Raw genomic sequence first — 55,257 nt, forward strand, 5'->3', positions numbered from 1 at the left:
GGGGGGACCCAAAGTCTACATACGAATGGGAAAGACGAAGCACTCGCGCTGCCGACCGAAGAGTCCGTCCGGACCGCGTTGCGAACCCAGCAGATCCTCGCCCACGAATCCGGCGCGGCCGACACGATCGACCCCCTCGCCGGCAGCTACTACGTCGAATCGCTCACCGACGAGGTCGAGGACGACGCCTACGACATTCTCGAGGAAGTCGACGAGCGCGGCGGCACGCGCGAAGCGATCGAACAGCAGTGGGTCCAGCGTCAGATCCAGGACACCGCCTTCGATCGACAAAAAGAGATCGAGACGAACGAACGAATCATCGTCGGCGTCAACGAGTTCGAAGTCAACGAGGAGCCGGCGATGGACGTCGAAGAGGTCACCGAGGAAGACCAGCAACGGCAGATCGAGAGCCTCGAAACGACCCGCGAGGAGCGCGACACCGAGGCCGTCGACGCGACACTCGAGGCCCTCCGCGAGGCAGCCCGCAGCGACGAGAACCTCATGCCGTACATCATCGACGCGGTGAAAGCCTACGCGACCGTCGGCGAGATCTGTAACGTCCTGCGCGATGAGTTCGGCGAGTACCAGCCCGGCAGCGCGGTGTAACAAAAGCCGATCGCGATCGAATTTCTATCGTTCGTTCGACAGTATACCCGGCGTTCGCGTCAGTGTACTGGCGACTGCGATCGCTCGAGGAGATGTAGATAGTCGTCGAGCGCCAGCGCAAAGTCGCGGGTCGCGGGCAGGTCGAGCCACGAGAACTCGAAGGTCGACCCCCGTTCGTCGCCCTCGCCGGTAACGACGTGGGTCCAGCCGTCGCGGTCGTCGTCGACCGTCGCGTGATAGAAGTGCCGCCTGTACCGCTTCGGCGGCTGGAGACGGCGCGTCCAGACGTCGCTCGTTACGTGACGAACCGATCGAAGCGCGCTGAGTCCGGTCTCCTCTTCGACCTCGCGGTGGAGTGCCGCACGCGGCGCTTCGTCGGGTTCGATCGTCCCTTTCGGGACCTGCAGGCCGTCGTGGTCGGGTCCCTCGAAGACGAGCACCTCACCTCGGCCACGGGTGATGTACGCACAGACTTTATCGACGTAGGTCACGTCGGATTCGTCGAACATACCCTCTAGCCATCGTTCGATTGTAAAACACTTGGCCCAAATCACAGGGGCGAAGAATGGACGATCGACAGTCCTCTCTTCGTCACCAACTCCCGCCCGAATCCGCATCCGCTCACTCGACCGGGTACTCTAACAGCGCCCCGAGGCCGCCGAAGGCATCGGCGAGTCGATCGATTCGATCGTGGCGTTCGTAGTCCTCCGCTGTATGCCGGCCTGAGGTTGAATAAGGTCACTGACGAACGGGGTGTATGGACGCAGCGGACAGCTCGACACCGACGATCGAGGCCGGCGGCGCATCGATTCCCGCGCTCGGACTCGGGACGGCCCGAATGACCGGTCAGCGGTGCCAACGCGCCGTCAAAATCGCGATCGATACCGGCTACCGTCACGTGGACACGGCCCAGATGTACGACAACGAGGATGCGGTCGGGTCCGCGATCGAGACCAGCGCGGTCGATCGCGACGAGATCTTCGTCACGACCAAACTCAATACGGGAAATCTCGCCTACGACGACGCCCTCGAGTCCACGCGGCGGAGTCTCGATCGCCTCGGCCTGTCGACGGTCGACCTCCTGTTGATCCACGCGCCGCGATCGCACACGCCGGTTTCGGAGACGCTCGAGGCGATGAACGAGCTACAGGACGACGGAGCAGTCGACCACATCGGCGTGAGCAACTTCTCGATCGACCAGCTTCAGGACGCGCGGGACTACTCGGAGACGCCGATCGTCACAAATCAGGTGAAGTACCATCCCTACCACCACCAACCCGATCTGCTCGAGTACTGCATCGAACACGAGATTTGCCTGACTGCGTACAGTCCGCTCGCGGAGGGCGCGGTCCCCGGCGACGATCGACTCGCGTCGATCGGGGGGCGGTACGACAAGACTGCGGCCCAGGTCGCGTTGCGGTGGCTCCTCCAGCAGCCGTTCGTGGCCGCGATCCCGAAAGCCGCGAGTCGGGATCACATCGAGGCGAACGCCGATATCTTCGATTTCGAGTTGAGCGACGACGAGATGCGCGCCGTGTTCGACGCGGGCGACGGCCTCTGGAATCGGCTCGCGGCGAGATTGGGCCTCGACTGATACGGATTAGTGTCCGTAGTTACCGACGAACGGCGAACCGTCTTGGCCGTTCGTCGGTAATTGATGACACTAATCCGTATGAACGGTCGGGATCGACGCTGTTGGCGATCGACCACGAAAGTACGACCAACGACCACAACAGTAACGCCCGCTCCACCTCGAATGGAAGCTATGCACTTCGATCACGCTGGCATCGCGACCGACGACGCGTCGGCGATTGCCGACCTGTACGGCGACCTTTTCGGACTCGAGACCGTCCACGAGGAGCGGTTCGACGGACTCCGCGTCGTCTTTATCGACTGCGGAAACGGCTACTTCGAACTGCTCGAACCGATCGAGGACGGTACCGTCTCCCAATATCTCGAGCGCAACGGTCCCGGAATCCACCACCTCGCGCTCGCGACCGACGACATCGATGGGGCACTCGCGACCGCCCGCGAGCACGACGTGGCGCTCGTAGACGAAGCACCTCGGCCGGGGGCGTGGGGCCACGAGGTCGCCTTTTTGCATCCCAAAGATACCGGCGGCATCCTGATCGAATTCGTCGAGCACTGAGTGGGATCGTCGTGATGTGGTACCAACGATCGCTCGAACGGGACGGCGATCACCGTTAACACGGAACAACAGTCCTTACGAATCGATCGCCGCGACCCGGGACGCTGATACCCGTTCGGATACCGATCAGCACGGGCGTGCTCTCGGTCGCGAATCGTGATCGGTCCGACCGAAGCGGGGGCGGCCTTCACACAGTTCTAGTCCAATATTTCTCCTCTACTGAACCGCGGGATACGCTCGGTACGGATCGATCGCACCGCAGTAGTCGAACTGGGTACGTGAGGCGGAACTACTAAGACCGAATACGACTGGGATTTGGTATGAGTTGGCAATTTACTGTTTTTGTGTTGCCAATACTGTTCGCGACCGTCGTCTCGCTCTTTCTCGCCGGTTACTCGACGGTCGCACTCTGGAGAGGGCGACGAGCCCCGATCGTGATTGTCTTTTTTTCGATCGCGGTCGTCACCGTCTTCTGGACCGGGTTTTCGGCGCTCAAACTGCTCCACACCGACCCGGAAACCAAATTGCTGCTTTACCGACTGCTTCACGTCCCCGTCGCCTTTTTGCCGCCCCTCATGGTTCTTTTCGTGGCCGCCTACACCGATCGAACGGGGTGGCTTCGTCTCGAGGTGCTGGGTGGTTTTTTCGTACTGCCGGCCCTCTTCGTTTCGCTCGTCTTGCTCGATCCCGGTGGCGTAATGGTCGCTGAGACTGAATTTACGCAGAACGGCCTCGCGATCCTGCGAGTGGTCGATGGTCCTGGATTCGTGCTTTTTTCGGTGTATAGCGCCGTATTCGTCCTGATCGCGATCGGTATAACGGTCGCAGAGACGGCGCGTATCGGCTCGGAGTACTACTTGCAGTCGGTGCTACTAGGCGTTGCAATTATTACACCACCCGTGACAGCGGCGATTTCGATCGCTGAAATCCCGCCACTTACCAGCGATACGATAAATTTCGTCCCGCTGTCCGCCGCGGTCTCGACGGCAGCGGCTGGACTCCTGTTGTTTCGGTATCGCCTGTTCGACCTGCCGCCGCTCGCGTACACGACCGCGATGAAACACACGCCGGACTGTCTGTTCGTCCTCGATCGAGACGAGCGGATCGTTCACGCAAACGATCACGGGCGATCGCTACTCGAAGCGCGAAACACCGCTCTCGGATCGTCCGTTAGCGCGCTTGTTCCCGAGTTCAATCCCGAGACCGCGTCGGGGGACCTCGTCGAAATCGAGGACTCACCGGAGGGGGCGGCCTACTACAGGGTGCTCGTGGAGGCACTAACTCGTGACCGGCGACGGATCGGCTGGGTCGTTCTCTTTCGGGACGAGACCACGCAACAACGCCAACAGCAACTGTTGACGCATCAAAACGAGCAGATGGAACGGTTTTCCTCGACCGTCTCCCACGACCTCCGAAATCCACTCAACGTCGCTCGCGGTTATCTCCAACTGGCGCGAGCGGAGTCCGAAAGCGACGCGCTCGAGGAGGTCGACGCCGCGCACCTGCGGATGGAAGAGATCATCGAACAGGTGCTGGTACTGGCAAAGGCGGGACAGCGAATCGACGAGCCGAAATCGGTGGCGTTGAATACCGTTGTCGAGAACGCGTGGCGAAACGTCGCCGCAACCGCGGCGGAACTGCAGGTCGAAACGGACGAATCCGTCCTCGCCGATCTACTGATGTTACAACACGTCTTCGAGAACCTGTTTCGGAACGCGATCGAACACGGCGGTGCCGACGTCCAAATCACGGTCGGTACGCTGGAAGACGGCTTCTTCGTCGAGGACGACGGTCCCGGTATCCCAGAGGCAGACCGGAAAACCGTGCTCGAATCCGGCTACTCGACAGCTCCGGAGGGGACGGGCTTTGGGTTGCAGATCGTCGAGACGATCGTCGACGCACACGGCTGGGAGCTGCGGATAACCGACGGGGAAGACGGGGGCGCGCGCTTCGAGATCACCGGCATCGAGCGCCAACTCCGCGCTACGATCGGCGAGTGACTCTGTCGGCGTAGCAGTACATTCGAGTGGGGCGGCTGTCGAACGCGGCCGACAAACGGCGTGGTCCGTTCCGTTACCGCCCGTCGCCGCCGGCCTCGTTGATCCCCTCTTTCTCGACGTCGATGCGGTGTGGTTCGACGGGTTCGCGTTCCGTTCCCCCACCACCGACCGGTATCTTCGTCCCGAGTTCGCTGGCAAACGACTGGACGCGATCGAGTAGTGTCTCGACTTCCTCCTGAAACTGTTCGACGGAGCGTTCGACGTAGTGTACTCGTTGGGTTGGAATTCGCCGGACGATGTCGTTGCCCTGGTCGTCCTCGTCAGTTTTGATGATCCAGTGATCCTGAAAGTACGCGATGTGTTCGTTCGGTACCGACTTCCTGACGGTTCCGTCGTCCGGTTCCTCGTAGACGATCGTCGCCTCACCCAGATCGCGTTCGAGTTCGAGGTCCTCATCGACCATGCTTGTAAAGCAATACGTGAGCATGCGTAGGCGCACTGCTTGCAAAGACTGCGGTGGGGCGAGCGGTCCCTGCGAACGTCCGTGAGGGCAGTCCTCGGAGAACGCACGACAACACCACAGCCGGTCGCGATACGTAGCGACGATCGCGTTACCCGAAATTCTCGATCAGTGCCTCGTCCGCATCGCCGCCGGCCTCGTCGATCGCGTCCGCGACGAAGCGTACGAAATCCTCGAACCCGAAGGCATAGAGCTGGCCGTCGTCGACGCGAGTCGCGATCGCGCCCGCGAGTTCGTCGTCCGCGTCTTCCGCAACGATCTGTACGTCGACGCCCTCCGCCTCGAGCGCCTCGAGTCGATCGACGTGGGCCGGTTCGTCGTCCTGGTAGATGACGGCCGCGTCGTAGCCCGCATCGTGGGCCGCTTCAGCGATCGCGACGGCTGGCCCGACGCCGGGACCGCCCGCGATCGCAACGACGTCTCGATCGTATTCGTAGGTGATCGTCCCGAACGGTCCCTCGACGTGAACCGTCTCGCCGCCGTCGAGACCGGCGAGCCACGGCGAGAGTTCGCCGTCCGGGTCGATGCCGACCGTGAGTTCGAACGTCTCGGCGACGCCGGGCGAGGAGAGCGTGTAATGGCGCATGACGACGTCGTCTTCGTCGACGTCGTGTTGATCGTCGCTGCCCGGAACCGCCCGGAGCAACACGAACTGCCCCGGAACGGCATCGAACGCGTCCGGCGTTTCGAGTTCGAGCGCGACGGTCTCGGGTCCGACCTCACGTACCGATTCGACCGACACTGGGGTCCCTTCCATGTCGAGCCTGTTCGGTGGCAGCGTGAAAAGGGATTCCGTTCGGCACGCAGATACTACTTCGATCTCGAGTGAACATCCCGCCGAGATTCCGGGAGAGGACGGGGTTTCAGAAGTCTTTTCATAGGTGGGAGGCAAGTTTCGCCCTAACATGGCTGAGGATCTCAACTGGGCGATCGGAGGCGAAGCCGGTGACGGTATCGACTCCACCGGAAAAATCTTCGCTCAGGCACTTTCCCGGGCCGGACGGCACGTGTTCACGTCGAAAGACTTCGCGTCGCGAATCCGCGGTGGATACACGGCGTACAAGATTCGAACCTCCGTCGACGACGTCCAGAGCGTCGTCGATCGACTGGACATTCTGGTCGCGTTAACACAGCGGACGATCGACGAAAACCTCGACGAACTCCACGAGGGCAGCGCCATCATCTACGACGGCGAACGCTCCTGGGAGGCCGAGATTCCCGACGAGATGGCGGCCGTAGACGTCCCGCTGAAGTCGCTCGCGGAGGACGCAGGCGGAGCGATCATGCGGAACATCGTTGCGCTCGGCGCTGCGTGTGAGATCACCGGCTTCGACGTCGAGTACCTCGATGAGTCCCTCCAGAAACGCTTCGGCGGCAAGGGATCGAAGATCGTCGAGAACAACAAGGAAGCAGCCCGACTCGGCCAGGCGTACGTCCAGGAACACTACGATTTCGACCACCTCGGATACAACCTCGAGACGACCGACAACGACTACGTCCTCCTCAACGGCAACGAAGCGATCGGGATGGGTGCCCTCGCCGCCGGCTGTCGCTTCTACGCGGGTTATCCGATCACGCCCGCGACGACGATTATGGAGTATCTCACCGGCCGCATCGAGGATTACGGCGGCCACGTCGTCCAGGCCGAAGACGAGCTTTCGGCGATCAACATGGCCCTCGGCGCTGCACGCGCCGGTGCGCGATCGATGACCGCCACGTCAGGGGCCGGGATCGACCTCATGACCGAGACGTTCGGACTTGTCGCGACCAGCGAGACGCCGCTGGTCATCACCGACGTCCAGCGCTCGGGTCCCTCGACGGGGATGCCGACGAAACAGGAACAGGGCGACCTCAACATGGCGCTGTACGGCGGCCACGGAGAAGTGCCGCGGTTCGTCGTCGCCCCGACGTCGATCGACGAGTGTTTCTGGAAGACGATCGAGGCGTTCAACCTCGCAGAGAAGTACCAGACACCCGTATTCCTCGTCTCCGATCTGGCGATGTCGGTGACCGAACAGACGTTCGCGCCCGAAACCTTCGACATGGACGCCGTCGAGATCGATCGCGGCAAACTCGTCGACGACGACGAGGTAGGCGAGTGGCTCGACGCCCAGGGTCATTTCCGCGCCCACGCCGTCACGGACGACGGCGTCAGCCCGCGTGCGATTCCCGGCACGATCGACGGGGCGCACATGAGCACGGGTCTCGAACACGACGAACTGGGTCGCCGGACCGAAGAACAGGACGAGCGCGTCCAGCAGGTCGACAAGCGCTACCGGAAGGTCGAGACCGCCCAGAAACGCGAGGACTTCGACTACCGCGAGTTCGGCGACCCCGACGCCGGCGACCTCGTCATCTCGTGGGGGTCGAACGAGGGTGCACTCGCCGAAGCCCTCGAGTACCTCGAAGAAGACGGGATCGACGTTCGCGTCATCTCGGTGCCGTACATCTTCCCGCGTCCCGATTTGAGCGACGAGATTGAGGCGGCAGACGACGTGATCGTCGTCGAGTGTAACGCCACTGGCCAGTTCGCAGACCTGCTGGAGCACGACACGCTTACCCGCCTCAAGCGCATCAACAAGTACACCGGCGTCCGCTTCAAGGCGGACGAACTCGCCGAAGAGATCACCGACCAACTCGCAGCCGAGGTGCCAGCACAATGAGCTCCGACGTCAGATTCACCGACTTCAAATCAGATAAACAGCCGACGTGGTGTCCCGGATGCGGCGACTTCGGGACGATGAACGGCATGATGAAAGCCTTAGCCGAGACCGGCAACGACCCCGACAACACGTTTATCGTGGCGGGAATCGGCTGTTCCGGCAAAATCGGGACCTACATGCACAGCTACGCGCTGCACGGGGTCCACGGCCGAGCGCTCCCCGTCGGTACGGGGGTCAAGATGGCCCGCCCCGACATCGAAGTGATGGTCGCCGGCGGCGACGGCGACGGCTACTCGATCGGTGCCGGCCACTTCGTCCACGCCGTTCGGCGGAACGTCGACATGACCTACGTCGTCATGGACAACCGCATTTACGGGCTGACCAAGGGTCAGGCCTCGCCGACCTCGCGATCGGATTTCGAGACCTCGACGACGCCCGAAGGTCCGAAACAGCCGCCGGTCAACCCGCTCGCACTCGCACTCGCCTCGGGTGCCAGCTTCATCGCCCAGTCGTTCGCCTCGGACGCGCTTCGCCACCAGGAGATCGTTCAGGAGGCAGTCGAACACGACGGCTTCGGCTTCGTCAACGTCTTTAGCCCCTGTGTCACGTTCAACGACGTCGACACGTACGACTACTTCCGCGACACGCTCGTCGACTTAGACGAGGAGGGCCACGACCCGACCGACTACGAGGCGGCCAAAGGCGTCATCACCGACGGCGAAAAGGAGTACCAGGGCGTAATGTACAAAAACGAGAACTCGGTGCCGTACCACGAACAACACGGCGTCACCGAAAACATGTCCGAGATTCCCGACGGCGCACCCGACGACGCGATGGATCTCGTTCGCGAGTTCTACTGACGCGATCGCGCTCACTTTCTCCGGTCTGTCGAATCCGTTTCTGGAACGGGAGGAGTAGCTAGCCGAGAACCGCGAGTACAGAAGGTAGAGTCTCGAGTGCAGAAGGTGAGTACCGCGAGCGCCACCGGCGAGAGAACGACGATCGATTCGCCTACGCCGGGTGTTCGACCGACTCCATCAGGGTCTCGATCGCCGGTCCCTCGTCGGCAAGCAACTCCGGATGGGTTCCCAGCAGGACGAGGAGGTCGTCTTCGTGATTGAACGAGCTCATCACGAGTTCGACATCGATCGGTTCGCCGTCGAGTTCGGTTTCACCGACGAAGACATCGACGTCTCGAGTCGAATCGAGAATCGACAGCGTGAACGTCTCGTCGTGGGTGATGTCTTCGATCTCCCCCTGGTCGCTCTCTATCTGGCCGAGGAATTCCTCGAGTAACTCTTCGTTCGAGAGGTCGTCGAGCGGGTTGAACGACCGCCCGGCGATCGACATCGCCGGCAGTGAGACGGCAGCGAATAGGCTCGCTTCCTGTTGCTCGCCGTCGTACTCCAGGTCCCTCGCGTACGTCGACACCCAGTAGGTCGCCCGGACCTCGCGTTCGACGCCGGCCTCGACGGACTCCTCGATCGTCTCCTGGTCGATGAGCTGTTCTTCGTATCCGGTCTCGTCGAGCGCAGACCGGGAGGGCGCGGCCTGCTCCGCGTGGAATTCGAGCGGACCGTCGCCGGTCACGAAGTCGAGACAGCCCGCCGTCAGTGCAAGCGCTCCGGTTGCACCGCCGGCAAGCAACGCGCGTCGGGACGTGGTCATCACGTCCGTGATTCGAGAGAAAGGATATATTCGTTGTGGCCGAGTGTTTCGATCGTCGACACGACTGGATCACCGGATCGATCGCTGACACTGCCGGATCGCCGGTTCGATCGCTGACACTGCCGGATCGCCGGTTCGGTCGCGGGCCCCATCCACGGCGATCGGACCCGGCGCCAGTACATCAAGAGTTATCCGGATTCACGCTACCCATCTATGTATGACGGAATTTTCACGTCGGGTCGAGCAGGTGTCGATCAGCGGCATCCGCGAGGTCTTCGAGGCTGCAGGCGAGGACGCGATCAACCTCGGCATCGGGCAACCGGACTTTCCGACGCCCGCCCACGCCCGCCGGGGCGCGATCGAGGCGATCGAGAACGGCCTGACCGACGCCTACACGTCGAACAAGGGGACGCGATCCCTTCGGGAGGCGATCGTCTCGAAGTACGATCGCGACTACGGGCTCGCAGTCGATCCCGAAGACGTCATCGCAACCTCGGGCGGCAGCGAGGCGCTGCACCTCGTCCTCGAAGCCCACGTCGACCCGGGTGAGGAGGTCATCTTCCCGGATCCGGGATTCGTCTCCTACGACGCGCTGACGCGGATCGCGGATGGAACGCCGAAACCGGTCGGGCTTCGCGAGGACCTGACACTGGACCCGGCAACCGTCGAGAACGCGATCACCGACGAGACGGCCGTCTTCGTCGTCAACAGTCCCGCAAATCCCACCGGAGCCGTCCAGAGCGAAGCCGATATGCGCGAGTTCGCTCGCATCGCCGACGAACACGACGTGCTCTGTCTGACCGACGAGGTGTACGAACACATCGTCTTCGAGGGCGAGCACCGATCGCCCTACGAGTTCGCGGAGACGGACAACGTCGTCGTCGTCAGCGCCTGTTCGAAGACGTACTCGATGACCGGCTGGCGACTCGGCTGGGTCCTCGGCTCGAACCGTCGGGTCGAACGGATGCTACGGGTCCATCAGTACGCCCAGGCCTGTGCCTCCGCACCCGCACAGTACGCGGCCGAAGCGGCGCTGACGGGACCACAGGACCCCGTCGAGGAGATGGTCGACGCGTTCGAGCGTCGCCGGGACGTGGTCCTCGACGGCCTCGAAGACGCCGGACTCGACGTGCCGAAACCCGAAGGCGCGTTCTACGTCATGCCGAAAGTCCCCGAGGACTGGTGTGAGGCGGTGCTCGATCGGGACGTGATCGTCGTTCCGGGCGACGCCTTCGGCGCGAACGGCGAGGGGTACGCCAGACTGTCCTACGCGACGGGAATGGAGGAACTAAAAGAGGCACTGGAAATTATCAGCGACGCGACTGAAGCGGTTCGGTAGGAACGAGCGGCGAATATCGTGGTCGGCGTTCGTCCCGACGACCGATCGCAAAACGGCCGGTCAGCCGAGGACGTAGCGGAGTCTCGGGAACCGATCGATCAGGTTCTGGCCGCCGACCTCGAGTTGCTCGATGTAGCGATCCGCGCCGAGGATGCGCCCGGCCCCGAAGGCCGCCAGCGCCAGGAACAGGACGGCGTAGATCAGCGTGCTGTCGAACAGCGCGAGCCAATCGCCCTGCCAGCCGCCGAGGTAGAACGCCATCATCTGAAGCGCACCGCCGAGTGCGGCCAGCCGGAGCAGACCGCCGACGATCAGGCCCACGCCGATCAGCACCTGCGTCGCCGGCACGACGACGTTGATGATCTCGAGCACCATCGCGTTGCTCGCCATGGCGGCGTAAAGCCCGCTAACGGGGCTCGCCGGATCGACGCCGTGGAGCAGGAAGCCGCTGGCGTCGAACGGTTCGCCGGTGAGTTTGCCGATGCCGGCGAACAGGATCATCCCACCCAGCACGAATCGCAGGGCGACGACGAACCACGCGCTCAGCGCGTGGGGAGTTCCGGTGAGCGTGATCCCACCGTAGCGGCTCTCGAGTCGGTTTGGAGTCGTCGTGGACATTGTCTGTCACCTCTTACGGATAGAGATAGACCGGATACCCAGATATACTCGATACCAGATTCCTACCTGCTGGGAAACGAGTACTCGATTTCGAGTTGTTCCTTCGAGGTCGGGCGATCGGTTCTGTCCGAAATCGTTGTCTACCGGATCGCCGGCTCTCGATCACTCGAAACCGCCACCCTCAGGACGTGCCGTCAGTCCGACCTGAATCCGCGCGGTTCCTCCCGCGAGTGACGATCCCCGGAGATGCCAGAACGGCTGGAACCGCCCAGTCGCCGCGGGACCAGCGATCGAACGTCGATCGACTCGCTGCCGAGTACGGTAAAGCCGGCGAAGATCGTCAGGAAGCCGAGGGCCGCAAGCGGCGCGATCGATTCGTCGAGGACCACCCAGCCGCCGATCGTCGAGACGGCCGGAACCGCATAGAAGACGAGATTCGATCTGATCGCGCCGGTCGAATCGAGCAGGGCGAAGTAGGCGATGTACGCGAGGACGCCCGCAACGATGCTGACGTAGGCGAGGGAGACGATCGCTGCGGGCGTCCACGCGATCGTCGCCGCGGATTCGCCGGCCCCCCAGGCGAAGGCGTGAGTGAGCACCGCGGCGGCGGGCAATCCCCACGCGATACGGACCGTACTCGAGAGCGTGCCGCCCCCAGCACGGCGGATGAGGACGGCACCGAGTGCAGCACTGGCAGCACCGGCGAAGATGAGCAGTCGGCCGAGCGCGTCGCCGCCGGCCAGCATCGCGGGATCCGGGTTCACTACGAGCGCGACGCCGAGGAGGCCAAGTGCCATGCCGATCGCGCCGCGAGCCGAAAGGCGCTCGTTCGAGAGTAGCACGGCTGCAAACACCGGCGTCAGAATCGGGTTGAGGCTGAAGACGATCGCGGCGACGGCGCTGGTGGCGTACTGCTGGCCGACGAACAGGAACGCGTTCGCCAGCCCGATGACGAGCACGCCGGTCGCGAAGATGCCGACGAGGTCGTCTCGCGTCGACGGGAGCAGCTCCTCTCGGGCGGTCGTGTAATAGACGTAACTCGCCAGAACGACCGCGGCGATGTCGAACCGGAGCGCGACGAATAGCAGGGGCGGAAAGAACTCGAGTCCGGCTTTCGCCGCGACGAACGTCCCGCCGAAGAACAGACTGGACAGGACGAAGAAGGCGATCGATCGACGGTTCACTGTCGGTCCAACACCTCCAGGGGCGAACGCGTCCCGCGCAGCGAGACGTGGGTGTTCGTTCGAAGTTCGTCGATCATGGCGTATGCAAAACGAAGAGATGGGGCTACATAAGATAATTCAGAAATATATTCATGGAAAGAAAATTGCCCGAGCCGCGTTCGTCTTTCTCCCCTCCCACGATCGTTCACGGCATGAAATCTATTCACGACCCGAAAGCCATTTCCTCGATTGGTCCCAGTCGGTGGTATGGACGAGGTTCTCGAGGAGATCGAGTTTCTCGCGCTCTCGGGCAACCGGATCGACGTGCTCAACGCCGTCAGCGAGGGGGCGCGATCGCGACGGGAACTCGCGGAACGCACGGGCGCATCACAGCCGACGCTCGGCCGCGTACTCCGGGATTTCGAGGAGCGGAACTGGGTCGAGCGGACGGCTGACGGCTACGCCGCGACCGCAACGGGGCAACTCGTGGCCGACGGGATCACCGACCTCTACGACATCCTCGAAACGGAGGCGAAACTTCGCGATATCGTCGACTGGCTCCCGACGGAGGAGATGACCTTCGATCTGCGCCGCCTCCACGACGCGACGATCGTCGTCCCGAGCCAGACGCGACCGAGCGCGCCGGTTCGACGGGTGACGGATCTCGTCCAGCACGCCGATCGCGTTCTGGTCGTCTCCCACGCGTTCAACGAGCGCACGCTCGAAGTCATCCGCGAGCGAACCGTCGAACAGGGCGGCACGTTCGAGGGAGTCTTTTCGGCGAGCGCGATCGAGCCGGTTGCCGAGGATGCAGTGTTGCGACGGCGGCTCCGGGAGCTCCTCACCGCCGAGAACGCGGAAATCCGAATCTGTGACGGCGACGTTCCACTCGCGATCACGATCGCTGACGGCGTCGTCAACATACTCGTCCGCGACGACAACGGCATGGTACAGGCGTCCCTCGAGAGCGACGACGCGGCCGTCGTTCGGTGGGCGCGGGATCTTCACGAGCGATACTGGAAAGACGCGCGACCGCTCGAGGCGAGCCAACTCCTCGACTAGCCGCGATCGCGAACTACCGCATCTCAGCGAGCGCGTCCATCGTCGTCTCCTTGTCGTCGTCGGTCATCCCGTCGACGAACCCGAAGCGAACGGCGTCGACGCCGTCGATCGCCGCGTACTCCTCGACCCACTCTCGAACGTCCGCGGGCGTCCCGGCCGGCGCGAGGGCGTCGAGTACGTCGTCGGGCAACCACTTCGCCATGGCGTCCGTGTCGCGCTCTTGCCAGGCCTCGCGAACGTCCGCGACGACATCGGGGTAGCCCTGCGACGCGACCGAATCGCCGTAGTAGGGACCGTACGCACCGAGCATGAACGCGATCGTTTTGCGGGCGAGTCGCCGCGCTCGCTCGCGGTCGTCCGAGGCGATTCCGCGGACGATCGGGCTGACGCGAAGTTCCGAGAGATCCTTGCCGGCGAGTTCCGCGCCGTGTTTCAGATCATCGAGGCGGTCCTCCAGTCCTGCCCCCGTGAACAGTTGCGGTGCCCAGCCGTCGCCAAAGCGGCCTGCCATCTCGGTCGCCGTCGGGCCGAGGGTTCCGAGGTCGATCGGCGGCGGGTTCTCGGGCGTCTCCCGTTCGTAGTTGAGGCCGACAACGTCGAAAATCTCGCCCTCGTAGGCTGGGTTTCCGTCCTCGTAGACGCGCCGGATGATCTCGATCGTCTCCCGGGTTCGCCTGGGCGGACGGTCGAACGCCTCGCCGTGCCAGCGCTCGGTGATCGCCGGCGAGCTCGGCCCGAGCCCCAGCCGGAATCGGCCGCCTGCGACGTCGTGAAGCGTGAGTGCCGTCTGTGCCAGCATCGCCGGCGATCGCCCGAACGGCGAGATCACGTCGTTCGTGACGCCGAGCTCGTCGGTACGGTCCGCGACGAGCGTCAACACCGGGACGATGTTCCAACCCGTCGTCTCGCCCATGGAGAGCCGATCGAATCCCAGTTGCTCGGCCTCGACAGCTCGGTTGGCGACATCCTGTGGCCGATCGTAGTCGTTGAGTCGGACGAGCAGATCCAGCTCCGCGTTCACGGGAGTTCCCTCCCCGTCCAACGATCGTAATCTATCATTATCGAGTACCGTGTGACGGATCGGCTTAAAGATTGCAGGCTTGCAGAGAATCGCGATAGCCGCCGGGTTCTTCGGAGATCAGCCCCGTTCCGGTCGGCCCTCGAACACTTATTTGACGGGTCATGGTAGCGAGGTATCATGACCGAGTCGCGACCGAACGTTCTCCTGATCCACTGCCACGACCTCGGCCGGTATCTCGGGTGTTACGGGGTCGATATCGAAACGCCCGCGATCGACGGTCTCGCGGCCGACGGCGCGCTGTTCGAGAACCACTTCGTCACCGCCCCGCAGTGTACCCCGAGTCGCGGGAGCCTGATGACCGGGAAATATCCTCACATCAACGGTCTGATGGGACTCGCACACGCCGACTGGGAACTCGACGACGGCGAGCGGATTCTTCCGCAGTACCTGAGCGAGGCCGGCTACGAGACGCACCTGTTCGGTCTCCAGCACATCACGCAGGACACGGACACGCTGGGCTACGACTTCATCCACTCGGAGGGGAACCTCTATCCCGGCGTCTCCCCGTCCGTCCACCAGGCCAACCGCGCGTGGAACGTCTCGTCGGTCGTCGCATCGTTTCTCGATCGCGGCGGGTACGAGGAGCCGTTTTTCGCCTCAGTCGGCTTCTTCGAGTGCCACCGCGTCGAGGAGCGGACCGGTCGATTCGGCTTCGACGCAGACCGCTACGACACCGACGACCCCGACGACGTGCGGCCCCTTACGTACCTCCCCGACCGGCGAGGGATCAGACAGGATCTGGCGGATATGCACGGAATGGTCCGCGCGATCGACGACGGGGTCGAAACGATCCTCGCGGCACTCGAGTCCGCCGGGTTGGTCGACGAGACGCTCGTGATCTTCACCACGGAGCACGGCATCGCCTTCCCGCTCGCGAAGGGGGGCTGTTACGATCCCGGCCTCGAAGCAGCCTTGATCGTTCGATATCCCGGCGTCGCAGACGGCGGCGATCGGTACGGTGAACTGCTCACCAACGTCGACGTGTTGCCGACGGTGCTCGACCTGGTCGGAATGGATCCACCGGAGGACAGCAACGGACGGAGTTTCCGGCCCCTGCTCGACGGCGACGACTACGAACCACACGATCACATCTTCGCGGAGATGACCTGGCACGATATGTACAACCCGGTTCGGGCGATCCGAACGGAGCGCTACAAGTACATCCGAAACTTTTGGCACCTCCCAGAAGTCTATCTGACGAAAGACATCTTCGCGAGCGAGGCCGGGCGAGAAGTTCGCGAGACCTACGGTGTTCCGCCGAGGCCGTACGAGGAACTGTACGACATCCGCGATGCTCCAGAGGAAGACGACAACGTCGCACGCGAGCCTCGCTACCGCGACGTCTGTACGACTCTCTCCCGCCAGCTATACGAGTGGATGGACGAGACCGACGACCCGCTTCTCGACGGCCCGGTGGTTCCCGGCGACTACGACGAGATTCAGTCATGGTCTCACGAGTCGATCTAACGATCGGTTCGGAGCCCCGAGCGGACTGACCGGACTATCCGATCGTCAGCACCTCGTCTGCACGCTCGACGATCGAGAGCAGGTCTCTCATCGTGCCCCGCGGGCGCAGGTCGTCCGCGTCCAGCTCCCGCGAGTCGAGACAGGTTCCGCAAGCGACCAGTTCGCCCCCGCTTCGTGCGTATTTGACCATCACGCCGTGGGGATTGAACCGCTCGTGCTCGAGATCGGGGGCGTCGACTCCGTCGCCGAGCAAGAAGAGTTCGACCGCGTGATCGGCCTCGAGTGCGGTGTTCGCGAGACGAAACGCGTTCCAGACGCGCTCGGGGTCGTTCGTCTCGAGGATGATTCCCAGGTGCATACGAGCGAGCACCACGCCCTCGGTATTGAACGGGAGGGGGCGGAGAACTCACACCACGGCGGGAACAAAAGAATCCTCCACGACGGAGTCGAGACGACTCTCGAGACGGCGTCTCAGAGAATATCCGCACACAGCCGCCGGGCCGCGTCGACGTGTTCGGCGGCCTCGTCGTCATCCGGGTCGTCGCCCTCGGCGAGCAAGTCCCGAACCTGTCGAACGCGTTTCCGCGTCGTCTCGGGATCGAGATCGGTCGTCGCGGCGTCCCGAGCGACCGCCTCCGCCTCGCCAAGCCAGCGGTTCGTCCGTCGATCGATCGGTAACTCGGCCGTCGCCGCGAGGTGAGCGTGGAGGTCGCGAACGCGAGTGGCGAGTGCGTCGGAATCGTCGACTGGCGGTTCGGACACAGGTGATCGAACGCGGGCCAGCGACGTGAGGGTTGTCCCGGCGCTGCTCTGGGTCGACATTCGCGGGCGGGTGAATCCGTGGGAAACGTTGATACGCAACCTGACCGACGGTGACGTATGACACACGACTGTTCGTTTCTCGAGGAGCTGTCCCTCGCGGACGATCAGGTCTCGTTCGCAAAATCCCGCAGGGAGTCACACGCCGCCGACTGGGGTGCCGACCAGCGGGGCCGGGGCGTCGTCCCCGACGCGGTCGTCTACCCCGAAAAAACGGACGACGTGGCGGCCATCCTCGCCGCGGCGACCGATCGCGCTATCCCCGTGACGCCGTACGCCGCCGGGACGGGGCTGGAAGGGAACGCCGTTCCCGCCCACCGCGGAATCAGCCTCGATCTCACGCGGATGGACGACGTACTCGACTACCGGCCCGACGACTTTCAGATCGACGTGGGACCGGGGATCATCGGCTCGGCGGTCGACGACCACGTCGTCCCCGACGGCCTGTTTTTCCCGCCACTGCCCTCGTCGGGAAACATCTCGACGATCGGCGGCATGGTGGCGACCGACGCCAGCGGAATGAAGACGGTCAAGTACGGCGAGATTGCCGACTGGGTGCTTGGACTCGAAGCCGTGCTGTCGGACGGGACCGTCATCGAGACGGGATCGCGAGCGATCAAAACGTCGAGCGGCTACAACCTCACCGACCTGCTCGTCGGCAGCGAGGGAACCCTGGCCGTCGTGACCCGAGTGACGCTGCAACTGGCGGGTCGCCCTCCGCAAATTCGAGGCGGTCGAGCTATCTTCGATCGACTCGAGGACGCGACCGAAGCGATCTCCGATGCGGTTCGCACCGAGGTCGACGTAGCTCGAATCGAACTCGTCGACGACGTAAGCGCCCGGATGGCAAACGCCTATCTTGGCACCGAGTTGCCGGACGCGCCGATGGTCTTCCTTGAGTTTCACGCTAACCACGGCATCGAAGCGGAGATCGACCTCTGTCGAACCATCTTCGAGGACCACGACGTGGCTCGGTTCGAGATGAGCGACGACGACGCCGAAATGGAATCCCTCTGGCAGGCCCGGCGAGAGATGGCCTACGCCGTCGCGACGTTCGATCCCGACCTCGAACCACTCCACCCCGGCGACGTGACCGTCCCGATCAGTGCCTACCCCGAAATCGTCCACGAAACGAAACGACTCGCCGACGAGTACGACCTGCTCGTCCCCTGTTTCGGCCACGCCGGCGACGGGAACCTCCACTACAGCGTCCTCGTCGATCCCGACGACGCGGCGATGGTCGATCGGGGCGAGCAACTGTACAGCGACATCGTCGAGCGAGCGATCGAACTCGGGGGAACGGCGACGGGCGAGCACGGTATCGGGCACGGCAAACGCGAGTACCTCGAGACCGAACACGGCGCGGGCGCGGTCGAGGCGATGCGTCGGATCAAACACGCGCTCGATCCGACGGATACGCTCAATCCGGGGAAAATCTTCCCGGAAACGGTCGACGGTGGGCGGGTACGATCGGTGCGGGACGACGATTGAACCAGCTCTCAGTCGTGTACCAACACGTCGAGGACGTCCGGGCCGTCGCGATCGATCGCCGCCTCGAGCGCTGCCTCGATGGCGTCCGGCGTTTCGACCAGTTCGGCGCGCGCACCGTGGCTCTCGGCGTTTGTGACGATATCGATCGGGGGCTCGAAATCCATCCCGACGAATTCGTAGTCGTCCTCCTCGCCGCCCATAATCTTCAGCGTGTTGTCTTTCAGGATCCGGTAGTTCCGATTGTCCGGGATGACGACCGTGAGATCGAGGTCGTAGCGGGCCGCACTGTAGATCGAGTGGGGATAGTAGAGGTACGAGCCGTCGCCGACGAAGCCGATCACGTCCCGGGGCTCGTCGCGCTGGCTCTCTGCGAGGGCAGCGCCGACGGCCGCGGGAAGGCCGTAGCCGAGGCCGCCACCCTTGTTCGAGATGTACTGTTCCGGGGCGAGATCCCACCGGGTCAACATGGCGTACTTCGAGGTGACGCCCTCGTCGACGATGTAGGCGTCTCCGGCCACGCGCTCCATCGCGTCGACCAGTTCGGCCTTCGAGGCGCGTGGATCTCCCGGCGCGTCGTCTTCGCCCATCTGCCGGATTTTCGCGTCGACCATCTGTTTGATCGCGTCGACGTGTTCGAGGCGCGCATCGACGGTCTCCTCGGAGAGTCGTTCACCGACCCGTTCGGTCAACTCCTGCATGATCAGTCCGGGATCGCCAACGATCGCCGCGTCGGCCGGCTGGTTCTTGCCGACCTGCCAGGCGTCGTCGCTGACGTGGAGACAGGTCGTGTCGGGATCGACCAGCGCCTCCTCGTGGCGAGTCAACGTCGTATTCGTCGAGCAACCGACGAACGCGATCGTGTCGGTGTCCATCAGCATCGAGGCGAGGTCTTCGTCCGGCGGGATGTAGGAAACCCACTGGTCGTGATCGGTCGGATAATCGACCTCGCAGGCCAGGATTTCGCCGTGGACGCGCGCACCCGTCGCCTCAGCCAGGTCGACCGCCGCCGCGACGGCGTCCGCGCCCGATCGGGCGACGTGATCCCCGACGACTAGCACCGGGTCCTCGGCCTCGACGAGTAGGTCGGCGGCCCGATCGAGCTGTGCGGGGTCGCCGCTCCCGCCGTTCGGAACGGGACCGAGGCGTTCCGGCTCGGCCTCCGTTTCGGCAAGCATCACGTCGAGTGGAAGCCCGAGAAAGACGGGACCGGTCGGCGGCGTCATCGCGACGCGAAACGCCCGCCGAAGCATCGTCGGCAGGGCCTCGACGTCGAGGACTTCGTCGGACCACTTGCAGAACTGCTCGGCCATCTCGACCAGTCCACCCGACAGGATCGGTTCCTCGTGGCGAAAGTCGGTGCTGTGGTTCCCCGCGGTAACGATCAGCGGTGCACCGGCGATTTTCGCGGCGTAGAGATTTCCCAGCCCGTGGGCGAGTCCCGGTGCGATGTGGAGGTTCGCGACGCCGACGGGCGTGATCGACGGATCGCGGTGGGCGTGATACCGGCGCGTCTGGGCGTAGCCCGCGGCCATCCCGACCGCGATGTCCTCGTGCAGTCCGAGGACGTACTCGATGTCGCTGTCGCTGATCGCGTTCACCACCGGCAACTCGGTCGTTCCGGGATTCCCAAAGAGGTAGTCGACGCCGTACGATTCGAGTGCGTCGAGAAAGAGAGCAGCTCCGGAGTAGCTGTCTACCATGTCCACTGGTGGCACGGGACACAATATGAAGCTGTCCGTCTCGGAACCGGAGACGAAGGCGAGACCGTCTCGAAATCGGCGGCGACGAGGAGAATCGACCGTCGGCCCCGCCACGCGTGAACGTAGCCCGGGTATTATACGTCGGTCTGTCGTCACCTGACGCATGTCGATCGCGAGACACGGGACCGGGGTCGGGGCGACGACGCGAGCCTTCTGGTCGCAAGTCCATCCCGTCTTCATGCTTCCACCGCTTGCCGCCTCGCTGTTCGGTGCGACCCTCGCAGCGGCGATCGAACCGGCAATCGCGGGACTCCACGTCGTCGCGATGTTCGCCGCGGTCTACACCGCTCACGTCAAAGACGGTTACGTCGACTTCCACGTCCGCGGTGAGGACGACGACCACCCGCTGACCGAACGGGGCTGTCGCGTCGCCCTCGTCGCATCGACAGCGGTGTTCGCGACGTGTTGTGGTCTCCTGTTCGCCCTCGTCGACTGGATCGCCGTCGCGCTCACCCTCCCGACGTGGCTGATCGCCTATCACCACGCGCCACAGCTCGATACGAACCCGCTCACGGCGACGACCGGCTACCCGCTCGGCATCGCCTTCTCGCTGCTCGGCGGCTACTACGTGCAGGCGACGACGTTCGCGGCGGTTCCGCTCGCCTTCGCGCTCGTCTTCCTCGTGCTCCTCTCGGGAATCAAGGTGATCGACGACGCCCAGGACTACGCCTACGATCGATCGATCCGGAAGCGAACCGTCGCCGTAACCGTCGGTCCCGAGCGAGCGTATTCGGTCGCTTACGGCCTCATGATTGGCGCGCTGCTGGTCGTCGCCGGACTCGCCCTCACACGGGTCTTTCCGCCGACGACGCTGCTCGCCGCACTCGCCTTCGCCGCGGTCGCGATCGTCGCCCGCCGTGCCACCCCGGATATCGCGACGATGTTGCTCATCCGAGGCTCGTACGTCTTTCTCGCCATTCTCGTGGCTGCCGTATGGTTCGAGCCGCTAGCGGCGGTTGGGTAAGGTTAGTCGTCGCTCCGACGGCCCACGATTTCGATCGGGAGACTGGAGCAGTACAGCTTTCGTCTCCTCAGTTCGGTCGATACCTTCGAACGATCACTGCTCGATGGCGGGCGCTCGAACCGTCGGGACCGATATGCGAACGATATTGCCACGAGGGGCGTGTTCTCCGAACGACAGTTGTCCGCCGAGCGAGTCGACACACCACTTCATCAGCCACAGACCGACGCCTGAGCCGTGGTAGGTACTGTTCGCTCGACGGTCGTCTTCCAGGACGTCGACTTCGATGTCCGGAATCGGTGGCCCGTTATCGCTGATTCGAATCTTACCCCGGTCGTGGCGCGGATCGTCGTCGACCGTTACCGTCAGTTCGGGAGTCTCCCGATCGTTGTGTTCGATCGCATTTTCGATCGCGTTCTCGATCGCGTATTCGAGTCCCCTGTCTGCACTCACCCAGACCGACGCTGGTGCGTCGAGGGAGATGTCGGCACCGGGGTAATCCGTTCTGGCGTCCCTGACGAGAGTCTGTGCTACCGACTGAAGGTCCGTGGGGGTGCGCTCTGTCGCATCCGCCGTGGCAACCTCCTCGATCCGATCGAGGGATTCGCTCAGCGTGCCGACCTCGGCGGCGATTTCCTGTATCGTCTCGAGTTCTTTTTCGAGGTCCGCGTCCTCGATTGCGGTTTTCATTCGACCTGCGTATCCGGTGAGAATGTTCATATCGTTTCGAAGATTGTGACGAATAACGCGATTGAGGAGCCTGAGAAGCTGATCTCGGCTCTTGTATTCGGTGATATCGGTGAGTTGGCCGACGACGTAGACGGATTCGTCGATCGTCGTTCGCGTGAAACGAACGCTGAGCCACCGGTATTCTCCGTTTGCGCGCTCGATTTGAAGTTCGGCCGTTTCCGGGTCGCCGCCAGCAGCAGATCGGATCCGGGACCGCAGGGTATCCGAGAAAACCTCCATCGACGGCATCGTATACTCCTCCACAGCCATCCCACGAAGCTCCGCCGTCGAATATCCGAACAACTGCTCTAACCGATCGTTCGCGTCCAGAATAGCTCCGGACTCGGAATCGTGTACCGTCACCCCGATCGTCAGATTGTCGAATACTGGTGGTAAGGTGACTGTCTCGAAAGTCATCTGGTTCGTGTTGATGAAAGGACGCCGCTCGGAAACGAGTACTTCCAAATAGATTTGGAACGGGCCACTCGTTCGCCAGTGAAAACGCGTTGCGGGCAACGCGAGTCGTGTTCTGCGTTCGTCTTCCCGCCGAAGATATCGGCCTCGTAGGCGAGACCGAGCAGTGGAGCGACGACCTCATCCGGTACGGGCTGGCCGAACTAGCCGGTGACTTGGCTACTCCGAACGAGCAACGACAGCCAGAACGAATCACTGACTATGACGACCGACGAGGAGGCAGCGTCCAGTGCTCCACTCGACGAGGTAACCGACGACAGTTGACGAGAACTCGTCCAGCGAGTAGCAGCAGCCGACCGGGACGCAAATCGGGATCACTACGACGCGCTCGAAAACGAGTAACGCGTTGCATCTTCTGCTCTGTCAGTTCGTACTCACGATCTTGATTACCATATCTGAGTACACACAGTGTACACAACGTATAAACTCGATCTTGATTTGCTTTGACCTTCGCGGTCACTACAGGTGCGAACTTTTTGCGCAAGCGGTTCGCCGTAGGCGAACCCGCCGCGGAAAAACTTCGGTGAAAAAGGCTGACGGCTCGCCCCTCGGCCTCACGTCGGTGGACCGAACTCGCTTCGCTCGTTCGGATGCTCAAGCGAGAACTCCTCGCCCTTTACCCTCCAAGAGTCGCAAGAATCGGGGCGTCCCATCCAAGTATAGCCAAGATTCCCCATACAACCACACCCACAAACCCCGCTATTGCGGCGACAACAGGGTCAAATCGGAGCGCACCAAACCCGATGACATGCTCTCCGGTATTCAGAAGAACGAATGTAAGGATAACACCCAATACACCAATAGAAACAATTACGATATTTGTCCAATCCATATTTATTGAACGTTCCGCCGTCAGCATAGTCCTTTGGTGGCGCTGATATGCTCGCACTTCGCGTAGTAGAGCTGATACAGTAAATCGGGAGCAGAATGAATACGATCATCGTGCTGCATGCAACCTCTGTACTGATCACCGCGCCCGCCTAAAACGCAGAGTCTTATTTGTTACAATATAGTCAGTTAGTAGATACGATCTTGATCACGTCCCCCTCTTCTAACTGGTGGCTATCACCGACCTCGCGACTCGATCGGGCGTCGACCGCGTGGAGGTAGCCGTCGCCGATGTCGGAGTGGACCGCGTACGCGAGGTCGACCGGCGTCGAGCCGTCGGGGAGCAAGAACGCGTCCGGAAGGATATTGCCGCTGCCGTCCGACCACTTGGCGGCGTCCTCGACGGGGTACGCCGTAACGTGATCGAGCAGGTCGTACACCGCGTAGTCCAGTGCCGACTGGACGCCGGTGCCGGCGTACTCGGCCATCGTCTCGGCAAGTCCCTCCAGGGCCTCGCGCTGGGCGTCGTTGACACTATCACCGATCGCGATCGTCTCGTCGCCCGGATCGTACTCGACGAGTCCGTTGTCCGCAGCCCGGCGCAAGGCGAGTTCTCCTTCCGCCGTCGTCGGAATTACGGGTTTGTCGAGAGCGAGCAGTTTCTCGACGTGTTCTTCGGGCGCGACGTCGATCTTGTTCGCCGCGACGACGATCGGTTTGGTCCGCTCGCGCACCAGTCGTGCGAGTTCTTCGCGGTGGGAATCCTCCCACTGAATCGGGTCGTCGGGATAGTCGAGTTCCCGCAGAACGGTCGCGATCTGCTGGGCCGATGCGCCGAATCCCGAAAGCATCTCCGAGAGCACCTCGTCGATGTCGAAGTCGGGCGATCGAGACTTGCGTTCGACTGACTCCCAGTTTCGATCGACGATGCCGGCCAGCCAGAGGTCCATCTCCTCCTCGACGAAGTCGATGTCCTCGAGCGGGTCGTGCTCCCCGATGTCGACCGGTTCGCCTTTTTCGTTGGTCCCGCCGGAGGCATCGATGACGTTGATGATCACGTCCGCGTTCGTGAGTTCGTCGAGAAACTGGTTGCCAAGCCCCTTGCCCTCGTGGGCCCCCGGAACCAGCCCCGCAACGTCGAGGAGTTCGATCGGGACGTAGCGCTTCCCGTCCTCGCAGTTGTCGGCGTTGCACCGATCCTCGCGATCGAGACAGGGGCACTCCGTCCGAACGTAGCTGACGCCCCGGTTGGCGTCGATCGTCGTGAAGGGATAGTTAGCGACGTCGACCTCCGCCATCGTCGCCGCCGTGTAGAACGTGGACTTGCCGGCGTTTGGTTTTCCGGCAAGTGCGATCGAAAGCATGCCTGTTGGTAGCTTCGTCCAGTCAAATTGTCTTTCGGTTCGATTCCCTCAATCTCGAAATCCCGCCATCACCGCCGTGAGAACGACCCATTATCTCCGTCCCGGTTCGAAGCGTTCGAGTGCGGCAGCGACTTCCCGTACGCCCTCCTCGAACAGTGCGTGTTCGGGAGCCGCGATCGTGTCCGTCCGTCGATCCCACTCGATCGCGTGAGCGGCTTCGAGTTTCGGCAGCGTCGAATGCTCGAGTCCGACCGTTGTCGCCGCAACTGGCTCGCCCGTGCAGTCGGCAACAGCAGCCGCGAGCGCCTCGACGGACAGTGGGTCTCCGGCGTCGTAGACGATCGCAAGCGAGACGCGTGCGCGGTCGTCTCCGATGATCGAGAGCGTCTGCGTCGCCGTCGTCGGAAGGGTGGTCGTGATTCCGGGCGTCGGAGCCAGACTCGAGCGGGCGTCTCCCATCTGAGATCGACGCCCGGGATCGGTCAGTGATGGCCCGTCGTCGATTGCTCCGGAGTCTACCGCCGAAGCGTCTGTCGCGTTTCGTCCTGGAGCGGTCCCTGTCTGGACCTGTTCTGAGTCGGATTGTTCCGTTTGTCTCGGGCCTACTGGAGGTCTCGACACTGACGCCGACTCCGGGTTCGATTCGGACGCCGACTCCGGGTTCGATTCGGACGCCGACTCCGGGTTCGATTCGGACGCCGACTCCGGGTTCGATTCGGACGCCGACACCAGTGGTGACTCAGCGGACGACTCCGGATTCGACTCCGAACTCTCCATGTCGTCGTTCCGTGAGCCTTCTGAGGTCGGCTTCGGCGGGTCGGGCGTGATCGACACCGGGTGGGTCGCTCGTGACGACGGTCGTGACGAGATGCCGTTGACCGAAGCGACGAATCCGGTTGCGCTGCCGACCGTCGCGAGCGTCGTAAAGTGGGTCCACGGATCGCTGACTGACCACCCGCCGAGCGCTGCGGAGAGCTGTATCCAGCCGCCGAGCAGACAGGCCAGAACGATCCCAACAGAAACCCATCTGAGCACACGCCAGCGGGTGTCGATCGAGACGCCGCGGGCGTACAGCCAGTACCCGCCGGTCGCGACGCCGGTCGGAACGAGCAACGAGAGGAAGACGCCGATCGTCGTGAGCGAGGAGGTTGGGGGTGCCGTCAGGCCGTGGACGACGCCGCTTACCGCGAGGACCAACCCGAGGACCACGAGCAGGAACGCCGGCTCGTCGCGCCGGAAGAGCGACGGCCAGGGCGTGGCAACGGAGCGCATGTGCATCACTTGCAGCGATCGTCACATAAAACGGGGTGTTCAGGAAACCAGACGTTCCTCACGGCAACGGAAACAGCCGAGCACAAAACGGTGAGTTCGATCACCCAGCGTCGTCCGGGACGGTTACAACTCCACTGCCATCATCACTTCGTCGACGGCCTGGCCGTCGAGTTTGTAATGGTTCTCACGGACGGCTTCGACCTCCCAGTCGTTCGCTTCGAGAAACGCGATCGCCTCCTCGTTCGTCGAGGGAACGCTCTGGTAGACCTTCTCGTAGCGGTTCGATCCGGCCCACTCGAGACCGCGTGCGAGGAGATGCGAGCCGATGCCGTGGCCGCGATACCCCTCGAGAACGCCGACGGTGAGTTCGGCCGTGTGTGAGAGTTTCTCGAGTTCCGGAGCGTGTAGATGGACCCAGCCGACCACCTCGTCGTCGACGGTGGCGACGAAGAACATCCGGGACTCGAGTTCGTTGTGCCGAAGGAGCGTCTTCTCGTGGTCGACTTCGTCCGCGACGCTTTCGGCCTCGATGTACGTTCGTTCCTCCACGACCTGTCGGATCGCGCCGACGATGCCCGACAGATCCTCCTGTCTCGCCGGCCGGATGTGGAACTCGAGTTCTTCGGAGACGTACTCCTCTTCGGCACCCGCGTCGATCGTCACGCGAAGTTTGCCGTCCGCCTCGTCGAGTCGCCCGTCGCGCTTGAGAATCGCCACGTGGTGGCGGAATCCGCTGGGGTCGACGCCGAGGTGCTCCTGTGTGTCGTCGGGATCGACCGCTCCGTGTCGTTCCACGTACTGATAGATCGCTTTCCGGTCTTCGTGGCCGAAATCGATCGAGTCGCTGAAAGCCATGGTATTTGATACCAGTCCACAGTACTTAACCGCTTGGCCGTCCGTCCCCTCAGAGTCCACCCCGTTACGTTACCGAATGCGTGCGCCTGTCACTCCATCTCGCTATTTAATGGCCAAACGCATGCACCCGGACTGGTTAGCACTCGGCGTCGCTTGCATCGAGTGCGTGGAATCGCTGCGACGGCAACGAGCCGTCGATCACGTCCCCACCGGCGGTCCACGCCCAAAAACGGGTTGCACGGATGTGACAGTCTGGGATGATCGGAACGGAAGTGGTGGGTGCTGGCTTCGTGCTCGTACTCGCGCTCGTCGGCGGGTTGGTCGCTCACGAGTGGTCACACGCGCTCGTTCTCCGGCTGTCGGGCATCGAGTACGAGATCGTCTACGGACCCGGCCAAACGGACGGTGTGATCGATCTGCTCGCACAGTGCCCGCTGGCGGCCGTTCATCCGCAGCCAGCGGGAACCGACCCCGTCTGGTCGCTCCGACTCGCCGCCCTCGCGCCACTCGCCCTCGCAATCCCCGTCTTCGGACTCGGAATCGGTGGCTACCTCGCGGCCGAGACGCCGATCGCCACCGCCGCTGCGATCGGCTGGCTCGGCTGTTCGATTCCGAGTCCGCAGGATTTCTCAGTGGCGTTTCACGCACCCCACCTTCTCGACGGCGATGCGGACGCACCGACGTAGCCGTCAGACACCGAACGATAGTGGCCGTCTCTCGTCGTATTTCGGGTGCGACCCGTGCGAATCAGGGATCGATCGTCACCGGTGTCACACCGCCAGAGAGTTCCGCCCCGACGAGCGCGGCGTGACTTCGTCGAAGCCGTTCCGATAGCGCCTGGTGTGAGATTCCCAGCTCGTTTGCCAACTCCTCGAGCGTCACGCTCCGGGGCACGTCGAAGTACCCCAGCTCGTATGCCGTGTAGATCGTTTCGTACTGGGTCTCCGTCAGCGGCGTTCGCGACGTTGCGATGTCGTCCGTCTCGGTGACTCGCCTTACTTCCACCCGGAACTCGTACTGGTCGAACAGTTCGTGACAGGTCGAGACCGCTTCCTGCTCGTGAAAGAGGAGTTTCACCGACCACGACCCGTCCTGTCCGTACGCGTCCAGAATTGCGCCGTCGTTCTCGGAGAGGATCTGCTCGAACAGTTTGATTTCCTCGCCAAATTCCAGTCGGAACAGCCAGCAGCCGTCGACGTCGCTCTCGGAGACGACGGCAAGCACCTCCACTGACGGGTCCGCCTCGAGTGCCCGCTCGATCGTCGACCGATCCGGACCCGCCGTCCAGACCAGCGGCGGCGAATCGCCGATCAATCCCCCGACCTGAAACTCGAACGTCGGAACCCGCTCGAAAGTCCGGGCAAACCCGAGTCGTTCGCTCGCAATGTCGAGTTCGACGACTGTTGTCATCACAGGGATCCACCACAAAGAGATATAGACGAATTTTGTTTCCGGTAGCCTTTCCCGCCACCCAGAATCCGTGATAGTCGGTTTTTCGTACTACTCGAGGTGAGATGAGTCGATAGTCGACTCCCGTCACAGGGCGAACGAACCAGAGGCAGTAGCCGGCCACAGCCTTTTGCCGATCAGGAATCGTATCCCGAGTATGGCGACGAGACCGCCGCCCGAGTGTCCGCTGTGTCACGACGGCATTTCGGCCGGCCAGGAACTCGAAGACCACTTGTTCGAGAGCCACACGAAACGTGCTCTCGTGAGATTCGTCGTCGCAGAGTCCACGGTCTGGGAGGAAGACATCTCCGAGTAGCTACCTTCGGTGCCGACATCACTCGAACTCCGGTTCGCGACGATCGAGGAAGGCTGTCATGCCCTCGCGCTGATCGTGCGTGCCGAAGCAACTACTGAAGGCGCGCTTTTCGTACGCCATGTCGGTTGCCGATCCCCCACAGGCGGTCTGATTGATCGATTCTTTCGCGGCACGCAACGCAAACGCCGGCTGGGCGGCGAGACGGGAGGCGAGTTCCTCGACGATGTCGTCGAGGTCTCCGTCCGGCACTACCTCCCCGAACAACCCCGCCTCTGCCGCGCTCGCGGCCTCGAGACGATCGCCGAGGAAAATCATCCGCCGTGCGGTTTCGTCTCCGACAAGCCGCGGGAGTCGCCCGGTCGCTCCCCAGCCAGGAATAATCCCCAGCGCGATCTCCGTGTTGCCGATCACGGCCGACTCGGCAGCGACGCGAAGATCACAGGCGATCGCCATCTCGCAGCCGCCGCCGAAGGCGTAGCCGTTGACGGCAGCGATCGTCGGTCCGGGGAAGCTCTCGAGGGCGTCGGCAACGTCGTGCCCGAGTTCGCTCCACGCTCGGGCCTCCGCGACCGAGAGGTCTTTCATGTACTCGATGTCCGCCCCGGCGATGAACGCGTCGTCGCCGGCACCCGTCACCACGAGCACGCGAGCGCCCGCCGCAGCGGCCTCCTCGATCGCTGCACCCATCGCCTCGAGCGTCGCAACGTCTAACGCATTGAGCGCGTCCGGTCGATCGATCGTCAGCGTCGCGACGTCGTCCGCCCAGTCGAGTCGCACTGTGTCCCAGGACATGCCGCCAAGTTCGACGAACACTAATAAATACTCGATGGAGAACCAACCCGTGTTCGGGCAACGCGCGCTCGCGCCGACCCCAAATCGGGCCCGAATCGGCGGCCCCGCTATGCGCTGGTCGTTGCCCCTGTCGACTGCCAACTCCCGTAGCTACTGGCACCAGACAGGACCACGACCACCACTCCAGACACCACGTTGCTCCAGAACAGGAGGTCGTAGGTCACGCCCAATACGATCGGCGAGGCGACGACGACGAGTCCGAGCACGATGGCGACGCCCGGCGCGACGAACCCCGGAATCGGTATCGGCCCGCCGGCCGGCCAGGCTGCCGTGTAGGCGGCAACGACTGCGATCGCCGCGCCGACGAGCGCGTTGATCGTAACGATCCACCCCGCACCGGTCAGGAAAATGCCGGACCACAGTACCCAGGTCCCGATGACCGCGACGATCCCCGCTGTTCGCTCGACGGGCAGCGGCGCGTCCCGTGTTCGGTTGGCCATACAAATCAATACGCGATCGAACCCCGTAAAACGTCTTCAGGAATACCATCAGATCGTCTGCGAGGTATCAGGCGAGGGCGGCGAGCCGGCAACGATCGAACTCCGTGATCGACGCAGGCCGGCGGTAGCCAGCCGCGATCGGACGTCTCACGTCACCACGAAAATCACCCCTGACCACGTGTCACGACGGTACGGTGCATGTAACTCGAATCCGATCTAACTTTGGAATCACTTCCCGGATACAAAATCGTGCCCAGTTACTTATTTCAAGAGTTGCCCCTTAGTGACGCTTGCTCCCATCGGGAGCTGCGTGAGGCACGGAGGGCGAGCCTTGCAAGGATACCCTCCGTGGCGCTGTTATGCGCACTCCATCGTTCGGAATAGCGGGTCTTATAGCCATTGGCCTGATACATCACATTGAGAACGTGCCGCGTTTGGGATCGAATGTATCGGAACCGCGTGGTACTCGATCGCGGAGATCGTCGAATCGATTGATTCGTTGTGGAGACTCACACTACGGGTGACGGAATTGGCAACTGAAATATCGGACGTACTGAGTTACCACCAGGGTGATCACGCCGACCACCCCGAGAAAGAGGGTTTTCTACGAGACATCTGTCTCTGAAGGGTTACGAAATAATTACGGTCAGAATGGGGTTGGAGGGATTTGAACCCCCGATCTACTGATATCTCCGGTGCGCCTCGGAACTCCAGAGGGTCATCACACGAGCACTGATCAGGTGCCCGATCAGTATATCAGTCTGGAGTGTCGTCCCGGGCGCTGTAGCCTCTGGAGTCAGCCGCCATGCCTGGCTTGGCCACAACCCCTCGCTTTCCCGTAGGGTAATCCGCCCTAAAGTGGTTTCGATTCCCGTTACAGCCAGGGGGCTCGACCCTCCGTATCCGTCGAGTCGTCGCCCGGATAGGCACCGTCGTCGGAGTCCTCGTCCTCGGTCCCCACAGACGGGTCCGGGTCCGGTTCGCCGTTCGAATCGCCACCCAGGCCACCGTCCGAGAGCGGCCCGGTTCCGACCGCCGGCATGGTCCCGATCGACGGGAGCGACAGGCCGCTGGTATCAGTCTCCGTGGAGCTATCGGTCGCCAGCTCTGTTTCCGCCGTCTCGCTGTCACTGCGATCGATCGGGATATCCAGCGCGAAGACGGCCGCAACGAGCAACGCGGCCAGCGGGGCCTGACCGAAGGCCATCCCGAGCAACGACAGCGGGAGCAGTCCGAGCGCGACCGCGCTGCCGAATCGGAACCGATCGATATCCATGTACTCACGGAGGTACGGCCCGCCGAGCGCGATCGAGAGTGCGAAGCCGACGCCGACGACGGCGGCGAGCGTCGCGTTCGCCACGAGCGCCGGGTCGTCCATGACGACGAACGCCGCGCCGTTGGGATCGACGCTCGCGACGAGACCCAGGCCGATGATCACGACGGGACTCGGCAGGTATTCCCCGATCGTCGCGCTCGCCGTCTTGGCCGCGATCGCGGCGATCACCAGCGCCGCAAAGCGCTCGAAGATGACGATGTCGAGGACGCTCTCGATCGCGGGTGCGAGCGCAGCCTGAATGGCTGCGAGCAGTATCAGTGGAATCCCGACGAGCAAGACGATCGCCGCTTGCTCCCGCGGCGTTCCACTCATTTCAGCGAGGATCACGGCGACCGTGGCGCTGCCGCCGAAGATCAACAAGCCGACCTGGATCGCACCGAGGGGGTCGTTCAGCGCGCCAGCGAGTATCAGGGCCGGAAAGACGCCGTCGATCAGCGGCAGCATCATCACTAACGCGAGTAGTCTGGCGTCACCACCGACGATGCGCTCGAGGCGGAGTGCAACCGGGTGTTGGGACGTACTCATCGCTCAGGGTCGATGGCCGTGACCCGAGGCCGGTGGGTGAGAGGAGAGGCGGTGCCGCACTGACTCGATACCGGCAAGCCAGTCCGAACGCCGTTCGCGGCCTCCCGCTGTGAATTTCAGTGTCTGTTTCCCAAAATTGAAGCCGATGACGGAGTCGTCGCTCGTCAGGCCATCGAATCGGGAAACACTGGCATTCACAGCGTACATACCCTGACATATGACCGGATTATCAATAAACGTTGTGTGAGACGCCGTTGCATCACTCGTCGATCGGGGAACAACAGCTACCAGATACCGGCGGAAATGGACGAATCTGGGGATTCCGCAGACGAACTCCGACTGAGGAGCCAGTGACGGTGGACCGACCGCACGACGACGGACCCGACCTGCCGTCTCGTTCCGTCGTCTCATGCTCTCCAGTCGGTTCCCAGGCCGCCATCCCACTCGATCGCCAATCGGATTACACGCCCTCGTGAACTGCTTGCACACGGTTCAATCGTTTGCACGCAGTTCTATCTCGCAACCCTTTTTGCCGACGGGTTCGGACGCGTGACATGGCGAACGACGTTCCCGAGCACGAGCCCTATTCTTCGAAACTCCGGGTCCCGGAGGCGCTAACGTTCGACGACGTCCTCCTGCGGCCCAAGGAGAGCCGTGTCGAACCGGACGACGCCGACCTCACCTCGCGCGTCTCGAAATCGGTCGAGGTGTCCGTGCCGATCCTTTCGGCCGCGATGGACACCGTCACCGAAAGCGGGATGGCGATCGCGATGGCCCGCCACGGCGGTCTCGGCGTCCTCCACCGCAACATGAACATCGACGAGATGGTCGAGGAAATCGAGCGCGTTAAAAGCGCCGACGAACTCATTATCCCGCTCGAATCCGTCGTCACCGCGGACCCCGAGATGTCGGTTCGCGAGGTCGACGAACGAATGGCCCGCAACGGCGTCGGCGGGGCACCTGTCATCAACACCCGCGGCGAAGTGCTCGGGATTATCTCGAGCACCGACATTCGGCCACATCTCGAAGTTAACGAGGACGACCCCGTCACGGAAGCGATGACCGATGAGGTCATCACCGCCCCCGAAGACGTCGACCCCCGCGACGCGTTCGACCTGATGTATGAACACAAAATCGAGCGTGTTCCGGTCGTCGACGACGAGAACCTGCTGGTCGGTCTGGTGACGATGCAGGGTATCCTCCAGCGTCGCGAGTACCAGCAGGCGGTCCGCGACGAGGACGGTCGCCTCCGCTGTGGCGTCGCCGTCAGCCCCTTCGAGCACGATCGAGCCAGCGCGGCCGACGAGGCCGGTGCTGACGTGCTCTTTATCGACACGGCACACGCCCATAACATGAACGTCATCGACGGCGCCCGCGAGATCAAAGGGAGCGTCGAAGCGGACGTCGTCGTCGGCAACGTCGGGACGCGGGAAGCGGCCCGGGATCTCGTCGACTTCGCAGACGGCATCAAGGTCGGCATCGGCCCTGGATCGATCTGTACGACCCGGATCGTCTCCGGTTCCGGGATGCCCCAGATCACGGCCGTCGCACAGGTCGCAGACGTCGCGAGCGAACACGACGTACCTGTGATTGCCGACGGCGGTATCCGGTATTCTGGCGACGCGATCAAGTCGATCGCGGCCGGTGCGGACGCGGTCATGCTCGGCTCTTACTTCGCCGGCACCGACGAGGCACCGGGTCGCGTCGTCACGATGAACGGCAAGAAGTACAAACAGTACCGCGGCATGGGGTCCGTCGGCGCGATGAAATCCGGCGATGGCGATCGCTACCTCAAGGACGAACCCGACGCGGACGACGAGTACGTGCCGGAAGGCGTCGAGGCTGCCACCCCGTACAAAGGAACGCTCAAATCCGAACTCCACCAGCTGGCCGGCGGCATGCAGTCCGGAATGGGCTACGTCGGTGCCGGGACGATTCCCGCGTTCAAGGAGCGATCGGAGTTCGTCCGCGTCTCCGCGGCGGGACAGGCGGAAAGCCACGCCCACGACGTGGTAATCACGGACGAAGCGCCGAACTACTCGCCCGACGGCGAGTAAGTCGCTGACAATTTCTCCCTGACAGTCGACCTGAGTTCTCGGTTCGAGGCGGCCACTCGGCTGACGATCGAACTGATGCCGTCGCGGTGGTCGAGCGCGCTGGGGACCCCCCTCGATCGTCGCCAGTAGTTTAATTCCGGATCGAATTATCGCTGGTATGAACGGGTTCGAAGTCGGCGTCCGGTTGCTCGCCGGACTCTTGTTTATCGGAGCGAATGCGTTTTTCGTCGCCACGGAGTTCGCACTCACGCGTGTCAGACAGTACGAGGAATCGGCGTTCGACGAACCCGGATTACGGCGCGCCTGGGAGATGACCGAGGATTTGGAGATATATCTCACGAGCTGTCAGGTCGGAATCAGCGCGACGAGTATCGCCGTCGGAATCGTCGCCGAGCCCGCCCTTTCCGGGCTCTTTGCGCCGCTGTTCGAGAACACGGTACTCGCTTCGATTGGGGCTGGCGGTCTCTTCGCGTTCCTGATTATCAACCTCGTTCACCTGACTCACGGCGAACAGACGCCAACCTATCTCGGCGTCGAGCGAACGAAATTCGTCGCCCGCCACGGAGCGACTCCCCTCTACTGGTTTACGAAGCTGATCTCACCCGTCATCTCGATCGGCGACAGCGTCGCCAAGTGGACGCTCAAACTGTTCGGCGTCGAAATGACCGGCGCGTGGCTGGACACACAGGCCCAACGAGTCGAATCACGCGCAGATCTCCGCCACCGTCTCACTTCGCTTCTCACCCGTGGAGATCTCCCGAGAGAGCGAGTAGAGGAGATCCTCAACGCCTTTACAATCGGCGAGATTCCGGTCAGCGATATCATGACCGACATCGACGACGTCGTATTCATCTCGACAACGAACGCCGTCGAGGAAAACCTCGATCGGATCGGGGCCAGCGCCCACACCCGATTCCCGGTGATCGACGACCTTCGAGCGGGCACGGTCACGTTCGAAGATATCGCCCTCCCGCCGATGACGATCGGTGCCGACGTACATATCAGTACGGCGATCGATCGGTTTCAGGACGAGCGACAGGAACTGGCGCTGGTTCTCGACGACGACGAGGTCCTCGGACTGATTACTGCGACGGACGCCCTGGAGGCGGTCGTGGGTGAACTATAGTAGCCACTGAACGTCAGTGCACATCCGATCGCACGACTGCTGTGCGATCAGCGTGGGAACAGTTTCAGTTGGTGCTATAGAAGACCCGTTCGAGGGACGGGTTGGCAAGTCAGCATCCGGGTGAAGCGTCGGTTCGACGGGAACAGTCCTGCACCGCTAATCGAGTTACAGGTCGGGCTCGTTCCTGAAACGGACGTGAGCGTTGAAATCGAGGTCACCCGATGGTAAACGACGTTCCACACTCGTTGCAAGTCATCCGGAAGGCCTCTTCGTCTGTGAGCGAGAGGCCGTGGCCCAGTTCTTCCTCGCAGTTGCGACAGTAAACCAGCGACTCGATCTCGTTCCAGTCGTGCCGTGGGCCGGGTGCGCCGAAGGCGAAGCCGACGACCCGTTCGTCGCCGTCGTTGTACCCCATCTGGAATTCTCCCGGTGCAAAGCGGATGATCTCTCCTCCCTCGACGGCTATTTCGTCCTTCGTGGCGCTCTTGCCGCCGTCTACGGCAGTACCATCCGTTTCGCTGGAAGCATCCTGACGATCAGTAGGAACGTGCGTCTCGAACGTCGCAGTCCCCGCCTGCACGTAGAATACCTCCTCCTGATCGTGATGGGTGTGTAACCCGCCGGAGAACGACTCGCCAGGGTCGAGTTCGAAGTAGTTCATCGCGAAGTCGGTGAACCCGAGCGCCTGCGAGATCGGCCGACGAACCGAGTGGACCTCCATCGGGTTGGCCTGAACGTCGATGTCCTCGATCGCGGTCTTCTCCATGCGAGGCGGTTCCGCACAGCGTGATAAAAACCCTCGTGATACGGAACGTCGGCCGGAAGGGGAACGCATACGTGCGTCCGGTTCCGAGTGACGATCGTGAACCGCCGTACGGTACTCCGGTCCGCTGCGGTCGCCGCTACAGCGGGACTGGCAGGCTGCGTGGAGGGCATTCAGAGTCACTTCCAGGGGGGCGTTCAGGGAATCATCCCCCTCGAAATCACGAACGAGAGCGACCTGCCAAAGAACATCCTGCTCGAAGCGCGCGAGGCCGGGACGGGACGTGGAACGTACGAACAGAGTTTTACCGTCGGTATCAACGAACGCGTCCAACCCCAGCACCTCAGCGCGATCGACCAGCAGTTTCGCGTCAGTCTGATCGAGGACGGCGAACCGATCGCCGTCGAAGCTGCGACCATCCCGTCGGAGACCAAACTCGTGTTGATCCGCCTTTACAGCGAGGAGATCGACGTCGAACTCGTCTCCGACGAGAGCGAAACCGACGCTGCGAACGAAACTGAGGAAAACGCGACGGACGACACCCAGACTGGAACCGAAGACTGAGCCGTCTCGTCGCGGTTCCAGGGTTATGGATACGGATGGAACGGTCGATCGAGCCGCGGCTCGAACCCGAGATCGTCCGGCACCGTGCGGGCGCGATCGCCGAAGAAGGGGTCACCGGTAAACAACGGTTGGGCACCGGGAACGACGACGCGCACCGCTTCGAACCCGAGCTGTTCGACGTCGCGCGTGGTGAGTCGTGCCGCATACGGTGTCAGACCGGCGTCAGCCGTTCGAGAGACGAGCGCCTCGAGGCCCTCGACGCCTGCTGGGACCGAATCCGGGCCGACGCTCGCGGCAGGAATCGTTCGCTTCGATTCGACGAACGCCTGGGCCGGGTCCGGGAACGCGGCGTAGTGACCGATCGCGCCGGAGGCTTCTTCGGCCTCGGCGGGACCGAGGCTGCGCAGTTCCATCCAGTTCTGGATCGCTTCTGCGAGCGCCGACGTCGCGGCCGCAGTCGCGTCGAGTCCAGCCGCAGAGCCGACCGCGAAGGCGGGCCACTGGTCGGCGTTGCCGTCCTCGACAGGGGAGAGCGGCGCGTCGATCGTCTCGGGATCGCGGTGGACGGCAACCGCGACGACCGGCACGTCGATATCCTGCGTGACCAGCAGGGGCGTCACCGTGAGACCCTCGCTGTTCGCCCGGCGTTCGAGCGTCGCGAAGCGCTCATCGTCGACGGCGAGTTCGAGCGGTTCGAACGTCGAGTACCACGCCAGCATCGTCGCGTCCCGTTCGAGCACTTCCGTCAGACCCGACAGGAGCGCATCGACCGTCGAGGAGCCGAGACCGAGACCGGTCGTGATCGCGGGCACCAGTCGATCGCCGGGCTGTGGAAACTGGACGGCGGCGGCCGGCAAATACGCCGAGTCGCCCGTTTCGAGGGTCTCGCCCTCGACCCACCGGTGTTCCGCCGTCGGCTCGTAGGCGTCGACCCCGTTCGGCCGGACGAGTTCCGTAGGCGACACTGCGGTCTCGAGGTCCGTCTCGCTCGCGCGGACGAAATCCGCGTCGCGGTAGACGCCGGCACAGTAGCGTTCGAGCCCCTCGCCAACGGCCTTCATCAGCGCCGCGTTCCAGTCCTCGTCGACGCCAGCCGCCTGATTCGCCGCACTCGCGTCACTGTATCGGCTCGTATCGGCCGTCGTCGCCAGATAGTACGGTGCCGGGAAGGACTCGACTTCACCGATGCTGGTGACGAGACCCACTCGATCGTCGATCGCCAGTTCGGCGCGCTCGACGGCGGTCTCGAGACCGAACGAGTCGTCGTCCCGACCGAGCGATCGATCCCGCTCACCGCTCGCACAGTCACAGCCCGGAACGGGGAGAAATCGCCGCCGGTGGTGTGGGAGTTCGAGCGTGTGTCCGACGATCGATCGATCCTCGCCCGCGAAGACGCGGACGCACTCGCGACCCGCGACGGCCCCGGCGAAGCGTGCCGTGGATCGGTCGGAACGGGGCCTCCCTGCGGCATCCTCGAGGGTCGAGGCGACCCTGGCACGGAGGCAGTCGAAACAGCCCGCCGCAGGTGCGAATCCCGAAACCGAGGCGTCGACTGCATCGATCGGATGGCCGCCGACACCGCCGATTTCGACGGCGACCCAGGGCGTTCCGCCCGAGCGGGCGGCCTCGTTTGCGCGATCGAACGTGCCCGCGCCCGCGACGTCGCTGACGATTGCGAATCGGGCATCGGTGAGGTCGGCCGGGTCGGCGTCCCGAACGGTAACGTCGACATCCCCGAGTGCAGTGACGGCCGCCTCGCGAACCGGATCGTCACCGACGATGTGAACTTCCATACCAGTACGGTTACGGGCAGCCGGGAAAAACGCCCCGTTCGATCGACAGTCCGTTCGTCGGAGCGGTATCAGGAGTCCGATGTCAGGGTGAGTTCGGCCACCGAGTGTATGCCAGCGCGAGTCCGGACACCGAGTGCGTGCCAAGGCGAGTCCGGACACCGGGTGTACGAGCGAGCGGCGGGAGCCTTATTCAACAGCAGATGCTAGTACAGAGGGGTCATGAACGAGCTACGCACCGGGGTAAGCTACGGAGACGTACTCCTCGTCCCGAACCGATCGTCGGTCGAGAGCCGCAGCGACGTCGACCTCGCCACGGCGCTCACGCCGTCGATCGAACTGGAGACGCCGCTGGTCTCTGCTGCGATGGACACCGTAACGGAAGCCGACCTTGCGATCGAACTCTCGCGAGCCGGTGGAATCGGCGTTATTCACCGGTTTCTCACGCCCACAGAGCAGGCCGAGGAGGTCTCGCGGGTCAGTGCTGCCGGCGAACGGGTCGGTGCTGCGGTGGGGATCAACGAGGACTACGTCGAACGGAGTGCCGGCCTGATCGAGGCTGGCGTCGACGTCATCGTCGTCGACGTGGCCCACGGTCACCTCGAACGAACGATCGCGGCCGTCGAGACGCTACGCGAGGAATTTCCGGATATCGACCTCGTCGCGGGCAACGTCGCGACCCCTGCCGGCGTCCAGGATCTTGCCGCGGCCGGTGCTGACTGCGTGAAAGTCGGTATCGGTCCCGGATCGCACTGTACGACCCGGAAGGTCGCCGGCGTGGGCGTCCCCCAGCTAACCGCCGTCGACGACTGTGCGACGGCAGCCGACGAGCTGGACGTGACGATCTGTGCCGACGGTGGCATCCGCACGTCGGGCGATGCCGTGAAGGCGCTCATGGCGGGCGCGGACACCGTGATGCTCGGCAGCCTCTTTGCGGGCACCGACGCGGCACCGAGCGAGGAGGTCGTCGTCGACGGCACCCGGTACAAGCGATCGCGGGGAATGGCGACCACGACTGCGGCCGAGGAGCGCGACGACAAGGAAAACACCGTACGCGCAGACGAGGGCGTCGAAGCACTGACGCCGTACAAAGGTCCCGTCGCCGGCGTCGTCGAGGAGTTCTGTGCGGGGATCCAGTCCGGGCTCTCCTACTGTGGCGGCCACACGATCGAGTCTGCTCGCAAAAAGGCAGAATTCATCCGCGTTGCGGCCAGTGCAAAAGAGCGCGAAGGATACCACACGGACCACGACTGGGAAGGCGTCAGCGTCGACAGTACGCTCGCGGCTGCCGGAGATCCGGGAACGGCCGAGGAAAGCGCGACCGCGGACGAAAGCGACGAGACCGCGGCTGCCGACGGAGGCGACGAAAGCGCGACCCTCGACTGAGGTGACGAGATCGTCTAGACGCCGTCCTCGTGCAAGCGTTCGAGGACCTCCTCGGCGTTCTCGACGGCCTGCTCTTTCTTTGCGGGGTAGGCCTCGACTTTTGCTCGGAACGTGATTCCCTCACCGAGTCGAACGTCACCGCTGAAAGCGGCCTGCTTGTCCAGTCGCAAGAAGAGTTCGGTGTTCTCGGTCACCCGTTCGTCGAGTTCGTCGATCAGCGTATCGAACTCCTCGAGTTTGGCAAGTCGGGAGAGAACGTGACGGATGTCGTCCGCGTTCTCGACTCGAGCCGAAAGGACGAGGATTCGATCGCCGTAGTGGCCCTCGCTCTCCGCGCGATCGATCTCGAACGGTTCGTCGTCGCCCTCTGGGAGGAAGGTTCGCAGCGCCTCCTCGACGCGTTTCTCGTCCTCGGTGGCGTAGCAGAACGTGCGTAAATCGACGTAGTGAAGCGGAATCTGTGGCATCTGCGATCAGTGGTTCGGTGGCGGGTCGAGTGTGAGTCGATCGCGATTCGAGTGTAGGGGCAGTCGCGGTTCGAGCGTGAGTCGATCGTGGGTCGAGTGCCGGCTCCGGCCGGGAACTCGCTTATTCGTCGTCTTCGTCGTCGTCAGCATCGTCCGCCGCCTCGAGTGCGTCCTCGGGAACGCCGGCTTCCTGTCCGTCCTCGAAGCTGATCGTGTAGGTCACGTCGCCGAACATCGACTCCATCGTCTGGGTGATGGTCCCGGTTTCGCCGTCGAACTCGCTGTGCTCGTCGTGCAAGACGACCTGGTCGTCTTTCTCGAAGCTCATAGCCGATGATTCCCCGCCGTCGCGTAAAAAGGGACTGATTCACGGCAAGGCGGACGATCGGGAGGCAGTGCGAGACGGCTCAGGCCCCACAGCCGGACTATGATCGGTGGCCCCACCGCCTGCCCGCCTCGTCATATCGGGCGTCGACGATCCGGTTGAACTGCTCGTCCGACAGGGAAAGATCGACCGCGCCGACGTTCTCGTCGAGTTGGTCGACGGTTCGGGCACCGACGATCGGGACGCAGGTGATCTCCTGTTGTTCGATCAGCCAGCGCAGGGCGACCTGTGCCGGCGTGGCGTCACACTCGTCAGCGATCGCCCTGAGTTCGTCCAGCACGCGCCAGCCGCGTTCGGAGAGGTAGAAATCCTCGAAGCGATCGTCGATCGAGCCGCGCGCGCCGTCGGGACCCTCGAATCGCGTCGGGTCGTTCTCGTCGACGCGCTCGTATTTCCCGGTGAGGAAGCCGCCCGCGAGCGGCGAGTACGGACAGACCGCGAGGTCCTGATCGGCACAGACATCGAGGTAGTCTTTGATATCGTCGCGGTAGCCGGCGTGGTACAGCGGCTGGGTGACCTCGAATCGCTCGTAATCTTCGACGTCGCTTTTCCACAGCGCCTTCGTGAGTTGCCAGGCGGCCATCGTCGACGCGCCGAGGTGGTGGACTGTTCCCTCCTCGACGAGCGCGTCGAGCGTCGACAGCGTCTCTTCGATCGGCGTCTCCTCGTCCCAGCGGTGGATGTAGTACAGGTCGAGGTAGTCGGTGTCGAGTCGATCAAGCGTGCCCTCGATCTGGGCCCGGATGTGTTTCCGGCCGAGACCGGAGTCGTTCGGTCCGGGTTCGCCCCAGCCGTCGAAGGGGAAGTACACCTTCGAGGCGATGACGAGGTCTTCTCGGTCGTGATCGGCGAGCCACTCGCCGATGTACTCCTCGCTGGTGCCGTTGGGAGTCCCGTAGACGTTCGCCGTGTCGATGAAGTTGATGCCGCGATCCCAGGCCGCATCGAGCAGTTCGTGGGCCTGGTCTCGATCGGTTTCGACGACGCCGCCGGTCTCGCGACCGAAGCGCCACGTGCCGAAACAGAGCTGTGAGACGGTCGTCCCGGTCGAGCCGAGCCGCGTGTATTCCATACGTGGGGCCACCCCCGGAACCCACTAAACCCTGACGTGGCCGGCAAACCTCTCTGGGAGGTACCGGCTCGTCGTCTGCTTGTTCGTCCGGGAGCTGTTACAGGCCGAGTTCGTCGAGTAGCGTCCGCGCGGCGGCGCTCGACGATTCCGGACCGCGGGCCGTGACGAGGTCGCCGTCGACGGTGACGCTTTCGTCGGCGTCGAGTTCGGCGTCCCAGTTGGCACCGACGGTTTTCACCTCGTCTTCGACCCAGTAGGGGAGTTTCCGACCGCTCGGCATGCAGTCGTTTTCGTCGACGATTCCCTCCTCCCACTCGTTGGGGAAGCCGGTGACGTCCCGATCGTGGGCGAGGAACGCACCGTTGCTGTCGCGGGTAAACGCCAGAATGCCGACGGCGTGACAGACGACCAGCGCTTTGCCGGCATCTCCCTCGACCGTCTCCCGGAGGATCGCGCGGGCGTCGCTGTCCTGGTTGACGTCCCACTCAGTCCCGTGCCCGCCGGGGTAGACGACGGCGTCGTACACCTCGGGATCCACCCTGGCCGTCGGAATTGGGTCGTTCAACCGCTCGTCCGTCTCGTGGATCTCCTGTACGCGGGTCGCGGTTTCTTCTCCGACCTGCTCGGGATCGATCGATCGATCGTCGATCTGTGGCGGGCGTCCCGACGGCGTGGCAACGGTGATCTCGACGCCGGCCGCAGAGAGGGTTTCCAGCGGCTCGATGCATTCTTCGCCCCAGTAGCCCTCCTCACTGACGATGAACAGTGCGTCGGTCATATTCCGGTCTACGCCGGGCAGCCTGAAAGTCCCCTGCCCACCCCTCGGTTCTGCCGCAACTCAGGCAATGGACCTGTTCGGTGACCGGACCATCACGACCGTCGAAGGTGGCCTTTTTCGCCGTCGATACCCTACGATAGACGGTGAGAACATGGCAGACCGATCCAGCCCGTTCGACGGCATCGAGGAACTGCTCGGTCGACTGAACCGACAGATCGAAACCGCCACCCAGTCCTGGGAGAGCGGCCTCGAGAACCGATCGGAGTTCGGGATGTCGGCCGACGACTCCGGGACGAGTCTCGACCTCGCTGACGAGGGCAGCGAGTTCGTCGTCACCGTCGACGTCCCCGGCTACGAAACAGACGATATCGACATCCACGTGTCGGGCGATCGACTGTCGGTTACGGGGGAGCGCGAACACGAACTCGAGGAGGGTGACGACCAGTTCCTCCGCAGAGAGCGAACCCAACGATCGTTCAGTCGTCGGCTCGTCCTTCCGGAACCGGTCGACGTCGACGATGGACAGGCGAGTCTGAACAACGGCATCCTCACGATCAGCCTTCCGAAACGCGACCCGGCAACCGAGGGCCAACCGATCGACATCGAGTGACCGCTAGCCGGCCACTCCGAGCGCATCGAAAAACCGCCGCGCCAGGCTCTCCTCGAGTTTCGGCAGGCGATCGTCTTCTCCGTCGGCGTCGGCGGCGACGCCGGTATCCGAGTCGCCGGCGGCACCGAGACCCCCGAGTGCGATCTGGCCCCCGGCCATGTCGTGGTGGCCGCCGACGGAACCGAGTTCTTCGAATCCCTTCTTCAGGGCGTCGCCCATGTGAACGTCGGGGTCGATCGACCGCGCGCTCAGGCGGACGGCACCGTCGACGACGCCGAAGGCGAGCACCGTATCCACCCCTTCGAGATTGAGCAGGTAGTCCGCCGCCTGCGGCAGGGCATCGGTTTCGGAGGTCTCCCCGACGTTCGCGACCAGCGAGGTGCCCCGCCGTTCGCGGTTTGCGATCGCTCGGCCGATTGCGTCGATCGTCGCCGCGGAGAACGCGCTGCCGTACAGTTGCTCGAGCGTGACCAGGTCGGCCTCGCCGTAGACCGTAAGGGCAGCCTCGTACTCGCGTCGGGTCGGATTCCGGACAAAATCCAGTCGTTCCCGGTGAAGCGCAAAGAGCAGCGCCGAGGCCAGTCGCGTGCCGAAATCGATCTCCAGTTCGTTCAGGTATTCGATAAAGAGAGTCGCCGTGGCCCCGTACTCGATTCGGACGTCCTCGAACGTCGCACCGACCGCTGGCCCCGGATGGTGGTCGACGACGATATCGGGTTCGATCGAATCGTCGAGTTCGGTGTTCACACCGGGACGGGAGTGGTCGACGAACGCGATCCGATCGTCGGCCGCGATATCTGTCTCCGAAAGCGGGTGTGCATCGATATCGAGCATGTCGACGAAGGCCCGGTTTTGCTGGTGTGAGATCTCGCCACCGTAGGCAATCGTCACCTCCTCGACGCTCTGTTCGGCCGCGATCGTCTCGAGCGCGAGTGCGCTTGCGAGACAGTCTGGGTCCGGGTTGTCGTGACAGACGATTACTAGCGAATCGATCTCCGCCAGAACGGACGACAACTCGGCTGTACGAGACATACATTCTCCTACGAGATGGAGCGGTTTGAAGGCCATCACCGATCGCGACAGCGATCCGCTGCCAACCGATCGTTGACTCGCGGTAATCTTCTCGTATCTCGACATCTGGCGAGACATGGCACCGCCCGTACGATTCGCTACCACGCGATCGAAGACGCTGCTCTCGCCCGGCGGAGCGCCCTGATCCGTCGAGATAGTGGAACCCTTAGCCGGTCAGCACCTCGCTCGCCGGAGCGAACTGGATCTCCGTCCCTCGATCCGCCTCGCGGGCGCGCTCGTAGAGCATGGCCGCCGCGGCGACCGTCTCGATTCCCGTGCCGCCGCTGTCGAAGACGGTGATCTCCTCGTCGGTCGTGCGGCCCGGTTTCCGTCCAGCGACGACCTCTCCTAACTCCGCGTGGATGTGCTCCTCGGTGACCGCCCCGGCCTCGAGGGCCGCGATGAACGATCCCGCGTCGAACGTCGCGCGATCGCGCAGGTCCGGAACGTACGTCGCTCGCTCGATCGTGGTCGTATCGAGTTCGCGCTTGCCAACGGTGTACTGGCCCATCGCCGTCACGTGCGTTCCGGGATCGAGCGCCGCCCCGTCGAAGACCGGCTCGCTCGCCGTCGTGGCGGTGATCACCACGTCCGCTCCGCTGACGGCGGCCCCGCTCGAGTCGACGGCCCGGACCGATGCATCGAGGCGGTCGTCGAACTCCGCGGCGAAGGAGTCGCGATTCGCCACCGTCGGGGAGTAGACGCGAACGTCCGTGAACTCGCGGACCGTCGCCGTCGTCCTCAACTGTCCTCGCGCCTGGGGACCGGTGCCGATAATGCCGATCGTCTCGCTGCCCTCGCGAGCGAGTTCGTCGACGGCCACGGCTCCGGCCGCACCCGTCTTGAACGGGTTCATACTGGTCCCGTCGAGCAGCGCGAGGGGTTCGCCGCTCTCGGCGTCGAACAGCGGCGTCACGAACCAGGCGTCTTCCGCGCCGAAGCCGGCAGTGTACATGTAGCCGCCCATCACGCCCGTCTCGGGGAGGATCGCCGCGTAGCTGGTGAGCAGGCCGGCTGGCTCCGATCGGGTGAACCGCGACCGGGGTTTGGCCGGTGCGCCCTCCCCGCGCTGTCGATACCCCTCGCGGACGGCGTCGACGTACGTTGCGGGCGTCGCGAGGTCGGTTACGTCATCGCTGGTGAGAAATACGGTATCGGTCACAGCCAGCCAATGGGCGCGAACAACAAAAAGGCTGAGAGGAGGAACGTGACTGGTTTTAGTCCGCGTTGAGCGGCGGCTGGGTCGACTGGGGTTCGTCGGGAACGTCGGCCGGCGTATTTACGAACATTGCGTGGCCAATAATCGCCATCGAGAGCAGCGAACCGATCGGAACTGCCGCTGTCAACGAAATCCCAACGAGCATCAGGGCCGCGGTGACACCGAGCAATGCGACTGGGATAAGGCCGAGAACAATGTCGTAGTATCCAGTCATAATGTATTCTATACAATGAAGAATAGGCATATAAGTGTTTCCCATAATCGCTCTATGGTGAACCGATTTCTAATGTATATCAGTGAGATAGAATTTGCATAAGTTATTAGAAACATATACAAGAAGTGGAACGTTACGAATCGTTGTACTTCGCGTACCTTGGCGAGGTAAGGGATGCCTCCAGAGAATTCCAAGGAGTCTATAGCTGGAGTTGTAGGCTCTGTAACGCAGGTTTACTCCGATCGAATCCAGATCTATCGAATGCGCACGAAGGTCGGTGGCACCGAGCGATCGCAGGTCGTGTCCGACCATCGATACGTCGACCAAAATTTGCGCGGTGGGTCGCGTGCGATCGCCGCCTCGACGGCCAGTCGTCTCACCACTTCGATCGCACGACCGCGTAGACGGCGTGCCAGCCGACGAGTGCCAGGAGACCGACACCGGTCATAACGAGGTTAAAGGGCCACGTTGCACCCCCGTCGAACAGCGGCGACGATCGAAGGACGAGGCCAACGTTTGCGGCGGCGATCCAGGCGACCGATGTCACGCGAGCGACGCTCGGGAGTGAAGCTGCGTCGACCGCGTAGACGCCCGCAAGGGGCGCAATCAGGAGCCAGCCGATGACGAAGGGAGCGACCGTTTCGAACGACGCGGCCGGGTTCGAGATCGGGTCGATACCGTGACTGAGCTGCCCGAAGATGACGAACGCGACGATGATGACGACATCTACGACACCGATCAACAGCGTCTGGCGATCGACGACCCCGTCGCGAGCGGTCGTTTCGGGTACCGTATCCATACCGTTTCGTCGGGACCGCTACCCTATAGAAGCCACTGAATGTGTAGCCAGTGTAGTGGTACGACCGGGCGATCTGCCGGATTCGGTCCGTCTCCATCCCGCCCGAATCGGTGTTCGCCCGATCGCGCGACTGCGTGGCGATCGGGGACACCGCGTCGAGTGGCTACCATCGGTTCGGACCGGGGTCCCGATTACGATCCGTCAGAAGGACCTCGAAAACCTGACAGGAGCGGAGGAACCCGTTGACGGTTCGGTCCCGGCTACCGCCCGACGGACAGAGCGCTTCCGTGCGAGGAGGAACCTCGCACGTCCCCAGTACGCCGACAATCGTACTTTGTTATCGGTACCATTCATGCGACGGTCGCTGCTGTTGGGACGGACCCGATAGAGTAAGCACGTCCTACCGAATCCGGCGATCACGACGGTGCACACGGTTCACAATTGACAGGACTGATATGGGATGAGGACAATTCACCGAACTGATGACAGTGGCGGGGGAACGGCGGGCCGGCTGTGAGGGATGCGGGCGGACGGTGCCACTCGAGACGTTGACGACGGTGGCGATGCCAAATGGGGAGACCGTCGCCTGCTGTGAGGCGTGCGTTCCACACGCGAGAGCCGCCGCGGCGAAGTCCGAAACGATCGATCAGCGTCGAAACACGTGCGACGGCTGTAGCGCCGAGGTCCTCGAACGGGATCTCGAAGCCATCACGCTCCCCGACGGGACGACGATCGATTGCTGTCCCTCCTGTGCAGCCAGCACGCCGTGGCGAGACGCCGCCGACGCTGGTGCGGGCGACGGCCCTGAAACCAGTAACCAAGACGCCGACCGCGACGACGGAACCGACAACTCACTCTGTCGTCAGTGCAACGAGTGGGTAGCCGAGGAGCTGTTTCGCGTCACCACGATCGACGGCCGCGAGGAACGACTCTGTAGGACGTGTAAGGACCGCGCCGATGACGACGGGATCATCAGAGAGATCGACTTGCGAAAATCACGCGCTCGCGACGTTCTCGGCGTCGAGAAAGGAGCCAGCGAGGAACGGATCCGCGAGGCGTATCACCAGCACGTCAAGCGCGCCCATCCGGACCAACAAAGCGGCAGTCGGTCGGCGTTTCAACTCGTCAAAGCGGCCTACGATCGGTTACAGGAGTCCGATCACTGAATCCCGCCCTCGCGGCGGACGAAGCCGATGGTCGCCGGGTTGAAGTAGTACGTCGACTCACACACTTCACACGCCGTCGAGAGCAACTGGCCGTGTTTGTGGAGTTTCCAGAGTTTCGTCTGGCCTTTTTTTAAGTCGAGCGTGACCGGATGATCACAGCCGGTAACCGTACACGGAAACCGGATGTACCAGTTGGGAACGGACAGCGCACCCAGCGGTGCGAGTTCGCTCCGGAGCCGACAGAGCAGGTTGAAAATCGTCACCTGAAGGTTCCGCCGGTTGATAGCCACGCCTTCAACGTCGGTAATAAAGCCGTTCCGGAGATTCTCGTCGGAATACAGCGGAAGCACCGGAATCCCCTTGGCCAGCGCGTAGCCGATCTCCTGGTTGATCCACCGACTGTCGGCCGACGCCTCCGTCAAGACGGCAACGACGACGTCGCTGTTGGCGAGTCGCCCTTCCAGTCGCTTCCGCGAGCGACCCGATTCGACCTCTTCGAGGGCGATGTGAACGCCAAATGGGAAGTTCTTGACCGTCGAAAACAGGTTCTGAACGAGATCGAGATCGCAGGCGGCGTGAGAAACGTATACCTGTTCGCCGGTCATGCTACGGTCTACAGAACCAACACGACCGAACCACTATCAAAGTATCTACTTTTCACCGGACGTGTCTACGTTTCTCCGGAAAAATTTACTCGCGTCTCCAGTACTCGTTCCGAGAATTCGAGCTCCGAGAGCTCCGTTCCGAGTCCCTCGAACCAGGTCCCCTCGACGTGCCAGCGCCCCCGTCGATTTCCTTCCGTATCCAGTGACGTGACCGCCAGCCGACCCGGCGTCCACTCGCGCTCCTCGGCGATCGAGAGGAGCGCCCGGACCACCGCGCTTACCTCCCCGGTCGTCACGACAGGCGTCTCGGCAACGGTCTCGTACTCGATCGAGATCCCGGCCCCGTCGGACGGGTGGACGGGGTCGTGTTGCTCGCCCTCGGCGGTTCCGGCGGCCGCGCCGTCGGTCCACGTGACGGCGGTGACGTAGATGCCGTTGCTCATGAGGCGGTTTTCGAGTGCCGTCTCGACGGGATGCTCGTCGGTCATACGCGGTGCTTTGCGTGCAAGAAAGAAAAGCGGTCTGGGGGACGGCTCGAGGACGGATCAGAGAGCGATCGGACGGCCGATTCAAAACCGAGCGAGTAAACAGCTCAGAGCGGGTCGACGAGGTCTTCGAGCGCCGCTTGCGGATCGTCGGCTTTCGCGACGCCGCTTGCGAGCAACACGCCTTCAGCGCCGAGGTCGCCGGCGGCAACGACATCGTCGCCCGTGCTGATGCCGGCACCACAGAGCACCGAGACGTCGTCGTCGACGGCTTCGGCGGCCGCAACCGCATCTTCGACGATGTCCGGGTCCGCCTGGCTGACCGGCGTTCCCGTTCCGATGAGTTCCGGCGGTTCGACGGCGACGGCGTCCGGGCCGAGCGCCGCCGCGGCACCGATCTGGGCCGGGTTGTTCGCACAGACGACCGTCTCCAGATCCGCCCGCTCGGCCGCGCGAACGGAGCCGTCGACGTCTGCGAGTTTCAGCCGCTGCTCGGAGTGGTTGATAAGCGTCCCGACCGCACCCGCCTCGGCGACGGACTCCGCGAGCGTGTGGCCCGTGTTGGAGCCGTGCTCGATCGGATCGACGTGTTGGGCCCACGTTTCGGCACCCGTCTCCGCGACGCGTTCGATGTGAGCGGCCTGCGGGGCCACGGCGAGTCGCGCGTCGGTCGTTTCGTTGGCGTCCCGGACCGCTTTGGCGACGGCGACCGGATCACACGGATACGTCTTCAGGTTGACGAGGACGAACATACCGGGTACACTATCCCGGCCCCCAAAATAGCTTGCGAGTCGACAGTGGACGAATCGATCGTCTGGAAGCGAGCGATCGTCCGGAGAGCGAACGGTTCCGACGAGCCTGCTGAGTGCCGTCGAACGGTCGCGTTGAGTCCGCGTTCGACCCGGACGAGAGTAAAATCAGTTCTCACGTACTGCTACCCGGAGAACACTCCCCGCTCCACATCCGGAACGGAACGGGACTGTTTCCGTCAACCGATCCCCGCCCGTCAGTCCTTTCGCTTGACGACGTCGCCCAGCGTGTAACTGCCCGATGAGGACCCGCCCGACCACTCCGAGTCCTCACTCGAGGCACCCTCGGCGTTTAAATCGATATCGAGAAATCGCTCGAGTTTCGACTGGACGCGATCGCTCGGGAGCGTATCGCTGCGCTCGATTTTACGGATGAGACTCGCCTTTTCGTTGAGTTCGTCAGCGAGTTCCGACTGGCTGAGCCCCCGGCTTTCGCGGGCCTTGCGGACGCGATCGTCGTAGTCGGGCGCGAGTTCGTCCATGTCGTCGAACATGTCCCGGCGCGGAGCACTCGACCCGCTGGAACCGGCCGTCGTCCCGCCCGAGGACTGGCCGCCTGAACTGGAATTCGAGGACGATCCCGATCCCGTCGAGTACTTGGTCGACGAACTCGAGGACGTGGGCTGTTTCACCTCGGTTCCGAAGTCGGTACAGTTCGAACACACGTCCAGCTTCGCGCCCTCGACTTTGATGGTCTTCGGGGACGACGTCTCGGCGCCACACATCTCGCACTGAACCATGCAGGTGACTATATCCCGGCGCGTGATAAACCATGCGGCGTGTTCTCGATTCTACAGATCGTCAGTTGCGACGGGATCAACCCGGACCGGTGGATCAGTCGAGTGCCGCCCAGGCGTAGGCGAACCGCTGGATCGCCGTCAGGTGGCCAACTGCTGCGAGAAAGACCAGCAGCCAGCCGGCAAGCGTAAGCCCGCCGTACTCGCCCGCGAGCGGATAGGCGAGAAAACCGACGACGCCAATGATCGCCAGTCGATCGGCACGGCCGACCAGTCCGCCGTAGACGCGATCGAGGCCGACGGCCTGGGCCTGCGTGCCGAGATAGGAGGTCATCACGACGCCGGTGACCGCGAGGAAGCCGAGCAGGTAGTCCCCGACACCGGCTGCCAGTCCGCCGATGATGACGATGTCCGCGTACCGGTCGAGGACGTGATCGAGCAGGTCCCCGCCGGCGGAGGCGACCTCCTGTTCGCGGGCCAGCGCCCCGTCGACGATATCGAGCCAGCCGTTCAGAAACACCAGCGCCGCGGCCACGACGTACCAGATCGGGTCCGCTCGACCGCCCAGCAGGAACGCCGCCGCGGCCAGCACCGCCATCCCGAAGGCGACGATGCTCACTCCGTCGGGAGTCATCCCGACGCGATCGAACCCCTTCACGAACGGGTTGAGAAACCGGGAGACGTACGGCCGAAACTTGTCGAGCGTCATTCGAGATACCCCACGAAGTCGACCGTGCCGGCAGTTGGTTCGCACTCGCCCGCGACGACCGCCGCGAGTTCGTCCGCGACTTCTGCGGGCGATCGATCCGTCGTGTCGATTTCGTAGACGGCTTCGAGGCCGTGTTCCTCGACGGCCTCCGCGAGGATCACGTCGAGCGCCTCGCTTTCGGCGTTCTCACGGGCTTTGGCCTCGCTCTCGCCGCGATCGCACAGTCGCGTCTCGAGCACGTCGGGGTGACAGCGAAGGACGACGACTCGATCGGCGTTGAAGCGGTGGGCCAGGTGGGACTCGACGACGATGTCCTCGCCGGCGTCGTACTCATCGAGCCACTCGGCAAGCGCGTCGAGGTCCGCAACCAGACTCTCTCGATCGGTGTCGACCTCGGTGTAGAGTTCCTCGCGTTCGAGGATCGCGTTGAGGTGGACGATGTCGGGCGCGGAAAGGTCCTCGTCGGCGGTGAGTCGAGATTCGAGCAGTTCCGTCGCCGTCGTCTTTCCGGTCCCCGGCGTCCCGGTAACGGCGACTCTCACGTATCGGACACCTCCGCGTTTGGGCTATCGGCGTCGTCCTCGCCGTCTTCGGGATTCGCGTCCAGTTCCGGATCGACAGTAAGCGCCGAACGGACCGCGTTGAGCGTCTCGACCGCGCGTTCGGTCTCGGACTCGGTACCGCAGGTAATCCGGATACAACCCGGAAGCCCGAAACTCGAGCAGTCGCGAACGATGACGCCCCGCTCTTGCATCGCCTCGGCCACCGCCGTCGCGTCGCCCACGTCGACGAGCACGAAGTTCCCCTCGCTCGGCCAGACGTCGGCGTCGATGTGTGCGTCCATGTACTCCCGGGCCGATCGGGTCGTCTCGACCGTTCGCTCGACGTGTTCGTCGTCGTCGATCGCGGCGAGGCCGGCGCGACAGGCGAGTTCGCTCGCCGCAAACGGCGTGTTCACGCGTGCGTACGCATCTGCCCACTCCTCAGGGACCACCGTGTAGCCCAGTCGAACGCCGGCCAGTCCGTACGCCTTCGAGAACGTCCGCAGGACGGCCACGTCGTCGCGGGCGTCGTATCCGTCCCTGCCTTCGATGAGCGCGATCGCGCTGTCGACGTCGGCGAACTCGCCGTAGGCCTCGTCGACGACGACCAGCGTCTCCTCGTCGGTCGCCCCGGCGAGGTGTTCGATCTCCTCGAGCGCCGTCGTCGTCCCCGTCGGGTTGTGCGGGCTGGTGAGCCAGACGACGCGCTCGCCGTCGTAGTGATCGAGAACGGTTTCTGCGTCCTGTGTGAACCCGTCGTCCCGAGAGAGCGCGTACGTCGCGACGCCGCCGTGGTGGAACCGGGCGCTCATCCCGTAGTAGGCGAAGCCGGGTTTCGGGACGAGAATGTCGTCGCCCGGTTCGAGGGTCGCCCGGTGGAGGTAGTCGATCGCGCCATCGCCACCGTTTGCCAGCCAGACCTGTTCGTCGTCGACGGTCCATCTGTCAGCGACGGCGGCCGTGAGGTCGGCGTGGGCGGCTTTCGGGTACGAGTTGACGGTCGAGGCGGTGTCGCGGATCGCCACGGCGGCCGCCGGTGAGGGGCCGTGTGGGTTCTCGTTCGAGGCGAGTTTGACGAGCTCCGAGGGGTCGCGCCCGAGTTCGCGGGCGACCTCCTCGATGCCGCGTCCCGCCTCGTAGGCGACGTGTCTGGACAGGTCGCGCGGGTGCATACGGGGTTCCAGTTTGCGATAGGTCTTAAGAGTGCTTACATATCGTCGATCGGTTCCCGCGGCGTCGTCGGTGACTGCCGGATCGTCACGAGGTGCCTACATGACCGCCGCTCCCGTACTGCACCTCGCCGGAACCGAGTTGATATCCAGTGCACCAGTCCAAAGCAGATCTCACGGTCGTCATGGAATCGCCGGACGCGGTCGTCCAGCACGAGGCGGGATTCGGCGCGGCGACCGAATACGGCGAGTTGGCCGCAGAACACTTTCGAGTGAGCGCCGGAACGGACCTTACGCCCCTGCTGGAGGGGCTTCACGAGGACTCCTGCCAGTGTCCACACTGGGGTTACGTGATTAGCGGGTCGATCACCGTCCAGTACGCCGACGAAACCACGGAAGTAGACGAGGCCGGTGATCTCGTTTACTGGCCGCCAGGGCATACCCTCTGGGTCGACGAGGATGCGGAATTCGTGCTGTTCAGCCCGCACGAAGACCACATGCACGTCTTCGAGCACATGGCCGCGAAAATGGCGGAGTGACCGGAACGTGGCGTTTCACCGGGGCGGAGTATCAGGTACGCGGCGCTGCGCCGAGGCGGAGTATCAGGTACGCGGCGCTGCGCCGAGGCGGAGTATCAGGCGCGTTGCACTGCGAGGCCACACCCTGGTAGTCGCCCCCTATTTTCGAAGCCGCTCGACCCGATCGATCGTCTCCGCGTCCTCGGGATCTTTGTCGTGTCGGACACCTACGAACCGCGGAAACCGCAGGGCGTAGCCCGAGGAGTACGTCGGGGAAGACTGGATCTCCTCGTAGCCGACCTCGAAGACGATCGCGGGCTCGATCTCGACGGTCTGTCCATCCTCGGCCGCGATATGGGGTTCGAGTAGCACGGTCAGTTCGGCCAGTTTTTCGTCGGTGATCCCGGTTGCGACCTTGCCGATCGTCTCGAGGGTCTGCGGTTCCACCGCAGAGCCAGCGGAACGGAGTTCCTCGCTGTCGTCCCCGTGACGGACGGAGAGTTCGAACGTGCCGAGGAACGTCGCGCGCCGGCCCTCGCCCCACTCGGCACCGGTGACGACGCAGTCGAGGGTCTCGACATCGGGCTTTCGCTTGCGCCAGTGTTTTCCGCGCCGACCCGGCGAGTACGTCGACTCGGGATTTTTGAGCATGATACCCTCGTGGCCCGCGTCGAGGGCGTCCGCGTCGATCGACTCGATCGCCTCGGGGTCGTCTGTGTGCCACAGCAGAGAGAGCCCCGGAACGTCCTCCGGGTCCTGATCCGGCTCCTCGGTGAGGACCCCCTCGAGTCGATCGTGGCGGGCCGTCAACGGTTCGTCGAGCAAGTCGTCTCCGTCCGCGTGCAGACAGTCGAAAAAGACCGGACGAACGGTGACTTCCTCGCGGGCCTTCGCGACGTCGTGTTTGCGCCGGAATCGTTTGAGCACCTCCTGAAACGGGAGCGGAAAGCCATCCTCGTCGATCGCGACGACCTCGCCGTCCAGAATAACGGGACGGTCGAGATGCTCGGCGGCGAACTCGACGACCTCGGGGAGGGCGTCGGTCACGTCCTCCATGTTTCGAGAGTAGACGCGCGTCTCTCCGGATGCCTCGTCGGTCCCGCCAGCGGGAGCGTGGTGCAACTGGATTCTGGCCCCGTCGTACTTCCACTCGACGGCGGCCTCGTCCCACTCCTCGAGCGCGTCTGTCACCGTACCTGCCTGGGCCAGCATCGCCTGAACCGGCCGCCCGATCGCGAGATCCATCGCGTCCAGCCCCCTGACGCCCTCCCCGCGTGCGATCCGCGCGACTTCGCCGTAGTCGTTGGACACCTGTAGGGCGCGTTCGACCCGATCGTCCGGCACGTCGAACGCCGCGGCGATCGCGTCTCGAACGGTGCCCTCACCGACGCCGATGCGCATCTCCGAGAGGACGAGGCGAGCGAGGTAGCGAGCCTCCGCGCTCGAACACTGGTTGAACAGACCGAACAGCAGATCGACTTTTCGGCCCTGACTCCCGGACCCCTCCGCTGCTGCCAGCTCGGTGAGCGTGTCGTGGACCTCGCGAACGGTGAGACCGCCGGAACCGGACCCACCACCGCCGCCGGTAGCGGCTCCGTCGCCGGTGAACGCACCCAACCCCTGCTGACCGCCGAACTCGTACCTCGCTGCCACGTCACCGATCTCTCCCAGTTCCGCAAGGCGCTCCTCGACATCGTCGGCATCGACGTTCGTCCCGGCCGCGCGAGCGATCGCCTCGTAACACGCGTTCGGCCCGATGTCGAGCGTCTGCGACTCCCAGGCAGGGAACACTCGGCCCTGAACGTACCGGGCAACGATCTCGAGCGTTTGGGGCACCTCTGGGGCGTCTTCTGTCTCGGTCTTCGGATCGCCGCTGGCGTCGGCTGCATCCGCGAGTAACTCGGTCACGTGGTCGATGATCTCGAGGTCTGCGGGTTCGGCATCGATCGCGGCGGCTCGATCGGCGAACGTGGCGAACTCCATCGGCAAGTGGTAGCGGCGGCGAGAGTAAAACGGTTCTGAGACGACCGTGCTCGCTTCCGAGTGACGACATTCAAGACAGTTGCGCCCGCAGTCGGAGCCATGACAGGTGAGGATCTCGCGTCGCGGGTTGCAGACGTACTGGCGGCCAACGGTGACGAGTTCCGCGAGCGGGCCCAGCAGGATGCAGAGGTGATCGCGAGCGCGATCGACGACGGCGTCTTCGACAACCCGCAGGCGATCGTCGGCTTCGAGTACGAGTTCTACGCGGTCAAATCCGACGACTGTACGCTTCGCCGGGTACCCCGTCGACTGCTCGAACTCATCGGGTTCGAGAAGGAACTCGGGTTGCACAACGCGGAGATGACCACCAGCCCCCAGCCGCTGAACGTCCACGGGCTGCAGGCTCAGGAGGCGGAGATCAAATCG

Annotated in this window: 58 protein-coding genes and 1 tRNA gene (2 of these 59 only partly in view); 21 read left to right on the forward strand and 38 right to left on the reverse strand. The window is 63.4% G+C overall.

The features are described from left to right. Positions 1-606, forward strand: partial view of an acyl-CoA mutase large subunit family protein gene (locus AC6I6L_RS05735; protein WP_497916747.1) — the end only. It extends 1,077 nt beyond the left edge of the window; 606 of the gene's 1,683 nt are visible here — the last part of the coding sequence; its start codon lies beyond the left edge, outside the window; the stop codon is at positions 604-606. Positions 607-665: 59 nt separating this feature from the next. On the opposite strand, the gene AC6I6L_RS05740 is transcribed toward AC6I6L_RS05735, so the two are convergent. After that, a complete protein-coding gene (locus tag AC6I6L_RS05740; RefSeq protein ID WP_497916748.1) occupies positions 666-1,115 on the reverse strand; it encodes an NUDIX hydrolase in 450 nt (149 codons plus the stop codon). A 248-nt stretch (positions 1,116-1,363) separates the two neighbouring features. Between AC6I6L_RS05740 and AC6I6L_RS05745 the strand changes: the two genes are divergently transcribed. The 3 genes from AC6I6L_RS05745 (at position 1,364) to AC6I6L_RS05755 (ending at position 4,755) form a co-directional block, all read left to right on the forward strand. After that, the gene (locus AC6I6L_RS05745; protein WP_497916749.1) at positions 1,364-2,200 is read left to right on the forward strand and encodes an aldo/keto reductase; all 837 of its coding nucleotides are present in this window, start codon (positions 1,364-1,366) and stop codon (positions 2,198-2,200) included. A gap of 171 nt (positions 2,201-2,371) precedes the next feature. Further along, on the forward strand, positions 2,372-2,755 hold the full coding sequence (mce, locus tag AC6I6L_RS05750) for a methylmalonyl-CoA epimerase (RefSeq protein WP_497916750.1): 384 nt from the start codon (positions 2,372-2,374) through the stop codon (positions 2,753-2,755). Between the two features lie 320 nt (positions 2,756-3,075). Continuing rightward, a complete protein-coding gene (locus tag AC6I6L_RS05755; RefSeq protein ID WP_497916751.1) occupies positions 3,076-4,755 on the forward strand; it encodes a sensor histidine kinase in 1,680 nt (559 codons plus the stop codon). 73 nt (positions 4,756-4,828) lie between these two features. Here AC6I6L_RS05755 and AC6I6L_RS05760 read toward each other — a convergent pair whose 3' ends face one another. Next, positions 4,829-5,218 carry a hypothetical protein gene (locus tag AC6I6L_RS05760; protein WP_497916752.1) on the reverse strand — a complete coding sequence of 130 codons (390 nt, stop codon included), beginning with the start codon at positions 5,216-5,218 and terminating at the stop codon, positions 4,829-4,831. Between the two features lie 148 nt (positions 5,219-5,366). Next, complete coding sequence (locus tag AC6I6L_RS05765; protein ID WP_497916753.1) at positions 5,367-6,032, reverse strand: ferredoxin--NADP reductase; 666 nt, start codon at positions 6,030-6,032, stop codon at positions 5,367-5,369. A 148-nt stretch (positions 6,033-6,180) separates the two neighbouring features. Between AC6I6L_RS05765 and AC6I6L_RS05770 the strand changes: the two genes are divergently transcribed. Together AC6I6L_RS05770 and AC6I6L_RS05775 are read left to right on the forward strand one after the other, a co-directional pair. Then, complete coding sequence (locus AC6I6L_RS05770; protein WP_497916754.1) at positions 6,181-7,938, forward strand: 2-oxoacid:acceptor oxidoreductase subunit alpha; 1,758 nt, start codon at positions 6,181-6,183, stop codon at positions 7,936-7,938. Next, positions 7,935-8,798, forward strand: a complete 864-nt coding sequence (locus AC6I6L_RS05775) for a 2-oxoacid:ferredoxin oxidoreductase subunit beta (protein WP_497916755.1) — start codon at positions 7,935-7,937, stop codon at positions 8,796-8,798. Before AC6I6L_RS05770 ends, AC6I6L_RS05775 begins: the two co-directional genes overlap by 4 nt. 151 nt (positions 8,799-8,949) lie before the next feature. Here the strand turns inward: AC6I6L_RS05775 and AC6I6L_RS05780 are convergent, their stop codons facing one another. Further along, the gene (locus tag AC6I6L_RS05780) at positions 8,950-9,606 is read right to left on the reverse strand and encodes a DUF6517 family protein (RefSeq protein WP_497916756.1); all 657 of its coding nucleotides are present in this window, start codon (positions 9,604-9,606) and stop codon (positions 8,950-8,952) included. A 217-nt stretch (positions 9,607-9,823) separates the two neighbouring features. Between AC6I6L_RS05780 and AC6I6L_RS05785 the strand changes: the two genes are divergently transcribed. Continuing rightward, positions 9,824-10,945 (forward strand): pyridoxal phosphate-dependent aminotransferase, encoded by a 1,122-nt coding sequence (locus AC6I6L_RS05785; protein WP_497916757.1) that lies wholly within the window; start codon positions 9,824-9,826, stop codon positions 10,943-10,945. Between the two features lie 60 nt (positions 10,946-11,005). Here the strand turns inward: AC6I6L_RS05785 and AC6I6L_RS05790 are convergent, their stop codons facing one another. Then, complete coding sequence (locus AC6I6L_RS05790; protein WP_497916758.1) at positions 11,006-11,563, reverse strand: DoxX family protein; 558 nt, start codon at positions 11,561-11,563, stop codon at positions 11,006-11,008. A 194-nt stretch (positions 11,564-11,757) separates the two neighbouring features. After that, the gene (locus AC6I6L_RS05795; RefSeq protein WP_497916759.1) at positions 11,758-12,747 is read right to left on the reverse strand and encodes a DMT family transporter; all 990 of its coding nucleotides are present in this window, start codon (positions 12,745-12,747) and stop codon (positions 11,758-11,760) included. 246 nt (positions 12,748-12,993) lie between these two features. On the opposite strand from AC6I6L_RS05795, the gene AC6I6L_RS05800 reads away from it, so the two are divergent. Next, on the forward strand, positions 12,994-13,788 hold the full coding sequence (locus AC6I6L_RS05800; protein WP_497916760.1) for a helix-turn-helix transcriptional regulator: 795 nt from the start codon (positions 12,994-12,996) through the stop codon (positions 13,786-13,788). A gap of 13 nt (positions 13,789-13,801) precedes the next feature. Here AC6I6L_RS05800 and AC6I6L_RS05805 read toward each other — a convergent pair whose 3' ends face one another. Then, positions 13,802-14,809 carry a TIGR04024 family LLM class F420-dependent oxidoreductase gene (locus AC6I6L_RS05805; protein ID WP_497916761.1) on the reverse strand — a complete coding sequence of 336 codons (1,008 nt, stop codon included), beginning with the start codon at positions 14,807-14,809 and terminating at the stop codon, positions 13,802-13,804. Between the two features lie 177 nt (positions 14,810-14,986). Between AC6I6L_RS05805 and AC6I6L_RS05810 the strand changes: the two genes are divergently transcribed. Further along, on the forward strand, positions 14,987-16,336 hold the full coding sequence (locus AC6I6L_RS05810; RefSeq protein WP_497916762.1) for a sulfatase family protein: 1,350 nt from the start codon (positions 14,987-14,989) through the stop codon (positions 16,334-16,336). Positions 16,337-16,370: 34 nt separating this feature from the next. Here the strand turns inward: AC6I6L_RS05810 and AC6I6L_RS05815 are convergent, their stop codons facing one another. After that, positions 16,371-16,694, reverse strand: a complete 324-nt coding sequence (locus tag AC6I6L_RS05815) for a DsrE family protein (RefSeq protein WP_497916763.1) — start codon at positions 16,692-16,694, stop codon at positions 16,371-16,373. A gap of 113 nt (positions 16,695-16,807) precedes the next feature. Then, complete coding sequence (locus AC6I6L_RS05820; RefSeq protein ID WP_497916764.1) at positions 16,808-17,098, reverse strand: DUF8152 family protein; 291 nt, start codon at positions 17,096-17,098, stop codon at positions 16,808-16,810. A gap of 117 nt (positions 17,099-17,215) precedes the next feature. Here AC6I6L_RS05820 and AC6I6L_RS05825 point away from each other — a divergent pair, with 117 nt between their 5' ends. After that, complete coding sequence (locus AC6I6L_RS05825) at positions 17,216-18,646, forward strand: FAD-binding oxidoreductase (RefSeq protein ID WP_497916765.1); 1,431 nt, start codon at positions 17,216-17,218, stop codon at positions 18,644-18,646. A gap of 8 nt (positions 18,647-18,654) precedes the next feature. Here AC6I6L_RS05825 and AC6I6L_RS05830 read toward each other — a convergent pair whose 3' ends face one another. Then, positions 18,655-20,346, reverse strand: coding sequence for a thiamine pyrophosphate-binding protein (locus AC6I6L_RS05830; RefSeq protein WP_497916766.1), 1,692 nt, complete (start codon positions 20,344-20,346; stop codon positions 18,655-18,657). A gap of 163 nt (positions 20,347-20,509) precedes the next feature. On the opposite strand from AC6I6L_RS05830, the gene AC6I6L_RS05835 reads away from it, so the two are divergent. Beyond that, the gene (locus tag AC6I6L_RS05835) at positions 20,510-21,370 is read left to right on the forward strand and encodes a UbiA family prenyltransferase (RefSeq protein ID WP_497916767.1); all 861 of its coding nucleotides are present in this window, start codon (positions 20,510-20,512) and stop codon (positions 21,368-21,370) included. A gap of 93 nt (positions 21,371-21,463) precedes the next feature. Here the strand turns inward: AC6I6L_RS05835 and AC6I6L_RS05840 are convergent, their stop codons facing one another. From AC6I6L_RS05840 to AC6I6L_RS05860, 5 genes are all read right to left on the reverse strand, one after another. Then, complete coding sequence (locus AC6I6L_RS05840) at positions 21,464-22,513, reverse strand: ATP-binding protein (protein ID WP_497916768.1); 1,050 nt, start codon at positions 22,511-22,513, stop codon at positions 21,464-21,466. Positions 22,514-23,186: 673 nt separating this feature from the next. After that, a complete protein-coding gene (locus tag AC6I6L_RS05845) occupies positions 23,187-23,402 on the reverse strand; it encodes a hypothetical protein (protein WP_497916769.1) in 216 nt (71 codons plus the stop codon). A gap of 181 nt (positions 23,403-23,583) precedes the next feature. After that, the gene (locus AC6I6L_RS05850; protein ID WP_497916770.1) at positions 23,584-24,762 is read right to left on the reverse strand and encodes a redox-regulated ATPase YchF; all 1,179 of its coding nucleotides are present in this window, start codon (positions 24,760-24,762) and stop codon (positions 23,584-23,586) included. 90 nt (positions 24,763-24,852) lie between these two features. Then, positions 24,853-26,034 carry a hypothetical protein gene (locus tag AC6I6L_RS05855; RefSeq protein WP_497916771.1) on the reverse strand — a complete coding sequence of 394 codons (1,182 nt, stop codon included), beginning with the start codon at positions 26,032-26,034 and terminating at the stop codon, positions 24,853-24,855. 123 nt (positions 26,035-26,157) lie between these two features. Further along, complete coding sequence (locus AC6I6L_RS05860) at positions 26,158-26,889, reverse strand: GNAT family N-acetyltransferase (protein ID WP_497916772.1); 732 nt, start codon at positions 26,887-26,889, stop codon at positions 26,158-26,160. Positions 26,890-27,146: 257 nt separating this feature from the next. Between AC6I6L_RS05860 and AC6I6L_RS05865 the strand changes: the two genes are divergently transcribed. Continuing rightward, positions 27,147-27,575, forward strand: coding sequence for a hypothetical protein (locus AC6I6L_RS05865; protein ID WP_497916773.1), 429 nt, complete (start codon positions 27,147-27,149; stop codon positions 27,573-27,575). 61 nt (positions 27,576-27,636) lie between these two features. Here AC6I6L_RS05865 and AC6I6L_RS05870 read toward each other — a convergent pair whose 3' ends face one another. Continuing rightward, positions 27,637-28,299: a helix-turn-helix domain-containing protein gene (locus AC6I6L_RS05870; RefSeq protein ID WP_497916774.1), complete on the reverse strand. Its 663-nt coding sequence runs from the start codon at positions 28,297-28,299 to the stop codon at positions 27,637-27,639. Between the two features lie 196 nt (positions 28,300-28,495). On the opposite strand from AC6I6L_RS05870, the gene AC6I6L_RS05875 reads away from it, so the two are divergent. Continuing rightward, on the forward strand, positions 28,496-28,654 hold the full coding sequence (locus tag AC6I6L_RS05875; protein ID WP_497916775.1) for a hypothetical protein: 159 nt from the start codon (positions 28,496-28,498) through the stop codon (positions 28,652-28,654). An 18-nt stretch (positions 28,655-28,672) separates the two neighbouring features. On the opposite strand, the gene AC6I6L_RS05880 is transcribed toward AC6I6L_RS05875, so the two are convergent. From AC6I6L_RS05880 to AC6I6L_RS05895, 4 genes are all read right to left on the reverse strand, one after another. After that, entirely contained in the window at positions 28,673-29,446 is a 774-nt protein-coding gene (locus AC6I6L_RS05880; RefSeq protein WP_497916776.1) for an enoyl-CoA hydratase/isomerase family protein, read from the reverse strand. Between the two features lie 107 nt (positions 29,447-29,553). Further along, positions 29,554-29,946 (reverse strand): SPW repeat domain-containing protein, encoded by a 393-nt coding sequence (locus AC6I6L_RS05885; RefSeq protein ID WP_497916777.1) that lies wholly within the window; start codon positions 29,944-29,946, stop codon positions 29,554-29,556. A 652-nt stretch (positions 29,947-30,598) separates the two neighbouring features. Next, a tRNA-Trp gene (locus AC6I6L_RS05890) sits at positions 30,599-30,774 on the reverse strand. 46 nt (positions 30,775-30,820) lie between these two features. Beyond that, positions 30,821-31,807 carry a DUF5794 domain-containing protein gene (locus AC6I6L_RS05895; RefSeq protein ID WP_497916778.1) on the reverse strand — a complete coding sequence of 329 codons (987 nt, stop codon included), beginning with the start codon at positions 31,805-31,807 and terminating at the stop codon, positions 30,821-30,823. Positions 31,808-32,361: 554 nt separating this feature from the next. On the opposite strand from AC6I6L_RS05895, the gene guaB reads away from it, so the two are divergent. After that, on the forward strand, positions 32,362-33,864 hold the full coding sequence (gene guaB / locus AC6I6L_RS05900) for an IMP dehydrogenase (protein WP_497916779.1): 1,503 nt from the start codon (positions 32,362-32,364) through the stop codon (positions 33,862-33,864). A 157-nt stretch (positions 33,865-34,021) separates the two neighbouring features. Next, on the forward strand, positions 34,022-34,990 hold the full coding sequence (locus tag AC6I6L_RS05905; RefSeq protein ID WP_497916780.1) for a CNNM domain-containing protein: 969 nt from the start codon (positions 34,022-34,024) through the stop codon (positions 34,988-34,990). Between the two features lie 214 nt (positions 34,991-35,204). Here the strand turns inward: AC6I6L_RS05905 and AC6I6L_RS05910 are convergent, their stop codons facing one another. Beyond that, a complete protein-coding gene (locus AC6I6L_RS05910; protein WP_497916781.1) occupies positions 35,205-35,756 on the reverse strand; it encodes a cupin domain-containing protein in 552 nt (183 codons plus the stop codon). A gap of 96 nt (positions 35,757-35,852) precedes the next feature. Between AC6I6L_RS05910 and AC6I6L_RS05915 the strand changes: the two genes are divergently transcribed. Then, positions 35,853-36,317 carry a hypothetical protein gene (locus tag AC6I6L_RS05915; RefSeq protein ID WP_497916782.1) on the forward strand — a complete coding sequence of 155 codons (465 nt, stop codon included), beginning with the start codon at positions 35,853-35,855 and terminating at the stop codon, positions 36,315-36,317. Positions 36,318-36,340: 23 nt separating this feature from the next. Here AC6I6L_RS05915 and AC6I6L_RS05920 read toward each other — a convergent pair whose 3' ends face one another. Beyond that, complete coding sequence (locus AC6I6L_RS05920) at positions 36,341-38,110, reverse strand: YcaO-like family protein (RefSeq protein ID WP_497916783.1); 1,770 nt, start codon at positions 38,108-38,110, stop codon at positions 36,341-36,343. Positions 38,111-38,329: 219 nt separating this feature from the next. Between AC6I6L_RS05920 and AC6I6L_RS05925 the strand changes: the two genes are divergently transcribed. Next, positions 38,330-39,493 (forward strand): guanosine monophosphate reductase, encoded by a 1,164-nt coding sequence (locus AC6I6L_RS05925; RefSeq protein ID WP_497916784.1) that lies wholly within the window; start codon positions 38,330-38,332, stop codon positions 39,491-39,493. Positions 39,494-39,507: 14 nt separating this feature from the next. Here the strand turns inward: AC6I6L_RS05925 and AC6I6L_RS05930 are convergent, their stop codons facing one another. From AC6I6L_RS05930 to AC6I6L_RS05945, 4 genes are all read right to left on the reverse strand, one after another. After that, positions 39,508-39,960 (reverse strand): RNA-binding protein, encoded by a 453-nt coding sequence (locus AC6I6L_RS05930; protein WP_497916785.1) that lies wholly within the window; start codon positions 39,958-39,960, stop codon positions 39,508-39,510. A gap of 121 nt (positions 39,961-40,081) precedes the next feature. Then, positions 40,082-40,288 (reverse strand): DUF1918 domain-containing protein, encoded by a 207-nt coding sequence (locus AC6I6L_RS05935; RefSeq protein ID WP_497916786.1) that lies wholly within the window; start codon positions 40,286-40,288, stop codon positions 40,082-40,084. A 97-nt stretch (positions 40,289-40,385) separates the two neighbouring features. After that, positions 40,386-41,417: an aldo/keto reductase gene (locus AC6I6L_RS05940; RefSeq protein ID WP_497916787.1), complete on the reverse strand. Its 1,032-nt coding sequence runs from the start codon at positions 41,415-41,417 to the stop codon at positions 40,386-40,388. Positions 41,418-41,514: 97 nt separating this feature from the next. After that, positions 41,515-42,195, reverse strand: a complete 681-nt coding sequence (locus AC6I6L_RS05945) for a type 1 glutamine amidotransferase domain-containing protein (protein WP_497916788.1) — start codon at positions 42,193-42,195, stop codon at positions 41,515-41,517. A 151-nt stretch (positions 42,196-42,346) separates the two neighbouring features. Here AC6I6L_RS05945 and AC6I6L_RS05950 point away from each other — a divergent pair, with 151 nt between their 5' ends. Continuing rightward, entirely contained in the window at positions 42,347-42,805 is a 459-nt protein-coding gene (locus AC6I6L_RS05950) for an Hsp20/alpha crystallin family protein (RefSeq protein WP_497916789.1), read from the forward strand. Positions 42,806-42,808: 3 nt separating this feature from the next. Here AC6I6L_RS05950 and AC6I6L_RS05955 read toward each other — a convergent pair whose 3' ends face one another. The 4 genes from AC6I6L_RS05955 to AC6I6L_RS05970 all read right to left on the reverse strand — a co-directional run bounded on the left by AC6I6L_RS05955 (position 42,809) and on the right by AC6I6L_RS05970 (position 46,108). Beyond that, the gene (locus AC6I6L_RS05955) at positions 42,809-43,837 is read right to left on the reverse strand and encodes a DHH family phosphoesterase (RefSeq protein WP_497916790.1); all 1,029 of its coding nucleotides are present in this window, start codon (positions 43,835-43,837) and stop codon (positions 42,809-42,811) included. Positions 43,838-44,042: 205 nt separating this feature from the next. Further along, positions 44,043-45,038, reverse strand: a complete 996-nt coding sequence (locus AC6I6L_RS05960; protein WP_497916791.1) for an ornithine cyclodeaminase family protein — start codon at positions 45,036-45,038, stop codon at positions 44,043-44,045. Between the two features lie 55 nt (positions 45,039-45,093). After that, on the reverse strand, positions 45,094-45,309 hold the full coding sequence (locus AC6I6L_RS05965; protein ID WP_497916792.1) for a DUF8015 family protein: 216 nt from the start codon (positions 45,307-45,309) through the stop codon (positions 45,094-45,096). A 376-nt stretch (positions 45,310-45,685) separates the two neighbouring features. Continuing rightward, a complete protein-coding gene (locus AC6I6L_RS05970; protein WP_497916793.1) occupies positions 45,686-46,108 on the reverse strand; it encodes a DUF3054 domain-containing protein in 423 nt (140 codons plus the stop codon). Positions 46,109-46,590: 482 nt separating this feature from the next. Here AC6I6L_RS05970 and AC6I6L_RS05975 point away from each other — a divergent pair, with 482 nt between their 5' ends. Then, positions 46,591-47,274, forward strand: a complete 684-nt coding sequence (locus tag AC6I6L_RS05975) for a J domain-containing protein (RefSeq protein ID WP_497916794.1) — start codon at positions 46,591-46,593, stop codon at positions 47,272-47,274. Here AC6I6L_RS05975 and AC6I6L_RS05980 read toward each other — a convergent pair. The 7 genes from AC6I6L_RS05980 to hisC all read right to left on the reverse strand — a co-directional run bounded on the left by AC6I6L_RS05980 (position 47,268) and on the right by hisC (position 52,333). Beyond that, positions 47,268-47,879 (reverse strand): toll/interleukin-1 receptor domain-containing protein, encoded by a 612-nt coding sequence (locus tag AC6I6L_RS05980; RefSeq protein ID WP_497916795.1) that lies wholly within the window; start codon positions 47,877-47,879, stop codon positions 47,268-47,270. The two genes, AC6I6L_RS05975 and AC6I6L_RS05980, sit on opposite strands and share 7 nt — an antisense overlap. A 65-nt stretch (positions 47,880-47,944) precedes the next feature. Beyond that, positions 47,945-48,367, reverse strand: a complete 423-nt coding sequence (locus AC6I6L_RS05985; RefSeq protein ID WP_497916796.1) for a DUF8159 domain-containing protein — start codon at positions 48,365-48,367, stop codon at positions 47,945-47,947. Positions 48,368-48,471: 104 nt separating this feature from the next. Continuing rightward, positions 48,472-49,116, reverse strand: coding sequence for a triose-phosphate isomerase (gene tpiA, locus AC6I6L_RS05990; protein ID WP_497916797.1), 645 nt, complete (start codon positions 49,114-49,116; stop codon positions 48,472-48,474). 254 nt (positions 49,117-49,370) lie between these two features. Next, positions 49,371-49,913 (reverse strand): multiprotein bridging factor aMBF1, encoded by a 543-nt coding sequence (locus AC6I6L_RS05995; RefSeq protein ID WP_497916798.1) that lies wholly within the window; start codon positions 49,911-49,913, stop codon positions 49,371-49,373. A gap of 94 nt (positions 49,914-50,007) precedes the next feature. Further along, on the reverse strand, positions 50,008-50,619 hold the full coding sequence (locus AC6I6L_RS06000) for a CDP-alcohol phosphatidyltransferase family protein (RefSeq protein ID WP_497916799.1): 612 nt from the start codon (positions 50,617-50,619) through the stop codon (positions 50,008-50,010). After that, positions 50,616-51,161: an adenylate kinase family protein gene (locus tag AC6I6L_RS06005; protein WP_497916800.1), complete on the reverse strand. Its 546-nt coding sequence runs from the start codon at positions 51,159-51,161 to the stop codon at positions 50,616-50,618. The genes AC6I6L_RS06000 and AC6I6L_RS06005 overlap by 4 nt, the downstream gene beginning before the upstream one ends. Next, positions 51,158-52,333: a histidinol-phosphate transaminase gene (hisC, locus tag AC6I6L_RS06010; RefSeq protein WP_497916801.1), complete on the reverse strand. Its 1,176-nt coding sequence runs from the start codon at positions 52,331-52,333 to the stop codon at positions 51,158-51,160. Before hisC ends, AC6I6L_RS06005 begins: the two co-directional genes overlap by 4 nt. Before the next feature lie 149 nt (positions 52,334-52,482). Between hisC and AC6I6L_RS06015 the strand changes: the two genes are divergently transcribed. Beyond that, complete coding sequence (locus AC6I6L_RS06015; protein ID WP_497916802.1) at positions 52,483-52,869, forward strand: cupin domain-containing protein; 387 nt, start codon at positions 52,483-52,485, stop codon at positions 52,867-52,869. A 138-nt stretch (positions 52,870-53,007) separates the two neighbouring features. Here the strand turns inward: AC6I6L_RS06015 and ligA are convergent, their stop codons facing one another. Continuing rightward, on the reverse strand, positions 53,008-54,831 hold the full coding sequence (ligA, locus tag AC6I6L_RS06020) for an ATP-dependent DNA ligase LigA (protein ID WP_497916803.1): 1,824 nt from the start codon (positions 54,829-54,831) through the stop codon (positions 53,008-53,010). A gap of 99 nt (positions 54,832-54,930) precedes the next feature. Between ligA and AC6I6L_RS06025 the strand changes: the two genes are divergently transcribed. Continuing rightward, a protein-coding gene (locus AC6I6L_RS06025) for a glutamate-cysteine ligase family protein (RefSeq protein ID WP_497916804.1) crosses the window boundary here: on the forward strand, positions 54,931-55,257 show its start. The gene runs 1,227 nt beyond the window's last position; 327 of the gene's 1,554 nt are visible here — the first part of the coding sequence; its start codon is at positions 54,931-54,933; the stop codon falls past the right edge of the window.

It is taken from the genome of Halosolutus sp. DAT137 (genome assembly GCF_059736405.1).

Coding starts and splice junctions, on each gene's coding strand:
- AC6I6L_RS05740 (WP_497916748.1), bottom strand. CDS start 1,115: ATGTTCGACGAATCCGACGTGACCTACGTCGATAAAGTCTGTGCGTAC.
- AC6I6L_RS05745 (WP_497916749.1), top strand. CDS start 1,364: ATGGACGCAGCGGACAGCTCGACACCGACGATCGAGGCCGGCGGCGCA.
- mce (WP_497916750.1), top strand. CDS start 2,372: ATGCACTTCGATCACGCTGGCATCGCGACCGACGACGCGTCGGCGATT.
- AC6I6L_RS05755 (WP_497916751.1), top strand. CDS start 3,076: ATGAGTTGGCAATTTACTGTTTTTGTGTTGCCAATACTGTTCGCGACC.
- AC6I6L_RS05760 (WP_497916752.1), bottom strand. CDS start 5,218: ATGGTCGATGAGGACCTCGAACTCGAACGCGATCTGGGTGAGGCGACG.
- AC6I6L_RS05765 (WP_497916753.1), bottom strand. CDS start 6,032: ATGGAAGGGACCCCAGTGTCGGTCGAATCGGTACGTGAGGTCGGACCC.
- AC6I6L_RS05770 (WP_497916754.1), top strand. CDS start 6,181: ATGGCTGAGGATCTCAACTGGGCGATCGGAGGCGAAGCCGGTGACGGT.
- AC6I6L_RS05775 (WP_497916755.1), top strand. CDS start 7,935: ATGAGCTCCGACGTCAGATTCACCGACTTCAAATCAGATAAACAGCCG.
- AC6I6L_RS05780 (WP_497916756.1), bottom strand. CDS start 9,606: ATGACCACGTCCCGACGCGCGTTGCTTGCCGGCGGTGCAACCGGAGCG.
- AC6I6L_RS05785 (WP_497916757.1), top strand. CDS start 9,824: ATGACGGAATTTTCACGTCGGGTCGAGCAGGTGTCGATCAGCGGCATC.
- AC6I6L_RS05790 (WP_497916758.1), bottom strand. CDS start 11,563: ATGTCCACGACGACTCCAAACCGACTCGAGAGCCGCTACGGTGGGATC.
- AC6I6L_RS05800 (WP_497916760.1), top strand. CDS start 12,994: ATGGACGAGGTTCTCGAGGAGATCGAGTTTCTCGCGCTCTCGGGCAAC.
- AC6I6L_RS05810 (WP_497916762.1), top strand. CDS start 14,987: ATGACCGAGTCGCGACCGAACGTTCTCCTGATCCACTGCCACGACCTC.
- AC6I6L_RS05815 (WP_497916763.1), bottom strand. CDS start 16,694: ATGCACCTGGGAATCATCCTCGAGACGAACGACCCCGAGCGCGTCTGG.
- AC6I6L_RS05825 (WP_497916765.1), top strand. CDS start 17,216: ATGACACACGACTGTTCGTTTCTCGAGGAGCTGTCCCTCGCGGACGAT.
- AC6I6L_RS05830 (WP_497916766.1), bottom strand. CDS start 20,346: ATGGTAGACAGCTACTCCGGAGCTGCTCTCTTTCTCGACGCACTCGAA.
- AC6I6L_RS05835 (WP_497916767.1), top strand. CDS start 20,510: ATGTCGATCGCGAGACACGGGACCGGGGTCGGGGCGACGACGCGAGCC.
- AC6I6L_RS05840 (WP_497916768.1), bottom strand. CDS start 22,513: ATGACTTTCGAGACAGTCACCTTACCACCAGTATTCGACAATCTGACG.
- AC6I6L_RS05845 (WP_497916769.1), bottom strand. CDS start 23,402: ATGGATTGGACAAATATCGTAATTGTTTCTATTGGTGTATTGGGTGTT.
- AC6I6L_RS05850 (WP_497916770.1), bottom strand. CDS start 24,762: ATGCTTTCGATCGCACTTGCCGGAAAACCAAACGCCGGCAAGTCCACG.
- AC6I6L_RS05855 (WP_497916771.1), bottom strand. CDS start 26,034: ATGCGCTCCGTTGCCACGCCCTGGCCGTCGCTCTTCCGGCGCGACGAG.
- AC6I6L_RS05860 (WP_497916772.1), bottom strand. CDS start 26,889: ATGGCTTTCAGCGACTCGATCGATTTCGGCCACGAAGACCGGAAAGCG.
- AC6I6L_RS05865 (WP_497916773.1), top strand. CDS start 27,147: ATGATCGGAACGGAAGTGGTGGGTGCTGGCTTCGTGCTCGTACTCGCG.
- AC6I6L_RS05870 (WP_497916774.1), bottom strand. CDS start 28,299: ATGACAACAGTCGTCGAACTCGACATTGCGAGCGAACGACTCGGGTTT.
- AC6I6L_RS05875 (WP_497916775.1), top strand. CDS start 28,496: ATGGCGACGAGACCGCCGCCCGAGTGTCCGCTGTGTCACGACGGCATT.
- AC6I6L_RS05880 (WP_497916776.1), bottom strand. CDS start 29,446: ATGTCCTGGGACACAGTGCGACTCGACTGGGCGGACGACGTCGCGACG.
- AC6I6L_RS05885 (WP_497916777.1), bottom strand. CDS start 29,946: ATGGCCAACCGAACACGGGACGCGCCGCTGCCCGTCGAGCGAACAGCG.
- AC6I6L_RS05895 (WP_497916778.1), bottom strand. CDS start 31,807: ATGAGTACGTCCCAACACCCGGTTGCACTCCGCCTCGAGCGCATCGTC.
- guaB (WP_497916779.1), top strand. CDS start 32,362: ATGGCGAACGACGTTCCCGAGCACGAGCCCTATTCTTCGAAACTCCGG.
- AC6I6L_RS05905 (WP_497916780.1), top strand. CDS start 34,022: ATGAACGGGTTCGAAGTCGGCGTCCGGTTGCTCGCCGGACTCTTGTTT.
- AC6I6L_RS05910 (WP_497916781.1), bottom strand. CDS start 35,756: ATGGAGAAGACCGCGATCGAGGACATCGACGTTCAGGCCAACCCGATG.
- AC6I6L_RS05920 (WP_497916783.1), bottom strand. CDS start 38,110: ATGGAAGTTCACATCGTCGGTGACGATCCGGTTCGCGAGGCGGCCGTC.
- AC6I6L_RS05925 (WP_497916784.1), top strand. CDS start 38,330: ATGAACGAGCTACGCACCGGGGTAAGCTACGGAGACGTACTCCTCGTC.
- AC6I6L_RS05930 (WP_497916785.1), bottom strand. CDS start 39,960: ATGCCACAGATTCCGCTTCACTACGTCGATTTACGCACGTTCTGCTAC.
- AC6I6L_RS05935 (WP_497916786.1), bottom strand. CDS start 40,288: ATGAGCTTCGAGAAAGACGACCAGGTCGTCTTGCACGACGAGCACAGC.
- AC6I6L_RS05940 (WP_497916787.1), bottom strand. CDS start 41,417: ATGGAATACACGCGGCTCGGCTCGACCGGGACGACCGTCTCACAGCTC.
- AC6I6L_RS05945 (WP_497916788.1), bottom strand. CDS start 42,195: ATGACCGACGCACTGTTCATCGTCAGTGAGGAGGGCTACTGGGGCGAA.
- AC6I6L_RS05950 (WP_497916789.1), top strand. CDS start 42,347: ATGGCAGACCGATCCAGCCCGTTCGACGGCATCGAGGAACTGCTCGGT.
- AC6I6L_RS05955 (WP_497916790.1), bottom strand. CDS start 43,837: ATGTCTCGTACAGCCGAGTTGTCGTCCGTTCTGGCGGAGATCGATTCG.
- AC6I6L_RS05965 (WP_497916792.1), bottom strand. CDS start 45,309: ATGACTGGATACTACGACATTGTTCTCGGCCTTATCCCAGTCGCATTG.
- AC6I6L_RS05970 (WP_497916793.1), bottom strand. CDS start 46,108: ATGGATACGGTACCCGAAACGACCGCTCGCGACGGGGTCGTCGATCGC.
- AC6I6L_RS05975 (WP_497916794.1), top strand. CDS start 46,591: ATGACAGTGGCGGGGGAACGGCGGGCCGGCTGTGAGGGATGCGGGCGG.
- AC6I6L_RS05980 (WP_497916795.1), bottom strand. CDS start 47,879: ATGACCGGCGAACAGGTATACGTTTCTCACGCCGCCTGCGATCTCGAT.
- AC6I6L_RS05985 (WP_497916796.1), bottom strand. CDS start 48,367: ATGACCGACGAGCATCCCGTCGAGACGGCACTCGAAAACCGCCTCATG.
- tpiA (WP_497916797.1), bottom strand. CDS start 49,116: ATGTTCGTCCTCGTCAACCTGAAGACGTATCCGTGTGATCCGGTCGCC.
- AC6I6L_RS05995 (WP_497916798.1), bottom strand. CDS start 49,913: ATGGTTCAGTGCGAGATGTGTGGCGCCGAGACGTCGTCCCCGAAGACC.
- AC6I6L_RS06000 (WP_497916799.1), bottom strand. CDS start 50,619: ATGACGCTCGACAAGTTTCGGCCGTACGTCTCCCGGTTTCTCAACCCG.
- hisC (WP_497916801.1), bottom strand. CDS start 52,333: ATGCACCCGCGCGACCTGTCCAGACACGTCGCCTACGAGGCGGGACGC.
- ligA (WP_497916803.1), bottom strand. CDS start 54,831: ATGGAGTTCGCCACGTTCGCCGATCGAGCCGCCGCGATCGATGCCGAA.